The sequence below is a fragment of the Streptomyces sp. 549 genome (assembly GCF_030124175.1).
Taxonomy (GTDB): domain Bacteria; phylum Actinomycetota; class Actinomycetes; order Streptomycetales; family Streptomycetaceae; genus Streptomyces.
In genome coordinates, this window is sequence record NZ_JASKMT010000012.1 from 1 (window position 1) to 57,454 (window position 57,454).

The window sequence follows — 57,454 nt, forward strand, 5'->3', positions numbered from 1 at the left end:
GCTCTCCTCGGACTCCGCTGACCAGCACGGACCCATGAACAGTCAGACTTTGAAACCGCCCTGGCATCCGGGTGCGCGAGGAATGCCTCTTCCGTCGCCACCGCCAACTGGGCCACGCTGACGCAAGCGGCGTCGACCTGCCGGATGAGTGCCACTGCCTGTTGTCCCAGAGCCTGCTCGACCTGCGGCAGTTGCCGCAGGGAGTCCGCGCGGAAGATTGTCCGAAGCCGTTCCACCTCGGCTTCGATCCCACAACGTGGACGTTCACCGCGCTTGAGCAACGCGCGCAGCTGGCTGCGGGTGAGCTTGGCGGCGTCGGCCGGCGTGGGTGCGGCAGTCAAGATCACGCGGGCGCGCGGCGAGTCGAGTCCGGGTTTCCCAGCGCCGTGAAAGGCAGTGAGGGCGGCTGGATAGTACTCGCGCAGGTGCGACCGAAGCCGGTTGATCATCTGTTGCCGGTCCCAGATGGCGTCCTGGTGAGCGCGGGCCAGGACGGCGACGGCCTGTCCCTCTTCGCTGTCGTCGGGCAGAGGCCGGTGGGCATGCCGGTCGGTCCGGAGGATGTTGGCCAGAACCCGGGCGTCCGCTGCATCGGACTTGGCGCGGGAGACACTGGCGCGGTCACGATATCGAGCCGCGGCCAATGGATTGATTGGGTAGATCTGGCGGCCGGTGGCCCGCAAGGCGGCGACGAGAAGCCCGCGGGGCGTCTCGATGGCGACCGGGATCGGTTCTGCTGCGCTGTCACCGTGCTGGGTTAGAAGTTCCATCAGTGCGTGGAAGCCGGCGCTGTCGTCGCTTATCCGTAGCTTTGCGACTTGGGTCCCGTCCTGGTCGACCAGGGCTATGTCGTGATGCCCTTCCGCCCAGTCGATGCCGCAGAAGATCTTGTTCAACCCTGTGCCTCCGTATGAATCTGCAGGTTGGACCTGTGCGGAGCACGCGGCGCTCTAATAGAAGTGCTCAAGGCACGCCATCTCATAAGCCGTTCGTGTCTCCAGCGACCGACAGGGACCTCGGTCTGCTGGAGAGCTCATGGCTCGCGAACTGCTGAGAGGTGGCCCCTGTCGGCGGGCTGAGGACATGAAACCTGGATCCGAGCCCCTGCCGGGCAGGACCGGTCTTTGACGAGAGATCAAGGTCCCGGAACTACCGAAGGTCTCCGCCCGGCAGGGCGTGGGCGAGGCAGAGCCGGTCTGAACACAGGGATCAAAGCCCCAGAACGGCGGCAGGCTTCCACCTCGCATCGGGGCCCTTGCACTGCCGTGCTCGGGCTCACCGATGACCTATTAGAACTACCGGTACTCCACCAACCACCAGGTCGTCATCGACGCCGACACCCGGCTGGTCGTCGCCGTCGGCCGCCCGCTGCCCGGCAACCGCAACGACTGCAAGGCATGGGAGGAGTCCGGTGCGAAGGCCGCCGTCGGCACGACCACAGTCATCGCGGACGGCGGTTACCGGGGCACCGGCCTTGTCATCCCGCACCGCCGCGAACCAGACCAGGCCGAACTCGCCGCCTGGAAAGAGGAACACAACACCTCCCACCGCAAGGTCCGCGCCCGCGTCGAGCACACCTTCGCCCGGATGAAGACCTGGAAGATCCTCCGCGACTGCCGCCTCAAAGGCGACGGAGTCCATCACGCCATGCTCGGCATCGCCCGCCTGCACAACCTCACCCTCGCCGGGTGACCGGGAAACAAGCAGGTCAGCATACACGCTGTAGATCATTTACGGGACAACGCTTAGCGCGCTGTTCCAGGAACGTCCGGTCCTCCGCGAGCGCCATGGTGACGAATGGCAAGCGGGCTACGGGAGGGGCGGAGTCCGCCGGAGCCAGGCAGCCCGACCACATAGGCCAGCATGGGTCGGCCACCGTACCGCCACCGTCACACATATACCAGCGTGAGCGGACCATCCACCCGGCAACGGCTCAGGGGGAGCGGGCTGCTGCCGCGATGTGGCACAGGCCGCCATGGGCGCTCCACTCAGTGCTTCATGGCCATGGCCGGATATGACTCTCATTCAGTAGCGTAAGTGGAATCGCGCCATGGATCGGAGCTTCGCTGGATGAGTGCTGTCACGGATGGGATTACGGCCTTCTCGCCGTTGGCTGTCGCCCTGCTTACGGGCCTCTTCGCTGCTCGGGAACGCCGCCAGTCAAGTTCTGCCAAGATCATGGACCGGTTGACCGCAGAGATCGCGGCTCTCAGCTCACTGCCCGATAACTCAGATGCCAAGTCCATTCTTCTCTCTCAGGCCGAGGCGACGGCACGTACGTACAAGCAGACGTGCACTCATGAAGACACGTTCAAGCGGGATGGACTGGGAATCGGGCTGGGCATCGTTCTAGGTGGCGGAGGTATTGCACTCGGTACCTGGGCCGCGCTTCAAGGCGGTGCTCACATGTGGTGGTGGGCCTTGGCCTTGCCCGCGATCGTGCTCGGCGTTCCGGGCTTCTTCCACGAACTCGCCGGAGGGAGCCGGGAGACGAGCGACGACGAAGCCACCGCTCCATGAGGCAGTTGCAGCAGCGAGTGCTGTACAGCAGAAACGTACCGCAACTTCACCGAACGTTGGTGACCGTCACTGCACCTCGACGCCCGGCTGATCGGGCCAGCAGCCATCAGGGACCGTCAGGCCGGTAGTTCGCAACGAGGTGGTCAGCGTCGGTCAAGTGATGCCCCGACTGTGAGTCTCGGGGCTGTCGTTGGGCTGTCCAACGGCACCACACGCCGACCAACAATGACAGAAGCCCACGGCGTCTGAACTGGTCAGAGCCGTGGGCTTCTTCTGCGCCGTTTGTCAGCGGTACCGGTGATCAGCAGACCGTGCAGTCACACTCACGCATCCTCCTCCACCTGCCCAACCCGGAACGGCCCTGCGGCTCCCGCGGCGAAGAGGATCGTCTCTGTTCCATCTGCGGCAACAGTAGCGATGGACAGCGGACCTTCAGCGAACCTCTCCAAGGCATCGGCAGCCGCCCCCCAGAGAGCGTCTCGCAAGCCTTCGGGCACTGGCCGGAAGGTAGGCGAATTGCCCTGCATTCGAGCACCCTGACCCATACGCAGCACGGGACGCCATTCGGCTCCTGCAAGCACTTCCAAACGAGCGTTCATATTGCCCATTTTCCGCGCTTGTAGCAAGGTTCGCACGTGCTGGGCCGTCTCCGGGCCGTAGAAGGGCGCTCAACGACGACCACCGCTGACAAGCGTCGGCATGGAAGGCGCAGTTCGCAGCATTGATCGACTACACAGCCGCAGACCAGAGACCCGGCGTGTCACTTCTTCGGCTTCTGAGACCATGTCTGATGAGTAACGCGCAGCTTCCCGCCGGGTGGACCCTTCAGCGGATCCGGGATGTCTCCGGCGATCAAGAGGCCGTTGCCCTTCCTGCCGATCGAGCGGTTGTGTGGTGCGGCTGGCCGGGAGGGGCCGACGAGGTTGTGCGTCCCGGCTTGGTTCTGGGATTCCATGGCCTGTGTCTAGTTCAGTCCCTGGACGACGAAGACTGGTATCTGGGCACCCTGAACGACGATGGGAGCGTCGATTGTTGGTCGGTCTACGGTGATCTTTTCGAGGCGTTGCGCGGGCTGTAGGCCCTCGGTTCCGCTCTCGCGGTTCGGCTGTGTGCGGGAGGCCGGGGCCGCGATGCAGCAACTCGGCCGCTGCTAAGTACGTGGACGGCTGTGAGCCTCGCCCCACCCTGTGAGCAAGCGTGGTCACCCGCACCAGACGCGCACCAGAACGGGCGGTGAACCAGGGTCAACACCGGTCATCGATCAACCATCTCTGAAGGGCTGGGGCAAGCGCAACGTGCAGGTCAGTGCAGGGATCGGGCTCGACGGGCGGGGATTCCCAAGCTCAGGGCGCAGTTCCGCTCCCGGAAGTTCGTCCGGGCGCTCGACCGCCACCGGATGGCCGGATCGATAGGGAGAGTCAGAGCTGCCGGCGACAATGCGGCGATGGAGTCCTTCTTCAGCCTGTTGCAGAAGAACGTCCTCGACCGTCGTGCCTGGGCCACCCACGAAGAACTCCGGATCGCGATCATGACCTGGATCGAGCGGACCTGCCACCGGCGCCGCAGGCAAGCCTCACTCGGCCGGCTGACCCCCATCGAATTCGGGACCGTCATGACCACACCGGCCCTCCACGCCGCGCGACCAAACCTGTCACCCGAACCTGCACCAGACCCGATCCTCAAGGATGACTACTCGCTGGAGTAGGCTGCCAGGCTCCTCGTCGCTAGCCGACGTGTGAGAAGCGTGTGAGCTCGCGGACCGCAGACATGCCCCAGCACTGCCATGCAGGTCAGAGCCACACTCCAGCATGTCAGGAGCGTGCCCTCTGGAGCCGTGTGCGCAGGTTCGAACGGCGGCCGTTTGCTCGTGGTCACTCTGTAGTGGACGGACGGTCGATTGGCATTCAAGACGGTCTTCCCGTGAATCTCGCGCCTGGCGTTCAGCACCCGCGAGACCGTCGTCTGGCTCGCGCCAGTTCGTTCACCGGTCGTTCTCGGTCTCGACGCTGTCCCGGCAGCCTGCCGGTTCACCACCAGGCTGCCGCCCTGACCTGCTCGCTTACCGGCTCAACCCCACTCGCCCGAACCAGTTGGCGCAGCTCGCCGCCAGCGGCGACGCCTGACGGGCTGTCGATCCGTACCGAAGCAATCGCGCCCGCACCGTTGACGGCACTGGCCCGATGGCGCTTCATTGTCGGAACACCCTCATGTCATCGCTGACATAAGTCAACGATGACACCCTGGTCGGTTCCGTGGACGTCGGCGCCGGCAGGGCGTCACTTTTCGGTCCGTCCGTGTCGGGGCCGCGGCCACCGCTGCACGGACGGCCGCAGGCGAGGAGACACCATGAGCTCTGCACGCGTACTCCGGCATGCCCGGATGCGGTTGATGGCGGCGGTGGCGACGGTCTGCGCCCTGTCCGCCGCGTTACTGGCACCCCAGGCCGTCGCGGCCGACACCCCGGCGTACACCGAGACCTACAGACCCCAGTTCCACTTCACTCCGGAGAAGAACTGGATGAACGACCCCAACGGCCTCGTCCACTACAAGGGCGAGTACCACCTCTTCTACCAGTACAACCCGAACGGCGACTCCTGGGGCGACATGTCCTGGGGGCACGCGGTGAGCAAGGACCTCGTGCACTGGGAGGAGTTGCCGCTCGCCCTGTCGCACGACGACGAGGAGATGGTGTTCTCCGGCGGTGCGGTCGTCGACTGGGACAACACCACCGGGTTCGGCACGAAGAAGAACCCGCCCATGGTGGCGATCTACACCAGCGCCTACAAGAACGGCGGCAAGCAGGCCCAGTCGCTGGCCTACAGCACCGACCGGGGCCGCACCTGGACCAAGTACCAGGGTAATCCCGTCATCGACATCGGCTCCAACGACTTCCGCGACCCCAAGGTCCAGTGGCACGCACCCACCAAGAGCTGGCTGATGACGGTGTCGCTGTCCGCCGAGCACAAGGTGCGGTTCTACTCGTCCAAGAACCTCAAGGACTGGGAGCTGCTCAGTGATTTCGGACCGGCCGGCGCGACGGGCGGCGTGTGGGAGTGCCCGGACCTGTTTCCCCTGGCGGTCGACGGCGACAAGAACAACATCAAGTGGGTCCTGGTCGTCAACATGAACCCCGGTGGTATCGCAGGCGGTTCGGCGGCCCAGTACTTCATCGGCGACTTCGACGGCAGGAAGTTCACCGCCGAGGACGAGGGCACCTACACCCCGCCGACCGGCGAGATCGTGCAGGACTTCGAGAGCGCCGGCTTCGGTGAGTGGACGACGACCGGAACCGCGTTCGGTCAGGGGCCGGCAGCCGGGGCGGTGGACGGACAGGGGGCCGTCACCGGCTTCGACGGCAAGGGCTTCGCGAACAGCTTCCACGGCGGTGACGGGACCACCGGCACCCTCAGCTCGCCCGAGTTCACCGTCGACAGCCCCTACCTGAACTTCAAGGTCGGTGGCGGGCGACACCCGCACGAGGCTGGAACCGTCATGGACAGGACTCCGCCCGAGGGCACGGTCCTCGCCGACTTCGAAGGCGGCACCTACGGCGACTGGACGGCGACCGGGGACGCCTTCGGCACCGAACCGGCCACCGGCACCCTCCCCGGCCAGGGGCAGGTCTCCGGATTCCTGGGAGGCGGGCTGGTCAACACCTTCCTGAACGGCGACTCCACCACCGGCACCCTCACCTCACCCGAGTTCACCATCGACAAGAAGTACGTCAACTTCCTCATCGGCGGCGGCAATCACCCGGCCGACTCCGCCAACCCGACCGCCGTGGAGCTCCTTGTGGACGGCCAGGCCGTCCGCAGCGCCACGGGAGAGGACGCGGAAGCGCTCAACTGGGCCTCTTGGGACGTCGGCGACCTCGCGGGCAAGAAGGCGCGGATCAGGATCGTCGACGACAACACCGGCGGCTGGGGCCACATCAACGTCGACCACGTCGTGATGTCCGACGCCCAGGCTCAGCGCGTCTCCACGGAGACGTCCGTCAACCTGCTCGTCGACGGCGAGGTCGTCCGCAGCGCGACCGGGGCCGACAGCGAGACCCTGGACTGGGCGTCCTTCGACATGCGCCCGTACGTCGGCAGGAAGGCGCAGATCCAGATCCGCGACATGAACACCGCCGGCTGGGGCCACGTCATGGCGGACCAGTTCACCGCCGCCGACAGGCCCGCCAAGTCCGTTGTACAGCGCGCCGACTGGGCCGACTACGGCAAGGACTACTACGCGGCGGTGTCCTGGGAGGGCGCACCGGGCGGCAAGCGCTACATGATCGGCTGGATGAACAACTGGGACTACGGCGAGTCCGTCCCCACCTCCCCGTGGCGCGGCGCGCAGAGCGTGCCGAGGGAGATGGGCCTGCGCACCGTCGACGGCCGGATCCGGCTGACCAGCAAGCCGGTGGGCAGCCTGGAGTCCCTGCGCCAGAAGCGCCCGGCCACGGCGTCCGCCGTCACCGTCAAGAGCACCTCCAAGCCCCTGATCGGCCCCACGGCCAAGGGCAGGGCACTCGACATCGAGGCGACCTTCGCCCTCAAGGACGCCGACCGCTTCGGCCTGAAGGTGCGCACCGGCGCGGGTGGCGAGGAGACCGTGATCGGCTACGACACCACGACACAGGAGCTGTACGTCGACCGCTCCCGCTCCGGCGCCGTCGACTTCGACCGTACCTTCCCCGGCGTCCAGACCGCGCCCCTGAAGCCCAAGAACGGCAAGGTCAAGCTGCGTATCCTCGTCGACTGGTCGTCCGTCGAGGTCTTCGGCGGCGACGGCGAGGCAGTGATCACCGACCAGATCTTCCCCGACCCCTCCAGTACCGGCGTCGAGGTCTTCGCCGAGGGCGGCTCCGCCACCCTCAACCACATGCAGGCGTGGCAGATGAAGTCCATCTGGCGGTGACGAGCCGCAGGTCCGCGCGCCGGTCGGCCAGGAGCGGCTGCCGGCGCGCGGCTGTCGGCGAGGCAGGCGCCAAGGAAGCGGCGTGGCAGCGATCCCCGGAACCGGTGCCCCCTGTCGGTGCCGGGCCCCGAGGAGGCCCGGCACCGTTCAGGCCGCCGGATCGAGGAACGTCAGTACGGAGGCGTCCTCCTCGATCAGCGGCGTGAGGGCGGCGTTGAACGGGGCGCCGTACGGGGCGGCCAGGTGTGCTTTGAAGGCCTCCTCGTCCCGGTAGGCCTCGAAGATCCAGTAGGCGCGCGGGTTGGCCGCCTTGGTGTAGACGTCGAAGGCCAGGTTGCCTTCCTCCTCGCGCACCTTCAGGGCGTAGTCCCGGATCAGGCGGGCGACCTCGTCCTCCGCTCCCTGTCGGGCGGTGAACTCGGCGAGCAGGGTCTTCGTCATGGTTCGTGTCCTTGTCAGTTGGCGGAGTCGAGGCGTGCCGGGGTTCCCAGGCGGGTCAGAGCCACCGCCGTGTCGGCGGGTCCGCCGCCCGGCAGCACTCGCAGGGCGAGTGCGTTCCGGGTGCTTGCGGGTTCGGTTGACGCGTCGGCGACGCACTCTCCCAGGTCGGTGATCTCACGCTGCGCCATGGGCTGTTCCTTCTACGAACGTGCCGCCGAAGCGGACACGTTGCGGGGACTCCCTGAACGGCTTCGGGCGGGCGGTGGCACGGGCGTTGCCGATTTCTGACGGGTGCACAGGCATTGACGTCGCCTGGAGGCGGAGTCCATCATCCTGGCCAAGCAGTGTCAACGATGACATAAGTCAACGATGGCATCTCGGGACGGCATGCCCCGTTGCCGGCCACTCGCCCGCAATCCCGCAGGAGTAGCCCATGTCGCACATCCCTCGTCTGCCCTCCTCCTTGCTCAGAGCCACCGCGTGCACGGCCGCCGCGGCCCTCACCCTGACCGCCTGTGGTTCCGGATCCGGGTCGGGCACCGCGAGCGCCGGATCGGGCAGCGTCAAGGTCGGACTGATCACCAAGACCGACACCAACCCGTTCTTCGTGAAGATGAAGGAAGGAGCGGAGCAGGCCGCCAAGGAGAACGGTGTCGAACTGTCCACCGCGGCGGGCAAGTTCGACGGGGACAACGCCGGTCAGATCACCGCCGTCGAGAACATGGTCGCCGCCGGGGTGAAGGGCATCCTGATCACGCCGAGCGACTCCAAGGCGATCGTTCCGGCGCTCGAGAAGGCCAAGGCCAAGGGCGTTCTGGTCATCGCCCTGGACACCCCGACCGAGCCGGAAAGCGCGGTCGACGCCCTCTTCGCCACTGACAACGTCAGGGCCGGTGAGCTGATCGGCGAGTACGCCAAGGCCGCCATGAAGGGCAAGTCGGCCAAGATAGCCACCCTCGACCTCGCGCCGGGCGTCTCCGTCGGCATCCAGCGCCACGACGGTTTCCTGAAGGGCTTCGGCGTCAAGGAGGGCGACTCCTCCATCGTCTGCTCCCAGGACACCGGCGGCGACCAGGCCAAGGGCCAGACCGCGATGGAGAACTGCCTGCAGAAGTCTCCCGGCATCAACGTCGTCTACACCATCAACGAACCGGCCGCGCTGGGCGCGTACACCGCGCTGAAGGCCAAGGGCCGGGAGAAGGACGTCCTGATCGTCTCCGTCGACGGCGGCTGCACCGGCACTCAGGCGGTCAAGGACGGCAAGATCGCCGCGACCTCGCAGCAGTACCCGCTGAAGATGGCCGCCGAGGGGGTCAAGGCCGTCGCGACGTTCGCCGAGGACGGCCAGAAGGCGTCGGGTTACACCGACACGGGCGTCACCCTGGTCACCGACGAGGCGCAGGACGGGGTCGCTTCCAAGGACACCGCCTACGGCCTGGAGAACTGCTGGGGCTGAGCCGCCGACCCCCGGCTGCCGCCGTTCGACACCCGTCAGCGGGGCGGCCGGCCCTCCTCCCGACCGGGGACGGCCGCCCCCTCGTCCTCCTGTCGTCCGCCTAGGACCGGCAAGGACTTGAGTCTTCCGACAAGGACCTCGCATGACTGCCACGTCCACGCCACCCTCCACGTCCACGCCGTACGCCGAGCTCAAAGCACCGACCACGATCCGCAGACTGCTCACCCAGCCGACCACCGGCCCGCTGGTCGCCCTCCTCCTGGCCTGCGCCTTCTTCTCCTTCTCGACCGACCAGTTCCTCACGGGCGGGAACTTCTCGCTGATCGTGCAGCAGGTCATGGTCGTCGGCACACTGGCCATCGGGCAGACTCTGATCATCCTCACCGCGGGCATCGACCTGTCGTGCGGCGCCGTGATGGCGTTCGGCAGCATCGTGATCGCCAAGATGGCCGCCGAGGGATCCGTGCCCCCGCTCGTCGCCATCGCTCTGGGCCTGGCCGTCTGCGGTGGCTTCGGCCTGCTCAACGGGGCGCTGGTGCAGAAGATCCCTCTGCCGCCGTTCATCGTCACCCTCGGAATGCTCAACGTGGCGTTCGCGCTGACCCACATCTACTCCGAGGAGCAGACGGTCACCGACCTGCCCGGCCCGCTGACGGCCCTCGGCCAGACCTTCCCGCTCGGCAACACCGACATCACCTACGGCTCCCTGGTCACCATCGCCCTGTTCCTCCTCGTCGCGTACGCGCTGAGCAGCACCAGCTGGGGCCGGCACGTCCACGCGCTGGGCAACAGCCGGGAAGCGGCGCGGCTGAACGGCATCCGCACCTCCCGACTGACCATCGGTGTGTACACCGTGGCGGGTCTGCTCTACGGCGTCGCCGCCCTGTTCCTCGTCTCCCGCACCGGAGTCGGCGACCCGCAGGCCGGGCAGACCGACAACCTCGACAGCATCACCGCCGTCGTCCTCGGCGGCACCAGCCTCTTCGGCGGACGCGGTTCGGTCCTGGGCACGTTCATCGGCGTGCTCATCGTCGGCGTCTTCCGCAACGGCCTGCAGCTCATGGGCGTCGCCTCCATCTACCAGACCCTGATCACCGGCATCCTGGTGATCCTCGCGGTGACCGTCGACCAGCTCTCCCGGAAGAAGGTCCGATGACTGCCGCCTCGTCCCCCACCCCTGTGCTGCAGGCCCGCGGTCTGGTCAAGCGCTACGGCCATGTCACCGCCATCGACGGCGCCGACTTCGACCTGCTGCCCGGCGAGGTCCTCGCCGTCATCGGCGACAACGGAGCCGGCAAGACCAGCCTCATCAAGGCCCTCACGGGTGCGGTGGTCCCCGACGCGGGCGAGATCCGCCTGGACGGCAGACCCATCAGCTTCTCCGGCCCGCAAAGTGCCCGCGCCCACGGCATCGAGACGGTCTATCAGGACCTCGCCGTGGCCGCCTCCATGGACATCGCATCCAACATGTTCCTCGGCCGCGAGCTGCGCCGCCGCGGCGTCCTCGGCAGCGTCTTCCGCATGCTCGACAAGAAGCGCATGCGCCAGGAGGCCGCCGAGCACATGGCCGACCTGAAGATCGGCCTGCGCTCGCTGACACAGTCGGTCGAGACCCTCTCCGGCGGACAGCGGCAGGCCGTCGCGGTCGCCCGCGCCGTCGCCTGGGCCCGCAGCGTCGTCGTGATGGACGAGCCCACCGCCGCCCTCGGCGTCAAGGAGTCCGGCCAGGTCCTCGACCTCATCCGCCGCGTCCGCGACAAGGGTCTGCCGGTCGTCCTGATCAGCCACAACATGCCCCACGTCTTCGAGATCGCCGACCGGATCCACGTCCACCGGCTGGGTCGGCGCGCTGCCGTGATCAAGCCCTCCGACTACTCCATGGCGGAGGTCGTCGCCATCATGACCGGCGCGCTCACCGTCGACGAGGCCGGAGCTACTGTGGTAGCAGATTCGGAGGCCGCCAAGGCCGCCGGAGTACAGGCCACCTGACGGCACAACCCCGCTCTCACGGTTCCGGCCGAGGCCGCGGCCGGAACCGACGAGCACAGGAGACCGTTTCCTCCATGGCAGCGAACCGCCGCCCCACCCTGGCCGACGTCGCCCGAGAAGTAGGCGTCAGCGCCAAGACGGTATCCCGTGTCCTCAACGAGGACGGACCCGTCTCGGAGCAGACGCGGGCACAGGTACTCGCCGCGGTGGCCAGGTTGGGCTTCCAGCCGAACCTCATGGCACGCAACATCCGCGTCGGCGGCCCGGACACCACCATCGGACTGGTCATCCCCGACCTCGGCAACCCCTTCTTCGGAGCCGTGGCCCGCGGCATCGAGGACACGGTCCGAGGACGTGGACTGACGCTGCTCATGGGCTCCTCCGCGGACGACCCCGACCGCGAACGCGCCCTGACGGCCAAGTTCCTCGCCCGGCGCGTCAGCATCCTGATCGTCGTGCCTGCGGTCGGCGCCGACCACTCCCCTCTCAAGCCCCACCGGGCGGCGGGGCTGCCGGTCGTCTTCCTCGACCGACCGGGCGTCGGCCTGTCCACGGACAGCATCGTCAGCTCCAACCGTTCGGGGGCCCACGACGGCGTCGCCCACCTGGTCGCCCACGGGCACCGACGCATCGGATTCGTCGGCGACCTGCCCGTCAAGCTGTACACCCGCCGCGAACGCCTCGCCGGATACCGCGCGGCCCTGCAAGAAGCCGACATCCCCTACGACCGTTCGCTGCTCGCGGACGCACACGACCAGCAGGGAGCCGAGGCTGCGACCTCCCAACTCCTCCGACTGGCCGATCCCCCCACGGCCCTGTTCGCCGGAAACAACATCATGGGGTTCGGGATCGTCGCCGAACTCGCCCGCAGCAAGCGCAAGGACGTAGCCGTCGTCGCCTTCGACGACGTATCACTCGCCGAGGCACTGGAACCGGCCCTGACCGTCGTCGCCCAGGACCCCGAGGAGATCGGCCGCCGCGCCGCGTCCACCGCCCTGGCCCGGCTCGACGGAGACCGCTCCCGGGCTCGCACCATCACCGTTCCCACACGGCTGATCGTCCGAGGCTCCGGGGAGCAACCGCCGCGCAAGCCGTAGGCGGCTTGCCCCTGTCAGCCGACGAGCCCGGAATCGCCGATTCCGCCCAGGGGCCGCTGGGCTTCCTCGGGCGGCTGGTCGTACGAGCTCAGCGCAGCCCCCGTACCGGCGGTGGATGACCTCGGGCGAGTCACCTGCTCGACGGGCGACCTCAGCAACCACTCTCGCCTGCGGTGCCGATCCCCTTCGGCACTCCACGCGGTGATGCCAACGAGCGCTGCACCTCGCGTCGTTGAGGGCTGCTGGCGTGCTGCGGCGAGTCGGCCGACCCCCGGCCGCGGCATCACCCGGACCCGGCATGACCCCGGACCCGGCATGACCCCGGGCCCGGGATGACCGGCGGCTGATGGGCGAGGTGCGTGCCGGTGGCGGGCCTCGGCTGCTACCGGCGTCGCTCGTACACCGTCAACCGTCGCCCGCGAGTCTGCTCGTCCGCGACCACGGTGTAGTGCTCCTTGAGGACGGCCAGTTTTTCCTTGTCCCGCTTCGCGGACACCGGCCGGGCCACCTCGGGCGCGTCGGAGACGAGCAGTATCCGCTGGTGAGCCAGCATCGCGGCGCGGATCCGGTCCGGGCCGAACTCCTCGCCCTTCAAGGTGCCGGACGTCGCGGGGCTCTCTGCCAGCGCGACGTCCCGCAGGCCGGCGGCGTCCTGGGGGGAGACCAGCGCGGTGTCGCGCCGGGCCGCCGGTATGAACAGCACGGCGTCCCCCGGCTGTCCGTGCTTCCGCACGTTCGCCGCCACCGACAGGACGTCGTCCACCCGGCTCGACGGAGACCGCTTCGTCAGTGACTGCGGCAGCAGCGCAACCACCGCCACCACGCACACCACCGGAACGACCCACGGTGACGCTCGTGGCATCCGCCGCTCGGCGAAGCGAACCGCCGCACCCAGTGTGGTGCCGATCAGCAGTGCCAGTCCCAGCATGCTGAACAGGACGTAGCGGTCCAGGAAGAGCGGCTGAACCAGCGAGATCGCGGCCAGGCCCGTCTGCGGTGCCGCAAGCAGCGGCAGACCGACCGCGGCAACCGACAGCCGCCCGGCCCGCGGCCGGTCCAGGTAGGCCCCCAGACCGCCGATCGCCAGCAGGACGGCAGGGCCGATCATCATGTGCCAGGTGAGTGACGGGATCCAGGACACCTGGCTCGACTGGCTGCGGCTGAAGAGGATCAACGGCAGCGTGGCGGCCACGGCGAGCGTCGCAGCCGCCATCCAGCTTCTCCAGTGCCTGAGTTCGGCTCTCGTCCAGACCAGGGTCACCAGGTGCGCGGGCAGAATCAGCAGCGACAGCCAGTTCAGCAGCGCACAGACCAGGACCGTGGCGCCGTACGCTGCCCATCCCCGTGCTCGGCTCCGGCCTTCGAGCGCGTTCACCAGCAGCAGCGTCGAAATCCCAGCGCCTGCCGCTATGAGTGCGTACGGGCGCCCCTCCTGGAGGTAGAACTGCACGGTTGGGAGGAGGCCGAACGCGAGGCCTCCGCCCAGGCCCGTCCAGAACCCGGCCAACCGGTGTCCGATGCGCGCCACACAGGCCGCAGCCACCGCCATGGCCAGCACGGAGGGCAGTCGCAGGGCCGTGGTGCTCGGCCCGAAGAATGCGAAGACTTCGTGCATCAGCAGGTAGTAGAGCCCGTGCACGGCGTCGACCTGCCCCAGCATGTGCCAGATGTCGCCGACGGACCGCAGGGCCACCTGCCATGTCGCTGCCTCGTCCCGCCAGACGCTCTGCTGCCGGGACAGTCCCCAGAGGCCGAGGGAAAGCGTCCATGCCATCGGGATGAGCCATACGGACAGGCGGTAGCTGAGCGCGGTTCCGTGGCAGGTCATGGTGGAATTCAGGTTGTGGAGATGTCGGTGGGGGACAGGAACTGAAACCGCACGAACGGGACCGGGGCGCGCGGCAGTTGTTCCACCAGCCCAAGCGGCTGTGCAGGTGCGGCAAGCTGCGGACAGGCGCGTGGAAAGTGACGGCATCGGCGTCGGGTCGAGGCGTGAGCATGCCGAGACGCTGCGCCGGGCCCCAGGGCCGAGTGGCTGGCCTGCGGACGTCAGACGCTGCTGGTGCCGGAGACTTCCGAGCGCTCGCTGCTCATCGTCGCGGTGCCCCGCGGGGCATCTCCGCCGCAGCGGCAGGACTCAGAAAGTGGGGGAACGACGCTGGAATCGGCGAGACGTCCGACGGGCCCGGGACCTGCACGTGAGTTTCCCCCTGATGTAGACGCGGCGTCATGGGGCAGATCACGGGCTGCGGTTTGCCCGCCACCCGTTCGCTGCAGGCCATGCCGAACCCCACTCGGGTGGTCAAACCCGAGTGGGCTCTGAGCGCTGGAACTCTCCCCTGACAGTTACTCGTCTCGGAGGTCAGCCGAGCGAGTGAAGCACGCAAGAACCTATGCCACGGAGGGGATCTTCAACAGTGGGAACCACGTGAGCCCCATCACGCTCTCCGCACGGCACGCGGCCAATGCGTCGATTCGAGTCAGGTGAGTTCCCTTGGAATCGCTGCCCGTTCATTCAGCTGGTGGCCGGGGCCTCGGGATGATGGGGGTATGCGGCCGACCGGTGCTGAAAGGAGAGGATCTTCGGGTTCTGGACCACGCCGTCGCGGATCTCGATGGCCTTCCTGACCGTGACGTCGGTGTCCCATGCCGCGGGACCGCTCATGACCTGGCGAAGGTAGGGGAGCAGCGCCTCGCTGACCTCCCAGGTGGCGGAATTCCAGAGGTGGGACGGGCTGTGGTCCACGGCATAGTAGTGGCAGCCGTTTCCCACGGTGAACATGGGCTCGCCGAAGGTGGTCGGGCGGGCCCAGGCGAAGCCCATGCCCTCGTCGCAGGAGACGTCGACGAAGAAGGTGCCCGGACGGAACAGGGCGAGTTCCTCGTCGGAGACGAACGTGAGCGGCGCGTCGGTGTCCTGCAGCACGCAGTTGACGATGATGTCGAACCCGGCCAGGTACTCGGCCAGCGGTACGGAACCGGCCCCCGTAGAGGCCCGCAGGCGTGACGGATCGTTCTCCTGCTCCTCGAAGTGGCCCATCACCACCGAGTGCACCGGCGAGGCCACGGCAGTGGAGGCGCGCTGGGTGAGCACCGTGACGTCGGAGATCCCCATGCTGCCCAGTCCGGTGACCGCTCCTCGCGCCGTGGCGCCGAAGCTGAGGACCACCGCGCGCAGCCGGCGGCCGTAGCTGCCGGTGAGCCCGCCGAGCTGGAGGGCGTGCAGCACCGAGGAGTAGCCGGCCAGCTCGTTGTTCTTGTGGAACACGTGCACGCTGAAGGCCCCGGTGGAGGTCCAGTGGTTCATGGCCTCCCAGGCGATCAGGGTCAGCCGCCGGTCGATGGCGAGCTGGGTCATCTTCTCGTCCTGCACGCAGTGCGGCCATCCCCACAGCACCTGGCCCTCGCGCAGCTCGGCGATGTCCTCGTGCGTCGGCTTGGGCAGCAGCAGGACGTCACTCTCGGCGAGGAGCTGCTCGCGGGACCGCAGACCGGCCACGAGAGGGCGCAGTGCGTCGTCGGCGACGCCGAACCGGCTGCCGTAGCCCTCTTCGAGGAAGATCTTCTGGCGCAGGTCCGGGGCGATCCGGTCGAGGTGTTCGGGGTGCAGCGGCAGTCGGAACTCGTTCTCCTTGTGGGAGGAGGCGAATACACCGAGACTCATCAGACTCATGTGGGGTGGCTCGTTTCCTCCGGACACGGTGGGTCCGGTCTTGCAGCTCCCCGAGGGCGACGCCGAGACGAATGACGGCGTGCGAGGTGCGCTCGGTACCGCCACCGTACTCCCTCGCGGGTTGCGCAGGGGACTGTCGCCTGCCCGGGCCCGACGGGCGCGTGCGCTGGGCCGGAGTCAGTACCGGATGTACGGGCACGCCACCGTCCGGGCTGCCATCCGCTGCTGGCTGCCGGGGCCCTCGTCCCGTTCCCAGCGATGCCACAGCTGTGATGCGCCGCCGAAAGCAGCTTGCCCACAAGGCAGTTGGGGCTACGTTGGGCCCAGGGACAGGGAGTTGGACCACCGACCGTAGGAGGGGCACGTGACGGACGCGTCCGATCAGGCATCCGATCAGGCAGATGCGGCAGATGCGGCAGCGGCGGAGGCCAGGATCGATTCCACGGTGCCGCACTCGGCGCGGTTCTGGAACCACTGGTTGGGTGGTAAGGACAACTACGAGGTGGACCGGGTGATCGCCGAGCAGATCGCGGCGACCTGGCCGGGGCTGGTGGACGTGGCCCGGACATCGCGGAGCTTCCTGCACCGGGCGATCCGGCACCTGGTCGAGGACACCGGGATGCGGCAGTTCCTTGACGTGGGGACCGGTCTGCCGACGGCCGAGAACACCCACGAGGTCGCCCAGCGGCTGGCTCCGGAAGCCCGCGTCGTCTACGTCGACAACGACCCGCTGGTGCTGGCGCACGCGCGAGCGCTGCTCACCAGCAGTCCCGAGGGCGCGACCGACTACCTCGACGCGGACCTGCGGGACACCGACAGGATCCTGCGGGAGGCGGCGCGCACCCTGGACCTGTCCCGGCCGGTCGCGCTGATCCTCATGGGCGTCATGGGCCACGTCGCCGACCACGGCGAGGCCAAGGTGATCATCGGGCGGCTGCTGGACGGTCTGCCCTCCGGCAGCCACCTGGTGCACTACGACGGGACCAACACGTCGCCGGGCATGGTGGAGGCGCAGGACCAGTACAACTCCAGCGGCGCCGTGCCGTACCACGTGCGCAGCCCGCAGCAGATCGCCGGTTACTTCGACGGCCTGGACGTCCTGGAACCCGGCATCGTCCGGGTGACGGAATGGCGGCCCGGGACGGGGCACCTCCTCGGCGGCCCGTTGGAGGTCGACGCCTACGGCGGCGTGGGGCGCAAGCCGTAGCTGCGCACACGGGCGGGGCCTGCCACGGGCGCCCGGAACGCCGCAGGCGTTTACCCGCACCCCGGGCGGGCACCCCGGGCGACATGGAGACCCAGGGCAGCACGGTGTCGGGCACGAGGCGGCGGTGGACGGGCCGGCTCGCTGCGGCACCGGTCGCGGCACTGCTCCTGGCCGGATGTGTCGTCGCCGAGGAACGTGCCGACGACCCCGGACCCGCGGAGGCCTCGCCCGGCGAGATGCGCGAGGTGCCGCTCAGGGTCGTGGAGCAGGACGGTCGGACTCTCGCGTTCGTCCCGGTGACCATCGCCGGTGAGGGGTCGTTCCTGTTCGCCCTCGACACCGGTGCTTCCGTCAGCGTCGTCCACGAGGACGTGGCCGACGAGGTCGGTCTGGAGCTCACCGGGGAACGCCGCGCGGTGAGCGGCGTCATCGCCACCGGGGAGGTTCCCGTTGGCGAGGTGGAGGAGTGGAAGGTCGGCGACGTGCCCCTGCAACCGGGCGAGGTCACGGTCATCGACCTCGGTACTGCGGCCGAAGGCAGCGGCGGGATTCAGGGGCTGCTGGGCTCGGACGTGCTCAGCGGGTTCGGCTCGATCACCGTCGACTACGACAACGGCGTGCTGAGGCTTCCCGCTCCCTGACGGCGAACGTCACCCTCGACCGGCCCGGACCCGGTCGGTCGGCGACGGGTGAGGGCGTGACGTGTGAGGGTGTGGCGGGTGAGGGCGTGGCGGGTGAGGTGTGGCGGACGTGGAACCCGGTAAGGGAGACGGCCGCGTGGAACCCGGGAGGCGAAACGGAGGTGGATTCCTGTGAAGGCGACGTTCTCGCTCGGGCGGGTGGCCGGCATCCGGATCGGGGTGCACTGGAGTGTCCTGGCCATCATCGCCGTGCTCGCCCTCGGGCTCGCGGCCCGGTTCCCGGACGCCTACCCCGACCGGCCGCCGTGGCAGTACTGGCTCACCGGCCTGCTGGCGGCCCTGGTCTTCATGCTGTCGCTGCTGTGCCACGAGATGAGCCACGCCCTGGTGGCCCGGCGCAACGGCGTGGAGGTCGAGGACATCACGCTGTGGCTGCTGGGCGGCATGGCCCGGCTGAAGAGCGAAGCGCCGACGCCGGCCGCCGAGGTCCGCATCGCCGGGGTCGGGCCGCTGGTGAGCCTGCTGCTCGGAGTGCTGTTCGGCTTCCTGGCCGTGCTGTCCGGCGCCCTGTACGGGGCCGGACTGGTCGTCGAGGCGCTTGCGTGGCTGGCCGGCATCAACGTGCTGCTTGCCCTCTTCAACGCGCTGCCCGCCGCGCCCCTGGACGGTGGACGGCTGCTGCGTGCGCTGGTGTGGCGCGCCACCGGCGACCCGCTGCGCGCCACCGCGGTTGCGGCGGGCGCCGGCCGGACACTGGGCTGGCTGCTGGTCGGTGTCGGTGTGTACCTCGTGCTTGTGGGGCCCGCGTTCAGCGGGTTCTGGTTCGTCATCCTCGGCCTGTTCCTCATCACCATCGCGACGGCGGAGGGCGGCCAGGCGAAGCTGCGGGAGCTGCTCGGCGGCGTCACCGTGGGCCAGGCCATGGGACGTGACCCGGTCACGGTGCCCGCCTCGATGACGGTGGCCGAGTTCCTCCAGGCCCCCGAGTTCCGCTACCGGCACTCCGCCTTCCCCGTCGTCGACGAGGCGGACCGCCCGGTGGGCATGGTCAGCGCCAAGGCTGCCGCCGGCCTGCCGGAGGGCGAGCGGGATGCCACCGTGGGCTCGGTGATGGTCCCGCTCGACGACGTCCCCACACCGCACCCCGGTGATCCGCTGGTGCGGCTCCTGCCCGAGCTGGGGAGCAGCCCGACACAGCGTGCCCTGGTGGTGGAGGACGGCAGGGTCGTGGGCGTGGTCACGACCTCCGACGTCAGCAGGGTCACCTCCTGGCTGGCGTCCACCGACCCGGGGCGCGGCCGGGCTCTCTGAGCGTCCTCCCCGCCCGGCGGCCGGACCCGCAGGGGCCCGGCCGCGACATGCGGACGCGGGAGACGGGCGGCCCCTCAGCCCTCCAGGGTCAGGTTCCTCCCGTCCTCCGGGTTGAAGAGCATGACCCGGTCGGGGTCGAACCAGACCTCCAGCTCTGCGTTCTCGCGTGCCTCGGTGGCGGAGGAGAGGCGGGTGACGAGCTGGGCGATGCCGCCGGTGGGCACGTCGGAGGAGCCGGTGACGGCGGCGAGGTCGGTGAGCTGCTGGGAGCGGGCGCCCTCACCCTCCAGCTCGAAGTGCGCGTACTTCTCCGAGCCCAGCGACTCCAGCACGTCGACCGAGCTGGTGAACGAGCCGCCCTCGTCGCGGAGGTGCTCGTCGACCAGGGAGGCGTCCTCGAAGTGCTCGGGGCGGAAGCCGGCGATGAGCTCACGCGGCGCGTCGGTGCTCTCCAGGTGGCGGCGTACCCGGTCGGTGAGCGGGACGGTGCCGATGGGGGTGGAGAGGCTGCCGTCCTGCACGGTGGCCGGCAGGAAGTTCATCGACGGTGAGCCGATGAACCCGGCCACGAACAGGTTGGACGGCTGGTCGTAGAGGTTCTGCGGGCTGCCGATCTGCTGGACGTGGCCGGCCTGCAACACCACGATGCGGTCGCCGAGGGTCATCGCCTCCGTCTGGTCGTGGGTGACGTAGACGGTGGTGGTGCCGAGTCTCTTCTGCAGCCGGGACAGCGCGGTGCGCATCTGTCCGCGCAGCTTGGCGTCGAGGTTGGACAGCGGTTCGTCCATCAGGAACGCCTTGGGGCTGCGGACGATGGCCCGGCCCATTGCGACGCGCTGCCGCTGGCCGCCGGAGAGGTTGGCGGGCTTGCGGTCGAGGTGGTCGACGAGGTCGAGCACCTCCGCCGCGTGTTCGACGCGTTCCTTCACCTTGGCGTCGGGGACCTTCGCCAGGCGCAGCGGGAACGCGATGTTCTCCCGCACGGTCATGTGCGGGTAGAGCGCGTAGGACTGGAACACCATGGCGATGTCCCGGTCCTTGGGTGCGCGTTCGTTCATTCGCTCACCGTCGATGCGCAGTTCGCCGGCGGTGATGTCCTCCAGCCCGGCCACCATGTTGAGCGTGGTGGACTTCCCGCAGCCCGACGGGCCGACGAGGATCAGGAACTCGCCGTCCCCGATGGTCAGGTTGACCTCGGACACCGCGAGGGAGCCGTCCGGGAAGCGCTTGGACACCTTGTCGAGCACGATCTCAGCCATAGCAGTACCCCTTGCTAACCCTTCACGGCACCGGATGTCAGCCCCGCGACGATGCGGCGCTGGAAGAACAGCACGAACAGGATGATGGGAATGGTGATCACCACGGCCGCGGCCGAGATCGTTCCCGTCGGGTCCTCGAACTGCGAGGACCCGGTGAAGAAGGACAGCGCCGCCGGCACGGTCCGGGACGACTCCGAGGCGGTCAGCGAGATCGCGAAGAGGAAGTCGTTCCAGCAGAAGATGAAGACCAGGATCGCGGTGGTGAACACGCCGGGTGCGGCGAGCGGCGCGATGACCCGGCGGAACGCCTGTGCGGGGGTGGCGCCGTCCATCTTGGCGGCCTTCTCCAGCTCCCAGGGGATCTCGCGGAAGAACGCCGACAGGGTGTAGATCGCCAGCGGCAGCGCGAACGTGATGTACGGCAGGATCAGGCCGGGCCAGGTGTCGAACAGGCCGAGCTGCCGCTCGATGTTGAACAGCGGCGTGATGAGCGAGATCTGCGGGAACATCGCGATGAGCAGCGACACCCCGATCAGGGCGCGCTTGCCGGGGAAGTCCAGGCGGGCGACGGCGTAGGCGGCCATCGTCGCGAGGACCACGGCGATGAAGGTGGAGATGAGCGCGATGCCGATGGAGTTGAACAGGGCGCGCATGAACTCGCTGGTGGCGAAGATGTCGGCGTAGTTGTCGAACGTCCAGGCGCGGGGGATGAAGTTGCCGTCGTTGATGGTCTCCTTCGTCTTGAAGGAGAGGGAGGCGATCCACAGCACCGGCATGAGTGCGTAGACCACGACGATGACGTTGACGAACGCCCACTTCGACTTGCGACGGACGGTCGGCTGGGTCGCGATGGCCATCAGCCCTTGCCTCCCTGGGTGCTGCCGGGTGCCGCGGCGCCGAAGAGCTTCACGAAGAGGTACGCGATGATGGCGACCGAGATGAAGATCAGCACGGACATGGTCGATCCGATGCCGAGGTTGAGGCCTCTGATCAGGTTGTTGTAGGTGATCATCGACACCGACGAGGTGTCGTTGGCCCCGGACGTCAGCACGAAGATGTTGTCGAAGATCCGGAACGCGTCGAGCGTGCGGAACAGCAGCGCCACCAGGATGGCGGGCTTCATCACGGGCACGGTCACCTTGATGAACCGCTGCCAGCCGCCGGCGCCGTCCATGGCCGCGGCCCGCATCAGGTCGTCGGGGACGAGTGCGAGGCCGGCCATCAGCAGCAGCGCCATGAACGGGGTGGTCTTCCACACCTCGGCGAGGATGATGATGGCGATGGACGCGCCGCGTTCGGTGAGTGGCGCGGAGTCGCCTGCGAACGCCTCAGCCAGATAACCGGTGTTGGGCGTCCACGCGTAGAACCAGGAGAACGCCGCCACGACGGTGACGATGCCGTAGGGGATCAGCGTCACCGTGCGGACCAGGCCGCGGGCGAGCAGCGTGCGGTGCATGATCATGGCGAGCGCCATGCCGAGCACCAGCTCGATCACCACCGAGACCACGGTGATGATCATCGTGACGCTGAAGGCCGTCCACCAGTAGGAGTTGGTGAGGACGACGACGTAGTTGTCCAGCCCGATGAACTCCTGCTGGTCGGGGAAGCGCAGGTCGTAGCGGTGCAGGGACAGCCAGATCGAGTAGATGATGGGCCAGCCCGTCACGGCGACCATCACCAGCGCGGCCGGGGCGCACAGCATCCAGGCGAGCCGCCGCTCGGCCTTCTTGCCCTCGCTCATCGCCTTGCGGTTGTCGACGGCCGTCGCGGTGTCCTTCGTGTCCTTCGCGGGCGGCTGCTCGGGGGCGGGCCCGCCCGCCTCGGGTGAGGTGGTGGTCACGGCAGGACCCCCTGGGACTCCAGGGCCGCGTCCAGTTCCTCACGCAGCCGGTCCGCGGTCTTCTCCGGGTCGATGGCCGACGGCGGGGAGAGGACCTTCGCGGTGACGGTGGACAGGTTCTGGTAGGCCGGGGTGAGCGGGCGGACCGCGGCGTCCTCCAGGGCGGCGCGGATGTCGTCCTTGGGCGGGTACTCGGTCGCCATCGTCGGGTTGGTCTCGGGGTCAGCGGGCTTGTCCGGGTCGAGTGGCGTCTCGTCGTCGTAGACGCCGGCGATGCTCGGCGGCAGACCGGAGCGCAGCGCCTGGAACTTCTGCGCCTCGGCGCTGCGCAGGCACAGCGCCGCCTCGAACGCCTCCGGCTTGTTGGGCGAGGAGTTGCTGACGGCCAGGTTGTAGCCGCCCGCAGTGGTGCGGCTGGTGCCGCCCTCCTCGACGGTGGGGAAGCGGGCCCACTTGAAGTGCTCCAGGTCGTCCGGCTTCTCCTGCGCGTAGGAGGCGTACACGTACGGCCAGTTGAACTGGTAGGCGCCCCGGCCGCCCTGGAAGGCGAGCCGGATCTCGTCCTCCTGCTGGTTGGACAGCGAGGGGCTGGTGATGCCGGAGGTGGAGATCTCCTTCAGGAGCTTCAGCGCCTCGACCACGCCGTCGTCGACGACGGCCCTCTTGCCGTCCTCGGACAGCAGCTCGCCGCCCGCCGAGGCGACGAGGCTGTTGAAGAACACCACCAGGCCCTCGTACTGGGCGCCGGTGAAGAGCACGCGGTGCGGTTCGCCCTCCGCCTTCAGCTCCTTGGCGGTGTCGATCATCTCCCGCCAGGTGCGCGGCGGTTCGGGGGTGATGCGCTCGTCGTACCAGAGCAGCTGCACATTGGTGTTCTTCGGGGCGCCGTAGAGTTTCCCGTCCCAGGTCGCCGTCTCCAGCGGGCCGGGGAGCACGTCGTCGACGGCTTCGGCGCGGTTGTCGCCCGTCCACTCCTCGATCCACCCGGCCTCGGCGAACTCGGGGATCCAGGTGACGTCCAGGCCGAGCACGTCAAGACCGGAGTCCTCGGCGGCCAGCCGCCGGACCATCTGCTCGCGCTGGCCGTCCGCGTCCCGCGGCAGCTGGTGGTAGACGATGCGGTACTTGCCGTCGGCCTCCTCGTTGCAGCGGTCGACCACCTGCTGGAGGCTCTCCTCGGGGGAGATGTAGAGGTTCACCACGATGCCGTCGTCGCCGCTGCCGCAGCCGGCCAGCAGACTGACCGCCAGCACCGAGGCGCCGGTCGCGGCGGCGAACCTGCCTGGTGGCCGCCCGGCTCTGACAGGTGCCCACGCTTTCACCATCAGGATCAGGCCTCCTTGCCTGCGCCGCCCTGTGCCGGGGCGGGTTCCCCCCGAACGGTGTGCCGGCCGATGCGGCACGTTGAAGCTCTTTCTGCCACAAGCTGAGCGGCGTACACCCGTCCTCGGCGACGGGTTGCCACTTTCTGCGCCCACGGGCCGTGACCCACGGCCCGTGGCACAGCGCCGGCGCGGTGCCACGGGAAGCCGCCCACTGCGTACCCCGCAGGTCCGGTTCCTGTGCCGGTTCCAGTGCCGGTTCCTGTGCCGGATTCAGTGTCCCGCCGTTCGCCCGGTTCCGCGCCCGGGGTCAGCCACTCGTGGCACGGGGTACGCCCGGCGGGTCACTCGGTGTCGGAGCGCAGCGCGTCCAGCAGCGGGACGGCGGCGGCCCGGTGGGCCGGCCAGAGCGAGGCGAGCACACCGATCACGGCGGTGAGCACGGTGAAGGCGCCCAGCTCCGGCCAGGGCACGACCACCGCTGGGCCGCCCAGCTGGGCGCGCACCGCGGCGGCCCCGATCACGGTCCCCGTGACCAGGCCGATCGCGCAGCCGAGCAGGGAGATCGTCACCGACTCCAGCCGCAGCACCGCCCTGACGCCGCTGCGGTCGAGGCCGACGGCGCGCAGCAGGCCGATCTCCCTCACCCGTTCGAAGACGGCCATGGTCATGGTGTTGACGACGCCGAGCGCGCCGATCACCACGGTCACGCTCAGCAGCGCGTACACGATCGCCAGCAGCGACCGGGTCGCCCGTGACTCGTCGGCGACCGCGTCCCGCCGGTCCTGGACGAGCAGCGTCGGGTTGTCCAGGGCGCGCACGACCTCATCCTTGAGCGCGGCTGTCCGCTCCGGTGCGGCGGCCCGGACCAGGACGGAGGTGAGCTGCGGCCGTTCCAGCCCCGGCCGATCCGCGCGCAGGGTCCTGATGTCCACCAGCGCCGAGTCCGCGAACGGCGCCTTCTCGTACAGGGCCACCACCGGCAGCCGGACCGGCTCGGTGCCGTCCCCGGCGGCGGAGCCGAAGGTGATCTCCGCCGTGGAGCCGAGCTGCCAGCCGCGCTCGCGGGCGGTCTCGGTGGTCACCGCGACGCCCCGGTACAGGTCGGCGAGGCTGCCCTCGCGCACTGTCACCGGCAGCACGTCGGCCGCGGCACCGGGGTCGAGGCCCAGCAGGTCCAGGTGGCCGCCCCCCGGCAGGCCGCCGTACTCGGAGGCGGTGGGGGAGACGGCCCGTGTGCCGGGAAGCCGCGCCACCCGACGGGCCGCGGAGTCGTCGATCTCGCCGAAGTCGACCGCCGTGACGCGCAGGTCGGCGGGGAAGGACGCGGCCACCTTGCGTTCCCCGTGGGCACCGATGGAGGTGATGGCGACCGTCGCCGCGGTGACCAGTGCCAGGCCGATCATCAGCGCGGTCGCCGTGGCGGCCGTCCGCCGGGGGTTGCGCCGCGCGTTCGCCACGGCGAGCCTGCCGTGCACCTGCGCCAGCCGCGCCATCGGGCGGCGCAGCAGCCCGGTGGCGCCCAGCGCGAACCACGGCGTCAGCACGATCATGCCGACCAGCAGCAGGCCCGCCGCCGTCAGGAACAGCATCTGGTCGTCACCGGCCACGGATCCGGCCGCCGCCGCCAGCCCCACCAGCCCCAGCCCCAGCAGGTTGCGGCGGAGCAGCGCGCCGGCCGGCGCCGGCACTCCCTGGCGCAGCGCCGCGACGGGCGGCACCGACGCGGCCCGCCGGGCCGGCAGCCAGGCCGACACGACGGTGACGCCCACCCCGACCGCGAACGAGGCGAGCAGCGGCTTCGCGGCGAGCAGCGGCAGCCGCTCGGCCGTCCCTCCGGCGAACGGGAACAGGGCGTGCAGCGCGCTGCCGACGCCGATGCCCAGCAGGTAGCCGACGGCGGAGGCCAGGGTTCCGACGACGGCGGCCTCGGCGAGCACCATGCGCTGCACCCGCCCGCGGGTGGCCCCGACCGCGCGCAGCAGCGCGTGCTCCCGGGCGCGGGCCGCACTGAGCATGGTGAAGGTGTTGGCGACGAGGAAGGTGGAGACGAACAGCGCGACGGCGGCGAAGCTCAGCAGCAGGTCACCTGTCTTGGTGTCGGTCGGCAGGAACGCCTCGGCCTCCCACTGTGCCCGGGTGAGGGCGGTCAGGCCGGGCGCGAGCAGCGCGTCCGCCTGCGCGGCCAGCCGGTCCGCGCCCACGCCGGGGCCTGCGGTCAGGGAGACGGCGTCGAACTGGTCCGGCGCGGGCGCGAGGCGGGCCCGTGCGGTCGCCAGGTCGAAGGCGGTGACGCTGCCGCCCGCCGCCACCCGGCTGTCCTCTGCGGTGAACACGCCGACCAGGCGGACCCGCAGCACCTCGCCGCCCACCACGACGCGCACCCGGTCGCCGACGCGGTGGCCTGCGCGATCCGCGGTGCCCCGGTCGACGGCGACCTCCCGCGGCCCGCGCGGCCCGTGGCCTTCGACGAGCGGGTAGCGCGGGTCGGCCCCGGTGGCGTCCGGTACGTGGGCCACGCCGACCGCGTCGTGCAGCGAGCCGACGGGCCTGCCGTCGGCTCCGACCACGAACGTCCGGCCTTCGACCTCCGGCCGCACCCGGGCGACACCGGGCAGGTCGCGCAGCTGCCGCAGCAGCGCGTCGTCGAGCCGCGCGTGGCCCGCGTCGCCGTCGGGCGCTTCGGCGGACGCGTCGCCTGCGGTCTCGCCGGGGACCTCCGGGACGGCGGTGGGGGCGTCGTCGGCGGGCTGGATCCGCACGGACACGTCCGGGTGCGAGCGGGCCTGCGCACTGGCCATCGAGGACGAGACCGCCTCCCCGTACAGCAGGGAGCCGGCGACGAACGCCACGCCCAGCACGACGGCGAGAGCGGGCATGAGGAAGCGCAGCGTGTGCGCGCGCAGGGTACGGAGAACGGTGCGGAGCATCGGGAGCCTTCACGAGCTGGTGCGGTCCGGAACGGGAGAGGACCGCGGGAGGGACGGCGGAGGATCGCGAGACAGATGGGCGGGGCGCGGAACGACGCGCGGGCCGGCGGCCCCCGGACGGAACGCGTCCGGAGCCCCGATCCTGCGCGGCGGGCAACGCCCGGCGGATCCACCGGACAGCCGAGACGGCGCCGCGGGCCTCAGCTGAAAGGCTGAGGTGGGCGCCGTGCGCGCTGTCGTAGCGTGAGCGACCGTGACCTCTGCCTCTCCCTTCCGCCGCCAGCTCCGGACCGCCACCACCGCCGTGCTGGGCGCCGCGCTGCTGGCGCTGCTCGTGTTCGAGGGCTCCGACACCGGCTACCTGCCGACCGCCGTGGCCGGCGTGCTGAGCGGCGCCCTGTGCCTGCTGGCCCTGCGCGCCGGGCGCCCGTCGCGGACGGGTCAGCTGCCCCCGGAGCCGTGGCGCCGCCTGGCCGCCGCCGTCCGGTCGGTGCGCCTGGCGGCACGGCTGCCGGCCGTGCCGCCGACGGCGGTGCTGTGGGGCGCGGCGGGCTTCTCGCTGTTGCTGACGGTGGTCACCACGCAGCTGACGCACCGGCCTGAGCACACGTTCGGCGTCGTCGAGTTCGGCGCGCTGCTGCTGCTCGTCTGCCAGGCGTTCCGCCGCCGCCGGCTGTTCGCCGCGCTCGCCGTCTCCACGGGGCCGTCGCTCGCCGCGTTGGTGCTGCCGCTGCGGCTCCCGCCGGACCAGCACGTGCAACTGCACCTGGTACTGCCCGCGTTCACCGTGAGCCTGGCGTTCGCCCTGCTCGCCGGCCTCAGCCTGCGGCTGCGCGACGCGCTGCGGGCCAGGGAGCGCGAGGCCGTCCGCCAGGCCCAGCGACTCCAGTACGCACGCGACCTGCACGACTTCGTCGCCCACCACGTGACCGCGATCGTCGCCCAGACCAAGGCGGCCCGCTATGTCGCGGCGGCGGGCCACGTCCAGGACCCGGCGGAGCTGGACCGCATGCTGGCCGGCATCGAGGACGCCGGTTCCAAAGCGCTGACGTCGATGCGCGCCATGGTCACCGACCTCCGCGAGCCCGCGACCGCGCCGACCGGTCCCGCGCCCGACCTGGGCGAACTCCTGGCCGGGGCCGTCGCCGAACTCCCCGCGGCGGCACCGCCCGTCACACTGCGCGTCGATCCGCGGCTCACCGGCGACCCGCACGGCGCGGGTGACCCGCACGGCGCCGGTGCTCCCGGCAGTGACGGCGGCGGGCGTGCGGCCCCGCCCGGCGCGGGGCTGCCGTCACCGCTGGTGCAGGCCGCGCACCGGGTGGTGCAGGAAGCCCTGACCAACGTGCGCAAGCACGCGCCCGCCGCCACCCGGGTGGATGTGGCGGTGCACGTTCCCGACCGCAGCCCCGACGTCCTGGAGGTGACCGTCACCGACAACGCCGGACCGGCGGGCCCGGGCGCTGCCGCGGCCGTGCCGTCCGGCGGCTTCGGCCTGCTCGGACTGACCGAGACCGTCGAAGCCGCCGGCGGTCACCTCACCGCCGGACCGGTCCCGTCCGACGCGGACCGCGACTCCGACGCGGCTCCCGGCCCGCGTGCCGGGCGGGCGGCGGACGGCTGGCGGGTGCGTGCGGAACTGCCGCTTCCGCCGGCCTGGGACCGGCGACGGCGGCAGGGCTGAGACGATGGGCGCCATGACTCTCCGGCTGCTCCTCGCCGACGACCAGCCCATGGTCCGGGCCGCGTTCCGCATGATCCTCGACGCGCAACCCGACATGGAGGTCGTCGCGGAGGCCGCCGACGGCGCCGAGGCCGTCGAGGCGGCCCGGCGGCTGCGCCCCGACGTCTGCCTGCTCGACATCCGCATGCCGGAGCTGGACGGCCTGGAGGCGACCCGGCTGCTCGCCGGCCCCTCGGTGCCGGAGCCGCTGCGGGTGCTCATCGCGACCACCTTCGACCTCGACGAGTACGTCTACCGCGCTCTGCGCAACGGCGCGTGCGGCTTCCTGCTCAAGGACAGCTCGCCCGCGCTGCTGGTCGAGGCCGTCCGGGCAGCCGCCGCCGGGAACGCGCTCATCTCCCCGGCGGTCACCGTGCGCCTGCTCGCCCGCATGGCGTCCGGCGAGGGGAGCGGGACGGCCACCGGCAGCAGCACGCCGGGCGCCGGCCCGAGCGTCCCCGCCCGCCACGCCGAACCCCTGACACCCCGGGAGCGGGACGTGGTGCGGCTGGTGGCGGGCGGGCGCACCAACGAGGAGGTGGCCGCGGAGCTGTACGTGACGCTGTCCACCGTCAAGACGCACCTGGCGAGCGTGCAGCGCCGCCTGGGGGCGCGCAACCGGGTGGAGATCGCCGCCTGGGCCTGGGAGAACGGCATCCGCCCGGTCCCCGACCGCCCCGCCCGCGACCCGGACCCGCGCCGCTGACGGCACACGTCCGGCCCGCACCCCGGTGAGGGGCGCGGGCCGGACGTGGACGGGCCGGTCGGGGGACGGGAGGCGGGGCCGGGTCAGCCCGGCCAGGTGCCCGTCAGGCGCCGGACCCCCGTGGCACCGCCTCGGTCCACCGCTGCCTTGACCAGGGCGAAGATCGCTCCCTGAAGGGCGGCGGCGGGCAGTACCTCGCGCCAGGTGCGGTGCTCGTCCATCGGCTGCGGCACGTCGTTGTCGTGTCCGGTGGCCTTCCACACCTTGCGGAACACCGCGCTGGCCAGCGCACCGCCGGCCATGCCGACGAGAATGCCCACCGGGCGGTACAGCATCTTGGCAGCCATCGTCATCGCCTCCTGCGGCGCAGCAGCACGATCGCCAGTACCACGACCACACCGGCGGCGATCAGCGGTCCCGGGTTGCGCCTGCCGACCTCCGCCACGTGCAGCGCCGACTCCCGCAGCTGCTCCGGTGTGCGCTCCTGGATGGCCTGGGCAGCCTGCCCGGCCTTGTCCTGCACGACGTGGGCCGCGTGCACGGCCTTCTCCTGCGCCTCCGCCGCCTTGGCCTGCGCCTGCGCCCGCACCTCGGCGGTCTTCTCCTTGGCCTGGCCCTTCACGTCGGCCTTGGCGGCCAGTTCCTCCACCGTGTCGCCGAGCCGCTCGCGGGTCTGCTCGACCTGCTTGCGCAACTGCTCGGGGCTGCTGGCGTCGGGGCCCCCGGCCCCGGGGGTGCTGGTCATCGACGTACCCTTCCCTTGATCTCCTCGACATCGGCCTTGACGCTGCTCACAGCCTCCTCCGGCATGGGCGGCGTCGCCTGGGCGATCTGCTTCTTCCCCGTCAGCGCCATCACACCCGCCACGGCGAACATGACGGCCGCGACGATGAGCGCGGCTCCCCACACCGGCATGACCAGGGCGAGGGCCGCCCCCGCGGCGACCAGCAACGCCTGGAGGCCGAGGAACCCCGCGACTCCGGCGCCTCCGAAGAGGCCCCCGCCGATGCCTGCCCGCTTGCCCTTCTCGGTCAGCTCCGCCTGCGCCAGCCGCATCTCGCTGCGGACCAGCTCCGAGAGCTGGGCCGACGCCTCCTTTACCAGCTCACCCGTCGAGTGCTCACTCGTGCCGGCCGGCCGGTGGCCCACAGGACCGCTCACTGCGCTCACCTCACTTCTTGCTCTGGGAGTTCCAGGTACCCGTTGACAGCGCGCTAATCATTCGGCGCCGGCGCCGGCGCCGAATGGCGGACGGCGGCAGGCGGGGCGAACAGGGTCAGCAGCGGAAGGGCAGGGACGCCACCCGGTTGTCGAAGCTCGACGGGACCAGCCGGGGGCTGCCGGTGGAGCGGATCTGCGGCAGCCGGGTCAGCAGCTCCCGGAACAGCGCGCGCATCTCCTGCCGGGCCAGGTGCGTGCCGAGGCAGAAGTGCGGCCCTCCGCCGCCGAAGCCCACGTGCGGATTGGGGGAGCGGGTGATGTCGAAGGCGTCCGGGTCGGTGAAGACGGAGGGGTCGCGGTTGGCCGCCAGGAAGTAGAGCGCGACCTTGTCACCGGCCGCCATCAGCCGTCCGCCCAACTCGAACTCGCAGGCCAGCGTGCGCCGGAACTGGATGATGGGGGTGCTGTGGCGCACCATCTCCTCTACGGCGCCGTCGAGATGGGAATCCAGGTCGGACAGCATCAGGGCACGCTGCTCGGGGTGCTCGGTGAGCAGGTGCAGGCCGTGGGCAAGCGCGTTGCGGGTGGTCTCCACGCCGGCGACGAGCAACAGGGAGAAGAACGAACCCAGCTGACGGTACGTCAGGGAACGGCCGTCGACGTCCGCCGTCACCAGGGCGGAGATGAGGTCCTCGCGCGGCGAGCGGCGGCGTTCCCGGCCCAGCGCGGCAATGATCAGGTGCATGCGGGCCAGCGCACGCAGGCCGCGACCGGGCACCCGCACCCGTGCGCGCAGTGAACGGTGCACGCCGGCGTGTGCGGAGGCCTGGTCGACGAGGTGCAGGATGCGGGCGCGCTGCCGCTCCGGGATGCCCATCATCGAGCAGATGACCTCGTAGGGCAGCCGGCCGGCGACGGTGGCCACGAAGTCCCCCGAGCCCGCCCGGGCGGCGTCGGTGGTGACCCGGGCGGCCGTCTCGCGGATACCGTCCTCCAACCGGGTGATGAGCCGGGGGGTGAAGGCCCGGGACACGATGCGGCGCAGCGCGGCGTGCTCGGGGTCGTCGAGGTTGACCATGGAGTCACCGAAGACGGTCCGCACCCAGCGGGCCGGCTCCGGTGTGGTGACGCCCGGCCCCGAGAGGAAGACCTGAGGCGTGCGGGCCGCCTTCACCACGTCCGCGTGCCGCACCAGCGCGTAGTGGCCCCGGCCACCGCCGTGCGGGCCGGGCACGAACACCGGAGGGCCGGCCTGGCGCAGCGCCTCGAAGACCGCGTTCCGTTCGGAAGCGGGCCGCCCCCAGAAGTGCGGGTCGGCGAGCCGGAGTTGCGGCGACGAGACTGACAGAGGGCCGCGCGGTGCCACCAGGGACATGATCACTCTCCGCCAGAAGTCCGTTGTTGCCCACATTGACGACAAAAAGGGGCAGTCAAGTCAACGTCCGACACCTCCCGCAGGACCGTCCGGGTGAGCCTGTGACCGTCCGGTGACACAGGCCGCCGCCCCGGTGCGGTTCCAGCGGCGTCCTGTGCGGCTCAGAGCGGCGCGGCGCCGCGCACGGCCGGGACCTCGAACACGGTCTCCAGGCCGTCCTCCTCGTCCCACTGCTCGCCGACGCGTACGAAGCCGAAGCGGGCGACGGTGGCCAGCGAGCCGGCGTTGCCGGGGCTGATCGAGGCGCGCACGGTGCGCACGTCCGGTTCCGAGGCCGCGAGGCGCAGCAGCTCCGCCAGCATCGCCGTGGCGTGACCGCGCCGCCGGTGCTCCGGAACCACGGAGTAGCCGACCTCGACCGTGCCCGCCTCGTCGGGCGGCCCGTGGAAGCCCGCGTGGCCGACGACGGCGCCGTCGGGCGTGGTGACGGCGATGCGCGCGAACCACCTGCCGCTCGCCGGGTCCTCGGCGAGCTGGCGCAGCCGCAGGTCCCACAGCCACCGGGCCTGTCCGGTGGTGAAGTAGCCGGTCAGCGGTACGCCGGACAGCTCCCTGGCCCGGTTGAGGTCGCCGTCGAGCAGCGCGCGCATGGTGTCCGCGGTGAGTGGGACGAACCGCAGTCGCGCGGGCGGGCCGTACGCGGCGGAAGGGGCGGACGGGGCAGCCGCATGGGTGAGGTGCGGCGGTGCGTTCTCGGTCATGGGCGAACAGTGGGCGCCGGCCGTACCGGTGTCCACTGGATTACCGGTCCGGGGGCGCGGTCCGAGAGAGGAGGTTTCACACGCGCACAAGCGGCAAGAAGCCTGTCATGTCCACACGATCCACGTACGGAGGCGCGGCGAGGCTCATCGCCGTCATCGCTGATATCGCAGCCCTGATCATCGGGCTGTGGATCCTGATGTACCTGCTCGGGGCGAACCGGGGCAACGAACTGGTCAGCTTCATCCACGACGCCGCCACCTGGCTCGCGGGCTGGTCCTACGACCTGTTCACCTTCGACAAGGAGTGGATGCAGGTCGTCTTCGGCTACGGCCTGGCAGCCGTCATCTACCTGGCCATCGGCCACATCTTCGCGTCCCGCGTGCGCCGCATCTGAGCGCCCGCGCCCACCGCCCGCGCCCGGCGGAGCGGTCTCAGACGGCCTGCGGGAAGTCGAAGACGCGGTCCGGGTCCCAGGCCCGCTTCACCTCCGCCAGCCGCGCGGCCGCCGGGCCGTAGTACGCCGTCCGCCAGTCGTCGAGGTCCGGGTCGGCGTAGTTCTGGTACGCGGCCCCCGAGGCGTGCGGGCGCTGCGACTCCCACACCCGCCGCACCCACGCCGCGTGCCGGCCCGTGCCTGCCGCGCCCAGGGGCTCTGACGGGCCGCCGTGCGGCGCGGGCAGGTGCGCGAGGTACTGGGCGAGCACCCGCTCCCGGCGGTGCACGAACGCGGTGGCGTGCACCGGGACCCGGCCCACCGCGCCGCCCAGCGCCGTCAGCAGGACCTCCGCGGCGCCCCCCTCGGGGGCGTCGAACGACTCCACGGTCCGCACCAGCGCCCGCCAGCCGGCGTCCGGCACCAGATGCCGGAAGAAGTGCGAGCGGGCGGTCTGGGCACCCCGGCGCAGGGCGCCCAGCGGGTGGCGGCCGGGCAGCCGTCCCGGCAGCCGGCTCTGCTCGTCGCTCAGCGACTCGCACTGCGCCAGCTCCCGCATCGCCTGCGCGTGCGGCACCTGCCGGAACACCGCCCGGTCCGCCGGTCCGCACCGGGCGGCCAGCCGGTCCACGGCGTTCTCCGCGTCCTGCCGCGCGCCGAGCGAGAGCAACCGCAGGGTGAGCTGCGGGCGTTCACCCGCCGAGGCGCGCAGCCGCACCGACGACCAGATCTCGTCGGGCAGTTCGGGCCCCCACCCCGCCTCCGGTGCTGCGGCGCCGCACCCGACGCGCCGTCGCCCTCGTGCGGCAGCATGCCACCCGGCTCGCACGGGGGTGCGTGCGGGCCGGGCGGCACCGGAGTGCGTCAGAGGGCCCCGGTCCCGGTCAGCCCTGATCCACTTCCCGACCCCTCACTTCCGGGGCCCTCACTTCCGCGGCACCGCACCTCCTCAGCCCCGCACCTCCTCAGCCTGTTCCGGTGACCGTGAAGGCGCGGCTGGTGCCGCTGATGGGGGTGATCTTCCCCAGCAGGCTCCTGGCGTGGCCGTGGTAGCGGAAACGGTACTCGCCCGGTGCCGCGTCGGCCGGCACGTCCCAGGACAGCGTCACCTTGGACGCGCTGATGCCGTCCCTGGCCCAGCGGAATGTCGTCGACCAGTCGCCGTCGTCGGCGACGCGCTCCCAGCGGTCGCCGGTCCGCCGCTGCACCTCCAGGTAGGTGGCGTCGGCCTGTGTGTCGTTGCCCGGGTGGGCGCCGGCGAAGACGGCGGTGGCCCGGTCGCCGCGCCCGTAGGAGGCCGCCGGCTGGGTCAGCACGTCGCCGAAGCCGCGGAACAGAGGCGGCGTGTCCAGCACCACGCCCGGCGGGCGGATCCACTGCTTGCCGGAGAGGTCCGCGGGCACGGGCCCGCGGACCGCCGGCCGGCCGTCGCGCATCCGCGTCGCCAGGTCGGCCGCGCTCTGCTGGAGCGCGGGCAGCTGCCAGCGGCCGAACAGCGTGCTGCCGCCCTCGTACTGCTGGGCGTCGTACTCCTCCGGCGTGGTCAGGTAGTGCAGGTAGGCGTTGGAGAAGCCGGCCACCAGCACGTTCTTCAGGTCGGCGCCGGTGATCTCGGCGACGGTCCGCCGCAGGCGCAGTCCGGCGGTGACGGTCGCCTCGACCGGCAGCCCGATCAGGTAGAGGTCGCCGACGCGCATCAGCTGCACCGGCGCCTCCTCCTGGACCCAGGGCAGCAGCCGGTTCATCTCGCCCACCGGCAGCAGCACCCCCTTGGGTGACTGGCAGTCCTTCAGCGCTGGGGACACGGTGTACAGCACGGAGTGCGAGACGGCGTCCCAGAACGGGTTGGCACCCTCCTTGAAGATCGGCAGCGCCGGGCCGTCCTCGGTGCTGCCGGCTGCGGCGCTGGTGCCGTAGGCCGGCTTGCAGGTGCGGTGGGTGCGGCCGTCACCGGTGAACTCGGGGCGCACCTCCACGTCGGACAGGTCCACATACGACAGCAGGGAGTCCACGCCGCCGCCCAACCGCTGTCCCTCCTCGTCCAGTTGACCGGCCGCAGCCTCGTACTGCCGCATGCCGATCGTGTGCGTGTTCTCGAACTGCTTCTCCTCCAACTCGTCTGCCGGGTCGAGGTGGATGTTCGGCGACATGTCACCGGCGTTGGTCTGCGCGAACGCCGACACGAAGTCCGGTGGGGTGTCCGCGAGATAGTCGACCTTCTCGACCTCCCGCTCCCAGTGGTGGGCGGCGAAGCCCTTGTTGTCGCCGCTGATGAGCTTGTTCTCGCCGGTCATCGAGGTGTTGTGGGTGGCGAACCAGTTGATCGCGCCGACCGGGCGGCCGTCCCGCTCGATGCGCAGCAGCGAGGTCTGCGGGTCGCGGCCCTCGGGGAAGAACGCCCGGTCCGCCGCCGGGTTGCGGTCGAACGCCACCTTGGACCGGTTGACGTTCGCGTCGTGCAGTTCGCCGTGGGTGAGCGTCAGCGAGGCCGGGGCCAGGTCGGCGTGCGCCCGCTCCACGGACGCCAGCATGCCGTCGCTCACCGCCCGGAACGTCTTCTCCCGGTAGCCGAGTGTGGTCACGTTGTAGAGCGTGTGGTGCGAGTAGCCGCCGGGCCCGGAGTGCGAGTGGGTGGCGGTGATCATCACGTTCTGCTCGGAGTACAGGTCGCCGTAGCGCTCCTTCAGACCGCGCAGCACCCGCTGGTGCACGCTGGAGAAGATCATGGGTGAGTCCGCGACGACGATCAGCACGCGCTTGCCGGTCGCCCGGTCTGCGATCACGAAGGCACGGGACCGCATCCGGGTGTGCAGGCCCTCGGCGACCTGGTCGACCCGGGCGTAGCCCATCATCCCGGCCTCGGCGATCTCTCCGGTGGCGTCGGCCACACCGCGGCCGACCAGGTAGGGCTCCTCGGCGGCGGAGGCCGCGTCGGAGGTGGTGGCAGGGGACGCCGGGGCCGTGGGGAGCGCCGCGGTGGGGGATCCGCCGAAGGCGGACGTGGGGGCGAGCAGCAGGGCGACGGCCACCGCGAGCGCGGCAGCGGTCCGAAGACGTTGAATGGCCACTCCACCGTCGTACCAGGCGGTAGCACGACCGTGAAGGTACGTGCGTGACAAGGGTGTTGGGCGGGGCGACCGGCAGGCGTCCCGAACGGCCGGGCAGCGGGCGGAAATAGGGAAAACCCGGACGCAGTCGGTGTACGCCCCCTACGCTTCGTATGTGCCTGGGGCGTCGGGCCGGGTCCTTGTGGTGGACGACAACAAGGTGATCCGGCAACTGATCAAGGTCAACCTGGAGCTGGAGGGCTTCGAGGTCGTGACCGCGGCCGATGGTGCCGAGTGCCTTGACGTGGTCCACCACATACGACCGGACGTGATCACTCTCGACGTGGCCATGCCGCGGCTGGACGGCCTGCGCACCGCGCAGCGGCTGCGGGCCGACCCGCGTACCCGCCGCATTCCGGTGGCCCTGGTCAGCGGCTGCAACCGGATGGGCGGCGAGGTGGACGTCGCGGACGCCTTCCTCGCCAAGCCGTTCGAGCCCGGTGACCTCGTCCAGCTGGTCCGGCGGCTGCTGCTCAGCGGCCCCGCCCCCGGCCCCGCGGGCGGGCCGCCCGCGGCCGACCAGGCGTCGCCGTCGGTGACGGAGAGCGCGGAGTCCGTCGCCGGGCCGTCCTGAGGAGTGGAACACGCGGCGGACCGCCGCCGACACGGGACTAGGCTTGTCCCGTGACCCCCGACCAGCTCTCCCGCAGTGTGCTGCGCTCGGTACACCGTGCCGTCGCCGCCGGGGTGCTGCCTGCCACGGAGGAGCCGGACCGGGTCACTCTGCGTAAACCCCCGCACGGCGACGCCGACTACGCGTCGAACATCGCGCTGCGCCTCGCCCCGGCGGTCGGCCGCCCGGCCCGGGAGATCGCCGAGATCCTGCGGCCGTCGCTGGCCGCCGAACCGGGGGTCGCCGCCGTCGCCGTCGCCGGAGCCGGCTTCCTCAACATCCGTGTCGACCCCGGCGGGCGCACCGCTGCCGTCCGCGCCCTGCTCGCCGGTGCCCACCGCGCCCCGGGCCGGACCCCGGGCGCCCGCGTCCCCGGTCCGGTGCCGCCCGCCGAGGACCCGGCGGGCGACGCCGCCCGCTGGGCGGCGGCCACCGGCACCGCGCCGAACTGGGAGCGGCGGCACAGCAACCCGCTGTTCCGCGTGCAGTACGCCCACGCCCGGACCCGGGCCCTGCTCGCCGGTGCCCGCGACCTCGGCCTCGCCCCGGAGCCGGGCCGCTACGACACCCGCGCCGAGGCCGCGCTGATCGCCCGCCTGGGTGAGGCAGCCCGGGTCGGCGGCCAGGCCGCCAGCCGGGCCACCGGGCCGGAGGGCGGCGCCCGGCTCGCCTACCGTCTCGAAGCAGCCGCCGACGCCTTCTTCGACTTCCACGACGCCCACCCCGTGCTGCCCCGCGGCGACGAGAAACCCGAGGCCGCCCACCGCTCCCGGCTGGCCCTCGCCGAGGCCACCGGGACGGTGCTGGCCGGCGGCCTCGCCGAACTCGGCATCAGCGCACCGAACCACCTCTGAGGGGATCAGAGCCACCATGAGCCGTTCCGCCCATCCTGCCGGGCCCCGCCACGCCGACGTCCTTCCCGAGGGCCGCCACAGTGCGGCGCCCGAGGACCTCAACGCCCTCGACCCGCAGGTGTGGTCCCGCACCGTCACCCGCGACGAGCGCGGCACCGTCACGGTCGGCGGCCTCGCCGTCACCGAGCTGGCCGAGCGCTTCGGCACCCCCGCCTACCTGCTGGACGAGCAGGACTTCCGCGCCCGCTGCCGGGCCTGGCGGGACGCCTTCGGGCCCGGCGCCGACGTGTTCTACGCGGGCAAGGCGTTCCTGTCCCGGGCCGTGGTGCGCTGGCTGCACGAGGAGGGACTCAACCTGGACGTGTGCTCCGGCGGCGAGCTGGCCACCGCGCTGGCCGCCGGCATGCCCGCCGAGCGCATCGCGCTGCACGGCAACAACAAGTCCACCGAGGAGATCGACCGGGCCGTCGAGGCCGGGGTGGGCCGCATCGTCCTTGACTCCTTCCAGGAGATCGTCCGCGTGGCCAAGGCCGCCGAGCGGGTCGGCCGCCGCCAGCCGGTGCAGATCCGGGTCACCGTCGGCGTCGAGGCGCACACCCACGAGTTCATCGCCACCGCCCACGAGGACCAGAAGTTCGGCCTGCCGCTGGCCGGCGGGCAGGCCGCGGAGGCGGTGCGCCGCACGCTGGGCCTGGACTCGCTGGAGCTCATCGGCATCCACTCGCACATCGGCTCGCAGATCTTCGACACCTCCGGCTTCGAGGTCGCCGCGCACCGCGTGGTGGGGCTGCTCGCGCAGATCCGCGACGAGCACGGCGTCGAACTGCCGGAGATCGACCTCGGCGGCGGTCTGGGCATCGCGTACACCAGCGAGGACGACCCCAGTGAGCCGCAGCACATCGCCAAGGCGCTCAACGAGATCGTCACCCGCGAGTGCGAGTCCGCCGGGCTGGCCGTGCCGCGGCTGTCCGTGGAGCCCGGCCGGGCCATCGTCGGCCCGACCGCGTTCACGCTCTACGAGGTCGGCACGACCAAGCCGCTGGACGGCCTGCGCACCTACGTCAGCGTCGACGGCGGCATGTCGGACAACATCCGTACCGCGCTCTACGACGCCGAGTACACCGTCACGCTGGCCTCCCGGACCTCCGACGCCGAGCCGATGCTGAGCAGGGTGGTGGGCAAGCACTGCGAAAGCGGCGATATCGTCGTACGGGACGCCTACCTGCCTGCCGACACGGCACCCGGGGACCTGCTCGCGGTGCCGGCCACCGGCGCCTACTGCCGGTCCATGGCCAGCAACTACAACCACGCGCTGCGCCCGCCGGTGGTCGCCGTCAGCGACGGCGAGGCCAGGGAGATCGTCCGGCGCGAGACGGAGGAGGACCTGCTCCGCCTCGACGTCGGGTGACTGAAAGCTGAGAAACGCGTTCCACATGCTGGACCCGGGAGGGAATCCCGGGTCCGGTGCGTGAGACTTGCCCTGCTGGACGGGACGCTGGACGGCATGCTGGACGAGGCGTCACGCCGAACCGGTGGGACCAGGGAACCGCCGGACATGACACGAACCGAGTGAACGAGGTCAGATGATGCGTACGCGTCCGCTGAAGGTGGCGCTGCTGGGCTGTGGAGTGGTCGGCTCAGAGGTGGCACGCATCATGACGACGCACGCGGAGGACCTCGCGGCGCGCATCGGCGCCCCGGTCGAGCTGGCCGGGATCGCCGTGCGGCGCCCCGGGCGGGTGCGTGAGGGCGTGCCCGCCGACCTCGTCACCACCGACGCCAAGGCGCTGGTCACCCGCGGCGACATCGACGTGGTCGTGGAGGTCATCGGCGGCATCGAGCCCGCCCGCGCCCTCATCACGGCCGCCTTCGAGAACGGCGCCAGCGTGGTCTCGGCCAACAAGGCGCTGCTCGCCGAGGACGGCCCGGCGCTGCACGAGGCGGCCGACAAGCACGGCGCCGACCTGTACTACGAGGCGGCGGTCGCAGGGGCGATCCCGCTGGTCCGCCCGCTGCGCGAGTCCCTTGCCGGGGACACCGTGAACCGGGTGCTGGGCATCGTCAACGGCACCACCAACTTCATCCTCGACCGGATGGACACCTCCGGCGCCGGGTACAGCGAGGCGCTCGACGAGGCCACCGCGCTGGGCTACGCCGAGGCCGACCCGACCGCCGACGTCGAGGGCTTCGACGCCGCCGCGAAGGCCGCGATCCTCGCCGGCATCGCCTTCCACACCCGCGTCGGCCTGGACGACGTGCACCGCGAGGGCCTCACCGAGGTCACCGCCGCGGACATCGCGTCCGCCCGCCGCATGGGCTGCACGGTCAAGCTGCTCGCCATCTGCGAGCGGGCCGCCGACGGCCGCTCGGTCACCGCCCGCGTCCACCCCGCGATGATCCCGCTGACCCACCCGCTGGCGTCGGTCCGCGAGGCGTACAACGCGGTGTTCGTCGAGGCGGAGGCCGCGGGCCAGCTCATGTTCTACGGCCCCGGCGCCGGGGGCGGCCCGACTGCCTCCGCCGTCCTGGGCGACCTGGTCGCGGCCTGCCGCAACAAGCTCAGCGGCGCCCGCGGCCCCGGCGAGTCGGCCTACACCCAGCTCCCGGTCAGCCCGATGGGTGACGTCGTCACCCGCTACCACATCAGCCTGGACGTCGCCGACAAACCCGGCGTACTCGCCCAGTGCGCCCTGGTGTTCGCCGAGCACGGCGTGTCGATCGACACCGTCCGGCAGCAGGGCAAGGAGGGGGCCGACGGCGACGCGTCGCTGGTCGTCGTCACCCACCGCGCCGCCGACTCCGCCCTGGGCGCGACAGTCGAGGCGCTGCGCAATCTGGACACCGTCCGCGGCGTCGCGAGCATCATGCGGGTCGAAGGGGAATGAGGGACATCAGCACAATGTCTGGGACTTCTGGCATGTCTGCCACATCCGGCACCGCCGGCCGCACCGGCACCAGCGCCCAGTGGCGCGGGATCATCGAGGAGTACCGCCACCGCCTGACAATCGGCGAGTCCGATCCGGTGGTGACGCTCCGCGAGGGCGGTACGCCGCTGGTCCCGGCGCAGGTGCTCTCCGAGCGCACCGGCTGCGAGGTCCACCTCAAGGTGGAGGGCGCCAACCCGACCGGGTCCTTCAAGGACCGCGGCATGACGATGGCGATCTCCGCCGCGAAGGCGCAGGGCGCGCAGGCCGTCATCTGCGCCTCCACCGGCAACACCTCCGCCTCGGCCGCCGCCTACGCGGTCCGCGCCGGCATGGTCTGCGCGGTGCTGGTGCCGCAGGGCAAGATCGCGCTGGGCAAGATGGGCCAGGCGCTGGTCCACGGCGCGAAGATCCTCCAGGTCGACGGGAACTTCGACGACTGCCTCACGCTCGCCCGCGCCCTCTCCGACAACTACCCCGTGGCGCTGGTCAACTCGGTGAACCCGGCCCGCATCGAGGGCCAGAAGACGGCCGCCTTCGAGATCGTGGACATGCTCGGCGACGCGCCCGACATCCATGTGCTGCCGGTCGGCAACGCGGGCAACATCACCGCCTACTGGCGCGGCTACCAGGAGTACCGCGCCGACGGCACCGCGACGCGCACGCCCCGGATGTGGGGCTTCCAGGCGTCGGGTTCCGCGCCGATCGTCCGCGGCGAGCCCGTCAAGGACCCGCACACCATCGCGACCGCCATCCGCATCGGCAACCCGGCGTCGTGGCACAGCGCCGAGCAGGCCAGGGACGAGTCCGGCGGCCTCATCGACGAGGTGACCGACCGGCAGATCCTGTCCGCGTACCGGCTGCTCGCCGCGCAGGAGGGCGTGTTCGTGGAGCCCGCCTCCGCGGCGTCCGTCGCCGGCCTGCTCAAGGCCGCCGAGCAGGGCCTGGTCGACCCCGGGCAGCGCATCGTCTGCACCGTGACCGGCAACGGCCTCAAGGACCCCGACTGGGCCGTCGCGGGCGCGCCGCAGCCGGTGACCGTGCCGGTGGACGCCGCCGCAGCGGCCGAACGGCTCGGCCTGGCCTGACCCTCGACCCCGTGGCGGCACGGGCCCGGCGGGACCTCACCGCCGGGCCTGGTTCACTGTAGGGACCACGCGGGAGCACACCGCTGTGGACGACACGCATCGTGCGCCTCCCGTGCGCCCTGTGTCGCCACCGAACCATCGTTGGATAGGCTGGGATTCAACCCACCCCGCACAGATGAATGTGCCAGGGGCATGTGTTGTGTTTCCCGAAAACCGCCCCCACAGCGGTTCCTTCGCCGGGCCGAGGCCCGGCACGCGACGTCCGGTACCCACCGAGGCGCCGGGGGAGTTGCTCGCACGCACCACCAGCACACGAACCAAGGAGAGTCATCGAGCGATGGCCGGTCCCGCGTTCCGCGCCGCCGCCGTCCGGGTGCGCGTCCCAGCCACCAGCGCCAACCTCGGCCCGGGCTTCGACGCCCTCGGCCTGGCCCTGGGGCTCTACGACGACGTGGTGGTCCGCGTCGCCGAGTCCGGCCTGCACCTCGACATCGCGGGTGAGGGGGCCGAGACGCTGCCGCGGGACGAGAGCCATCTGCTCGTCCGCTCGCTGCGCACCGCCTTCGACCTGCTCGGCGGGCAGCCCCGCGGCTTGGAGGTGGTGTGCGCCAACCGCATCCCGCACGGCCGCGGACTGGGCTCGTCCTCGGCGGCCATCTGCGCCGGCATCGTCGCCGCCCGCGCGGTGACCACCGGCGGTGCCGAGAAGCTCGACAACACCGCGCTGCTCGAACTCGCCACCGAGATCGAGGGGCACCCCGACAACGTGGCCGCCTGCCTGCTGGGCGGGTTCACGCTCGCCTGGACGGACGGCGGCGCCGCGCGGGCGATCCGGATGGAACCCGCGGAGTCCGTCGTACCGGTCGCCTTCGTGCCGTCCCGTCCGGTGCTCACCGAGACGGCCCGCGGCCTGCTGCCGCGCACCGTGCCGCACGTCGACGCCGCCGCCAACGCCGGACGGGCCGCACTGCTCGTCGAGGCGCTGACCAGGCGCCCCGAGCTGCTGCTCGCGGCGACGGAGGACCGCCTGCACCAGGAGTACCGGGCGCCGGCGATGCCGGAGAGCGTGGAACTGGTGAACCGTCTGCGCGCCGAGGGCGTACCCGCCGTCATCAGCGGTGCGGGCCCCACGGTGCTCGCGCTCGCCACCGCGGACACCGCGGACACCGCCAACAAGGTCGCCCGCAGCACGGGCGCCGGGTGGGCGGCCAACCGGCTGGCGCTGGACGCGGACGGGGCCAGCGTGCTGCCGCTCGCCGGTGCGGGCGGCAACCAGTGACAGGAGGACCGGCCCGATTGCCGGTTACCGAGAGGGGGAATGTTTGTCGGATCCGGTAGTGTTAACCTCAAGTCTGCACCTGCATCCGAAACGATGCGGTGCACGGTGTCCCTCTCCGGGACCACCCTTTCTTCCGGGAGCTCCCCACACTGTCTGAGCAGCCTGCCGAGCAGTGTCGAAAACGCTCCGGAACCGGCGCGAATGACGCCAGTCATCCTCTCGTGCCAGTGAACTGATCTCTCCGCCGTACGCACAGGCGGGACCACCGCCCCGGCCGTTCCGCCACATCGGACCGCAGCCGGACAGCACAACCGGTCGCCGAGCCAGACAGGCCGACGTCCGCTCCAGGGAAGGACCCTTCGTGAGCGACACCACCGATCTGATGGGCGCGAACGCAGACGCGCCCACCAAGGACGCCTCTGCCGCGCCTGCCTCGGGTACCGCCTCCGGCACTGCCGGCCGGCGGCGCCGCTCCGGCACCGGCCTCGACGGCATGGTCCTGGCGGAGCTGCAGCAGGTCGCTTCCGGCCTCGGCATCAGGGGCACCGCGCGTATGCGCAAGAGCCAGCTGATCGAGGTCATCAAGGAGAAGCAGGCCGAGAACTCCGGCAGCCGCGCCGACTCCGCCCCGGCCGCAGCCCCGGCCGCGGCCGAGGCCGCGGAGGCCAAGCCGAAGCGCCGTGCCACCTCCAAGGCGCGCACCGTCGACAGTGCCCCGGCCGACGGCGAGCAGCCGTCCGGCCAAGCGCACATCGACATCCCCGGGCAGCCCGTCAACGACGAGAAGCCCGCTGCGGCACGCCGCTCGCGCAACGCCGACAAGGCCGAGCGCGGCGACAAGGACCGCCCCTTCCGCAGTGCGGACGGCGGTGAGGGCGGTGCCTCCACCGACGCCGGCGCGGAGGCGCAGGCGCAGGCGGAGGCGGCCGAGGGTCGCGGCGACGGCGGCAAGGGCGGCCGGGACGCCCAGGGCGGCGATCGCCAGGGCAAGCGCGACCGCCAGCGCGACCGCCGCAAGGGCGGCGAAGGCGGCAACGCCCCGCAGCAGGGCGGCGATCGCCAGGGCAACCAGGCCAACCAGGCCAACCAGGGCAACCAGGGGGGCCAGGGCGGCCAGGGCGGCCAGGGCAACCAGGGTCAGGGCAACCAGGGTCAGGGCGGGGGTCGGCAGAGCCGGCAGGACCGCGACGACGACGACTTCGAGGGCGGCCGTCGCGGCCGCCGCGGCCGCTACCGCGACCGGCGCGGCCGCCGCAGCACCCGCGAGGAGTTCAACGAGCCGCAGGTCAACGAGGACGACGTCCTGATTCCGGTCGCCGGCATCCTGGACATCCTCGACAACTACGCGTTCGTGCGCACCTCCGGCTACCTGCCGGGCCCCAACGACGTGTACGTGTCGCTGGCCCAGGTCCGCAAGAACGGTCTGCGCAAGGGCGACCACGTCACCGGCGCGGTGCGCCAGCCCAAGGACGGTGAGCGCCGCGAGAAGTTCAACGCGCTCGTGCGCCTGGACTCGGTCAACGGCATGGCGCCCGAAAACGGTCGCGGGCGACCGGACTTCAACAAGCTGACGCCGCTGTACCCGCAGGACCGCCTCATGCTGGAGACGGACCCGGGTGTGCTCACGACGCGCATCATCGACATGGTCGCGCCGATCGGCAAGGGCCAGCGCGGTCTGATCGTGGCCCCGCCGAAGACCGGCAAGACCATGATCATGCAGGCGGTGGCGAACGCCATCACGCACAACAACCCCGAGTGCCACCTGATGGTCGTCCTGGTCGACGAGCGTCCGGAGGAGGTCACCGACATGCAGCGGTCGGTGAAGGGCGAGGTCATCTCCTCGACCTTCGACCGCCCTGCCGAGGACCACACCACGGTCGCCGAGCTGGCCATCGAGCGTGCCAAGCGCCTGGTGGAGTTGGGCCACGACGTGGTCGTGCTGCTGGACTCCATCACCCGTCTGGGCCGCGCCTACAACCTGGCGGCGCCCGCTTCGGGCCGGATCCTCTCCGGCGGTGTGGACTCCACCGCGCTCTACCCGCCGAAGAAGTTCTTCGGCGCGGCGCGCAACATCGAGGACGGCGGCTCGCTGACCATTCTCGCCACCGCGCTGGTCGAGACCGGCTCGCGCATGGACGAGGTGATCTTCGAGGAGTTCAAGGGCACCGGCAACATGGAGCTCAAGCTCGACCGCAAGCTCGCCGACAAGCGCATCTTCCCGGCGGTGGACGTGGACGCGTCCGGCACCCGCAAGGAGGAGATCCTGATGGGCAGCGAGGAGCTGGCCGTCACGTGGAAGCTGCGCCGGGTGCTGCACGCGCTCGACCAGCAGCAGGCGATCGAGCTGCTGCTGGACAAGATGAAGAAGACCAAGTCCAACGGCGAGTTCCTGATGCAGATCCAGAAGACGACGCCGTCTCCGGGCAACAGCGGGGACTGATCCCGCCGCCGGAGCCTCCCGCCCGGCACCGCCTGCGCAGGCCGTCGCACCCGCCCCTCCCGGGCGTGTGCGGCGGCCTGCGGCCGTGTACGGGCGCGGAGCCCACCCGGGCCCGCAGGCGTGAGAGCCTCGCCACAGCCGGCGGCAGCGCCGCTGTGCGGCGCCGACGGCCGGGACGCGGCGTCGCCGCTGGTGGACGCCGCTGTGCCGGTCCCGGGGCAGCGCGGGGCCGGATGTCCGGATGATCTTGCTTAGGCAGTGTTCATCACGCTGTGTGCAACCCTTCCGCAGGGCCCGACGTCTCATCGACAGCAGGGGGCAGAGCCGAGAGGGAGCAGCAGGCATGGCGCACGAGAGCACCGGTGAGCAGGCGGCCACCCGCCGCGGCGGTGTGCTGCGCGCCACCGGCCGGCGGCGCAGGCCGCCCAGCCGCCGCCGACGCGCGCTGCGCGTCACCGCATGGTCGGGCGCGGCGCTGGTGCTGGTCGCCGCAGGCGGCGCTGGCTACGCCTGGCACGCGCTGAACGGCAACCTCTCCGGTGTCGACATCAACGCCGCCCTCGGCGGCGACCGGCCCGACGACCGGCCCGGCGGCTCGCTGGACCTGCTGGTCCTCGGCTCCGACTCCCGCGACGGCGACAACGCCGCCTACGGCGCAGACGAGGGCACGGCACGCTCGGACACCGCGATGATCGTGCACATAGCAGCCGACCACCGCAGCGCCAGCGTGGTGTCCGTACCGCGCGACACGCTGGTGGACCGCCCGCAGTGCCGCGGTGCGGACGGCAGCGCCGTCCCGGCGGCCGAACGTGCCATGTTCAACGAGTCCTACGCCCTGGGCGGCCCGGCCTGCGCGGTGAAGACGGTCGAGGCGATGACCGACATCCGCATGGACCACTACCTGGAGGTCGACTTCACCGGGTTCAAGAAGCTCATCGACACCCTCGGCGGCGTCGAGGTCACCACCTCCCGGGCCGTGCACGATCCCAGCAGCCGCCTCGACCTGGAGGCCGGCACCCACACCCTGGGCGGTGAACAGGCACTCGGCCTGGTCCGCACCCGCAAGGGCGTCGGCGACGGCAGCGACCTCGGCCGCATCCAGGTCCAGCAGGCGTTCGTCAAGGCGCTGGTGAAGCAGGTGGGCGACGTGGACGCGCTCGGCAACCCCAAGAAGCTGTACGACCTGGCCGACGCCGGCACCTCCGCCCTCACCACCGACTCCGAGCTGGCCTCGGTGGACCGGCTGGCCGGCCTCGCACGGGCACTCAAGGGCATCGACGCCGACCGCATCGACATGGTGACGCTGCCCGTCGAGTACGACAGCGCCGACCCCAACCGCGTGGTGCCGCTGCCCGCGCAGTCCCGGCAGGTCTGGCAGGCGATCAAGGCCGACAAGCCGATACCGGCCTCCGCGACCGCGGACTCCGCCGCTACCGAGGCGGAGGCCGGCGACGTCGTGCGCTGACCCGGGGGAAGGGCGGTTCCGCCCGTCCCCCGGCACCCGCCCCGGAGCAGCTTCGCCGGGCGGGAATACCCGGCGGCGGCTCCCCGTTTTGGGAGGTGCGGCCAGAAGTGGCAGACTGGTCCGTCGGTCCCGGTTCACGTCCCGCAATCCGCGCGACGACCCGGCACCCTCCCGAACCTAGGAGACACCTTGAAGCAGGACATCCACCCCGAGTACACCGAGACCCAGGTCAGCTGCACCTGCGGCGCGGAGTTCACGACCCGCAGCACCGTCAAGGAAGGCGCCATCCGCGCCGACGTGTGCTCGGCGTGCCACCCCTTCTACACCGGCAAGCAGAAGATCCTCGACACCGGCGGCCGTGTCGCCCGCTTCGAGGCGCGCTTCGGCAAGAAGGCCGACCAGAAGTAGCGACCACAGCGCCGGTTCCCGGCCGCCCACGCGGCGGCGCGGGACCGGCGTTTTGTCGTCCCCGGCAGTACCCGGCAGTCCCCGGCAGTGCCCGACAGTACCCGGGTCCGCCCGGCACCGCCGGTCGTCGCCACCGCGTCCACCCCTTTCTTGCCCACCCCCTTCCAGTGAGGACACCCGATGTTCGAGGCGGTCGAGGAACTGATCGGCGAACACGCCGACCTCGAGAAGCAGCTCGCCGACCCCTCCGTCCACGCCAACCAGGGACGGGCCAAGGCGCTCAACAAGCGGTACGCCGAGCTGACCCCCATCCTGGCCGCCTACCGGGAGTGGAAGCGGCTCACCGGGGACATCGAGACGGCCCGCGAGCTCGCCGCCGACGACCCCGACTTCCTCGCCGAGACCAAGGCGCTCGAAGCCGAGCGGGAGACCGCCACCGAACGGCTGCGCCTGCTGCTCGTCCCCCGCGACCCCAGCGACGACAAGGACGTCATCCTGGAGATCAAGGCCGGTGAGGGCGGCGACGAGTCCGCGCTGTTCGCGAGCGACCTGCTGCGCATGTACCTGCGCTACGCCGAGCGGCAGGGCTGGAAGTCGGAGATCATCGAGGCCAACGAGTCCGACCTCGGCGGCTACAAGGACGTCCAGGTCGCGGTGAAGTCCCGCGGGCAGATCGAGCCCGGACTGGGCGTGTGGGCGAGGCTGAAGTACGAGGGCGGAGTGCACCGCGTGCAGCGGGTGCCCGCGACCGAGTCCCAGGGCCGCATCCACACCTCCGCCGCCGGCGTGCTCGTGCTCCCCGAGGCGGAGGACGTGGACGTCGAGGTCAACGCCAACGACCTGCGGATCGACGTCTACCGTTCCTCGGGCCCGGGCGGCCAGTCCGTCAACACCACCGACTCCGCCGTGCGGATCACCCACCTGCCCACCGGTATCGTCGTCTCCTGCCAGAACGAGAAGAGCCAGCTCCAGAACAAGGAGCAGGCCCTGCGCATCCTCCGGGCCCGGATGCTGGCCGCCGCCCAGGAGGAGGCCGAGCGCGAGGCCTCCGACGCCCGCCGCAGCCAGGTGCGGACCGTGGACCGGTCCGAGCGGGTGCGCACCTACAACTATCCGGAGAACCGGATCTCCGACCACCGCGTCGGCTTCAAGGCGTACAACCTCGACCAGGTGCTCGACGGTGAACTCGATCCGGTGATCCAGGCATGTGTGGACGCCGACTCCGCGGCCAAACTGGCCGCGGCCCAATAAGCGGACACAAGGGGACGGGTGACGAAGAAGACCATGAACCTTCTCCTGGCCGAGGTGGCGCAGGCCACGCAGCGGCTGGCCGACGCGGGCGTGCCCTCGCCCCGGTTCGACGCCGAGGAGCTGGCCGCCTACGTGCACGGTGTCCGGCGCGGCGAACTCCACCGGGTCGCCGACTCCGACTTCGACGCCCGCTACTGGGAGGCCATCGCCCGCCGCGAGGCCCGCGAACCGCTCCAGCACATCACCGGGCGCGCCTTCTTCCGCTACCTGGAACTCCAGGTAGGCAAAGGCGTGTTCGTGCCCAGGCCGGAGACCGAGTCGGTCGTCGGCTGGGCCATAGACGCGGTACGCGCCATGGACGTCGCCGAACCGCTCATCGTTGACCTGTGCACCGGATCCGGTGCCATCGCCCTCGCGCTCGCCCAGGAGGTGCCGCGCTCCCGCGTGCACGCCGTGGAGCTGGACGAGGGCGCGCTCGCCTGGGCCCGCAAGAACACCGAGGGCTCCCGCGTCCGGCTGCACCACGGCGACGCGCTCGCCGCGTTCCCGGAACTCGACGGCCAGGTGGACCTGGTCATCTCCAATCCGCCCTACATCCCGCTGACCGAGTGGGAGTATGTCGCTCCTGAAGCCCGCGACCACGACCCGGAACTGGCATTGTTCTCCGGCGAGGACGGCCTGGACTTCATCCGCGGACTGGAACGCACCGCACACCGCCTGCTCCGCCCCGGCGGGGTCGTGGTCGTCGAGCACGCGGACACCCAGGGCGGGCAGGTGCCCTGGATCTTCGCCGAGCACCGCGGCTGGGCGGACGCCGCGGACCACCCCGACCTCAACAACCGACCCCGATTCGCCACAGCCCGCAGGGAGGTGCCGTAAATGGCACGCCGTTACGACTGCTCCGAGGCCACCGACCGCAAGACCGGTCTGCGTGAGGCCGCCTCCGCGGTACGCCGGGGGGAGCTGGTCGTGCTCCCCACCGACACCGTCTACGGTATCGGCGCGGACGCCTTCAGCCCGGAGGCCGTCAGCGACCTGCTGGAGGCAAAGGGCCGCGGCCGGGGAATGCCCTCGCCCGTGCTCGTCGGCACGCCCAACACCCTGCACGGCATCGTCACCGACTTCTCCGAGTCCGCCTGGGAACTCGTCGACGCCTTCTGGCCGGGCGCGCTCACCCTCGTGGCCCGGCAGCAGCCCTCGCTCACCTGGGACCTGGGTGAGACCGGCGACACCGTCGCGGTGCGCATGCCGCTGCACCCGGTCGCCATCGAACTGCTCACCGAGGTCGGCCCGATGGCCGTCTCCTCCGCCAACCTCACCGGCCACCCCGCGCCGCAGACCTGCGACGACGCGCAGGACATGCTCGGCGACTCCGTGGCCGTCTACCTCGACGGGGGCCCGACCCCCGACACCGTGCCGTCGTCCATCGTGGACGTCACCGGCCCGGTACCCGTCCTGCTGCGCGCCGGTGCCTTGAGCGCCGAGGAACTGCGCAAGGTGGTACCCGAGTTGCGGGAGGGCAGTTGACCACGCCCGAAAGGCGTGGCATACCGGCTCGGCCCGTCTTCCGGATCCTCCACGTCTCCACCGGCAACGTCTGCCGCTCGCCCATCACCGAGCGGCTGACCCGCCATGCCCTCGACGCCCGCCTCGCAGGCCCGCTCTCCGGCGGCCTGCTGGTCGAGAGCGCCGGCACCTGGGGCCACGAGGGCGCGCCGATGGAGGAGCACGCCGCGACGGTGCTCGCCGACTACGGGGCAGACCCGACCGGGTTCACCGGCCGGGAACTGCTCGACGAGCACGTCATCCGCGCCGACCTGGTCCTCACCGCCACCCGCGACCACCGGGCCCAGGTCATCTCCATGGGCCACTCCGCGGGCCTGCGCACCTTCACGCTCAAGGAGTTCACCCGGCTGGTGCGGGCCATAGACCCCGCCACGCTGCCCGCCCCCGAGTCCGCGGGCGGCGTGGCCGACCGGGCGCGCGCCCTCGTCCAGGCCGCCGCCGCCCTGCGCGGCTGGCTGCTGGCACCCAGCGCCGAGGCCGACGAGGTCTACGACCCCTACGGCGCGCCCATCACCTACTTCCGCAGCGTCGGCGAGGAGATCAACGACGCCCTCGACCCCGTGGTCACGGCGCTCACCGGCGTTCCCGCCCCGGCGTAGGCTTCGCGGACCAGCCCACACCTGCCGGTGTCCTAGTCTGTGGGCACAGACACACCGAGAGACCCTCTGGGGAGCCCGTGCGTGAGTATCTCCTGACGTTGTGCGTCACGGCCGCGGTCACCTACCTGCTGACCGGGCCGGTACGGAAGTTCGCCATCGCCGCGGGCGCCATGCCCGCAGTCAGGGCCCGTGACGTGCACCGGGAGCCGACGCCGCGGCTCGGCGGCATCGCGATGTTCGGCGGACTGTGCGCGGGGCTGCTGGTCGCCTCACAACTCGACAACATCGGCGAGGTGTTCACGCTTTCCGATGAACCCCGCGCCCTGCTGGCGGGCGCCGGCATCATCTGGCTGCTGGGCGTGCTGGACGACAAGTGGGGCGTGGACGCCCTGGTCAAGCTGGGCGGGCAGATGATCGCCGCCGGCGTGATGGTCTGGCAGGGGCTCACCATCCTGTGGCTGCCCATCCCCGGCTCCGGCGTCGCCGCGGTGACACCCACCCACGGCACGCTGCTCACCGTGGCCCTCGTCGTGATCACCATCAACGCGGTGAACTTCGTCGACGGCCTCGACGGCCTCGCCGCGGGCATGGTCTGCCTGTCGGCCATCGCGTTCTTCATGTACGCCTACCGCATGTGGTTCGGTCACGGCGTCGAGGCCGCCGCCCCCGCCACGTTGTTCGCCGCCATCCTGATCGGCATGTGCCTGGGATTCCTCCCGCACAACATGCACCCGGCGCGGATCTTCATGGGCGACTCCGGTTCGATGCTCATCGGCCTGGTGCTCGCCGCGGGCGCGGTCTCCATCACCGGCCAGGTCGACCCCGACCGCATCACCGAGGCCGAGGGTTCCGTACGGGTCGGCGTGCAGGCCATGGTCCCGGTCTACATGCCGCTGCTGCTGCCGCTGACGATCCTCGCAGTCCCGCTCGCCGACCTGGTCCTCGCCATCGTGCGCCGCACCTGGAACGGCCAGTCCCCGTTCGCCGCCGACCGCGGCCACCTGCACCACCGGCTGCTGGAGATCGGCCACTCGCACAGCCGGGCCGTGCTCATCATGTACTTCTGGTCGGCCCTGATCGCCTTCGGCACGGTCGCCTTCTCGGTACGGGCCGCCAGCCAGGTCATCGTGCTCTCCGTCGTGCTGCTCAGCGCCGTCGGCCTGGTCGTCCTGCTGCTACCGCGCTTCACCCCGCGGGCCCCCGTCTGGGCCCAGCGCGTCGTCCCGCCCCGCTACCGCCGCCGCCCGCCCGAGCCCTCCCCGGACCTCGCCGAGGAAGCCCGCCGCGCAGGCCTCAACGGCTCCACGGCAGTGGGCGACCGCCCCAGCCTCGACGACCGGAAGAAGATCGACAGCCGGTCGTGAGGCGTGCTTGCACACTCCCTGGAAGCTGAACGTCAAATTCCGAATTCCCTGTTCCGGACAGCGATTCGTATTTGGCTTGAAAGCGCTACTGCTCGCCCGTCTCCATCGAAGACGTTCTGCAAGTCCCCGGTGACATGCATTGCGGTGATTTTCCTCCCAGGCTCCCGCGTAAGTGAGGGGAAAAGTTCCGGACACGGATGGGTGGGCCCGCGGCCCGACAACACGAATCTCCTTGTACTTGACGATCAGGCGTTGATAGAAATCGTTCGATCGGTCCAGGTGCCGTGTTCTTCGGCGCCTGTGGATTCACGGACACACGGAGGTTCACATGCGCAAGTTGGCAGCTGGAGCGGCGACCGCAGTACTGCTCGGTGGCTCGCTCGGCCTGACCGCCGGCCCTGCCGCTGCGGCCTCCCCGGCCCTGGGTTCGACCGCACCTGTCGCGGAGGTGGCTCCTCAGGCGGCTGCCTGCGTCACCGTGGTCGACTGGTACAGCGAGAAGTCCGGCAGGTATGTCAAGGTCAAGAACTCCTGTGCGCGCACCGCCTGCTTCAGCGTCACGATGGCTCTCCGCAAGGACCCGAGCTTCAGCATCGGTGCGAACAAGACCGCGAGCTTCCGGTACGGAGGAACTCTCGGAGTTAAGGGTTCCGGAATCAAGAACAAGGCGTGCTGACCCCTTAGGCCGTTCCTTTCGCGACGGCACGCTCTTGCGGCACGCCCCTCCGGTTGACGAGGCGAGCGGCCACGTCGGTGCGGAACACCTGATTCCATCAAGCGGCGCTTGTGTACATCACGGGTTCACATCCCGTTGTGCGCGAGCGCCGCCTTCTTGTTCTCGGCCGTTGCGGCAGCGCGCAAGAGGGTCGGGTGTCTGGGCTGGCTTTGGTGGGGCATACCGAGGCGCACTCGGGTAGCAGGCGACTGCACGTCTGCCCGAAATCGTGCCGAATAGGCCAAATGATGCACAGGCGCTAGCCCGAACGTGTGATCTCACGCACACGATGTAGGTAAAGACCTCATCAAATAGTTTGTGATACCGTTCACGAGAACCGGCGAGGGAGTCGGGGGACCGGAGTGCGACGGTCCCCGCCCAGCGTGGTCACGCGGCCGGGGATTAGGCTCGCCACGAGTTCTTTCCGACCTTCTGTCCCCCTGTGCTGGAGCAGCATTCATGCAGTCGAACGACGCCCGGATCCTCCGCGGCGCCGCGATCCCCACGGCGTGCGCCGGCCTCATCGGCACGGTTGTGGGCGCCTTCGTGGCCGGCGGCGAGGGTGCGATCGGTGCCGCGCTCGGCACAGTGCTGGTCCTCGCCTTCTTCTGTGTCGGTCTGTATCTGCTGAGCGTGATCGGTGAGCGCTGGCCCGCCATGTTCATGGGCGCCGCCGTCCTCGTCTACACGACGCAGGTCCTGATCATGCTCATCCTGCTGCGGATCTTCCGCGACGCCACCTTCATGGACGGGCGGGTGTTCGGCTTCGTCATGCTCGCCTGCATCCTCGTCTGGCTCGCCGCTCAGGCGTGGTCGCACACGCGGGTGAAGACCCTCTACGTCGAGCCCGAGAGCAGCCAGGCGGACACCGGTACGGAGCCTCGCCCATGAGTGCCCCGCACGCCTGTGCCGACAGTAGGGGCGACATAAAAGCTCCCCCGTTGGACTGCTATCGTCCGACGCCGAGAGTGTGGCGAGCAACGGAGCGTGCGCTGTGCGGGACAGCGACGCGTCCTATCCGCCTTTGTGAGGGTCGTCCTGCCGCCGCGCCGGCCGTCCTTATCTCCCGCGATACCCAGTCCAGTGCCGCTCCGTGGCCGTGTGCCACGCCGACACATCGAGGTAGCCGTACCTATGCGTCATACCGAAGGAGCTCGCGGTGAGTAGTGACCAGTTGCTCGCCTTCGAGGTCGACTGCCACCTGTTCAAGGGATGTGGCTTCGAGGCACCGAGCGTGTGGTCGTTCATCTTCGACCCGATCTTCACCATCGGCCCCGTCGAGTTCAACAAGCCGATGCTGCTGGCGATCCTCGGCACCGTCCTGATCATGAGCTTCTTCTGGGTTGCCTTCTCCAAGCCGAAGGTCGTGCCGGGCAAGCTGCAGATGGTCGCCGAGGTCCTCTACGACTTCGTGCGCAAGGGCATCGCCCGCGAGGTGATCGGCAAGAAGGGCGAGCCGTTCGTACCTCTGCTGGTGTCGCTGTTCTTCTTCGTCTGGATGCTGAACCTCTGGGCGCTGATCCCGCTTGCGCAGTTCCCGGTCAGCTCGGTGATCGCCTACCCGATCGGTCTTGCGCTGGTCGTCTGGGTCACCTATATGACCGTGACCTTCCGCAGCAACGGCTTCGTCGGCGGCATGCGCAACCTGTGTGTGCCCGGTGGCCTGCCCAAGCCGATCTACGTACTGCTGACGCCGCTGGAGTTCGTCTCCAACGTCTTCGTCCGGCCGTTCACGCTGGCCGTGCGACTCTTCGCCAACATGTTCGCCGGTCACATCCTGATCCTGATCTTCACGATCGCGACCTGGTACATGCTCGGCACGCTGCTCGGCACCGTGTACGCCACCGCCTCGTTCGCCCTGACGCTGGTCATCACGGTCTTCGAGATGTTCATCCAGGCGCTGCAGGCGTACGTGTTCACCGTGCTGACCGCCACCTACCTCTCCCAGGCGCTGGAAGAGGCTCACTGAGCCCCGGCGCCCGCCGCCGCCAGCCACCAACCCCCTCAGACGTCCGGTGGACCAACCACCCACCGGCCCACCAAGAGAAGGAACCACGGAATGTCTGCTCTCGAGACGCTCGCGGCCGTCACCGGCAACGTCGGCACCATCGGCTACGGCCTGGCCGCGATCGGCCCCGGCATCGGCATCGGCATCATCTTCGGTAACGGTGTGCAGGCCATCGCCCGCCAGCCCGAGGCCGCCGGCCTCATCCGTCAGAACATGCTGCTCGGTTTCGCAGTCGTCGAGGCCCTGGCCCTGATCGGCTTCGTCGTCCCGTTCATCGTCAAGTAACGGTCCGATCGCAGCCGGATTCGACGAAAGGTCCACCATGATGTACCAGGCAGCCGAGGAAGCACAGAGTCCTCTGTTCCCGGTCTGGCCCGAGATCGTCATCGGTCTGCTCTGCTTCGGCATCATCTTCTTCGTCTTCGCCAAGAAGCTCCTCCCCGCCATCAACAAGGCACTGGAAGAGCGTCACGCGAAGATCGAGGGCGGCATCGAGAACGCCGAGGCGCTGCAGGCCGAGGCCCAGCAGACGCTCGAGGAGTACCGCGAGCAGCTGAAGGACGCCCGCCACGAGGCCGCGCGCCTGCGCCAGGAGGCGCAGGAGCAGGGCGCCGCGCTCATCGCCGAGATGCGTGCGGAAGGCCAGCGGCAGCGCGAGGAGATCGTCGCCGCCGGTCACACCCAGATCGAGGCCGACCGCAAGCAGGCGTCGCTGGCTCTTCGCCAGGACGTCGGCAAGCTGGCCACCGACCTGGCGGGCCGGCTCGTCGGGGAGTCCCTTGAGGACCACGCCCGGCAGAGCCGCGTCATCGACCGGTTCCTCGACGAGCTCGAGGGTTCCACGACGAACGCCGAGGCCGCCCGATGAACGGAGCGAGCCGCGACGCACTGGCTGCCGCTCGGGAGCGACTCGACGCGCTCACGGACAACACGTCCGTGGACGCGGCGAAGCTCGCCGACGAGCTGGCCGCCGTCACCGCTCTGCTCGACCGTGAGGTGTCGCTGCGTCGGGTCCTGACCGACCCGGCGCAGTCCGGCGACGCCAAGGCCGCGCTGGTGGGCCAGGTGTTCGGCGGCCAGGTCGGCGGCGAGACCGTCGACCTGGTGACCGGAATGGCCCGCGCCCGTTGGTCCCGTTCGCGCGACCTGGTCGACGCGATCGAGCAGCTGGCCGACATCGCCGACCTCATCGCGGCCGAGCGCGACGGCACCCTGGACGACGCCGAGGACGAGATCTTCCGGTTCAGCCGGATCGTCGCCTCCTCGACGGAGCTGCGGGCCGCGCTGAGCGCCAAGATCGGCACCCCCGCGCACCGGAACGCGCAGCGCGAGCTGCTCGCCCGGCTGCTCGGCGGGCGGGCCCGCCCCGTCACCGAGCGTCTGGTCGCCCGCCTGGTCGCCCAGCCGCGAGGACGTAGCCTGGAGAGTGGGCTCGAAGCCCTCAGCAGGCTCGCGGCCGACCGGCGCAACCGCTCGGTGGCCGTGGTCACCTCCGCGGTGCCGCTCAGCGACGGTCAGCGGGAGCGCCTCGGCGCCGCTCTGACCCGGCTGTACGGCCGGCAGGTGCACCTGAACCTGGACGTGGACCCCTCGGTCCTCGGCGGGATCATGGTGCGGATCGGTGACGAGGTCATCAACGGCACCGTCGGCGACCGTCTCGAAGAGGTCGAGCGGCGGATGGCCGGCTGACGCCGGCCCCACCAACTCAACAAGCAGTACATAGCGGCCCGAGTTGGGCCGTAGCAGACACTTACGGGCCCAACAAGGAGAGCAGGGAACCCAGATGGCGGAGCTCACGATCCGGCCGGATGAGATCCGGGACGCGCTGGAGAACTTTGTCCAGTCGTACACGCCGGACGCGGCCTCGCGCGACGAGGTCGGGACGGTCAGCGCTGCCGGCGACGGCATCGCCAAGATCGAGGGCCTTCCCTCGGTCATGGCCAACGAACTGCTGAAGTTCGAGGACGGAAGCCTCGGTCTCGCCCTCAACCTCGAGGAGCGGGAGATCGGCGCGGTCGTTCTCGGCGAGTTCAGCGGCATCGAGGAGGGCCAGCCGGTGCAGCGCACCGGTGAGGTCCTGTCCGTCGCGGTCGGCGAGGGCTACCTCGGCCGTGTCGTCGACCCGCTGGGAAACCCGGTCGACGGCCTCGGCGAGATCAGCACCGAGGGTCGCCGTGCCCTCGAACTGCAGGCCCCCACGGTCATGGACCGCAAGTCGGTTCACGAGCCGATGGAGACCGGCTACAAGGCCGTCGACGCCATGACCCCGGTCGGCCGCGGTCAGCGCCAGCTGATCATCGGCGACCGGCAGACCGGCAAGACCGCCCTGGCGGTCGACACCATCATCAACCAGCGCGACAACTGGCGCTCGGGCGACGTGAACAAGCAGGTCCGCTGCATCTACGTCGCCATCGGCCAGAAGGGCTCCACCATCGCGTCCGTACGCGGTGCGCTGGAGGAGGCCGGCGCGCTGGAGTACACCACCATCGTCGCCGCCCCGGCGTCCGACCCGGCGGGCTTCAAGTACCTGGCGCCCTACACCGGCTCGGCCATCGGCCAGCACTGGATGCACCAGGGCAAGCACGTCCTGATCATCTTCGACGACCTGTCGAAGCAGGCCGACGCCTACCGCGCCGTCTCGCTGCTGCTGCGCCGCCCGCCGGGCCGCGAGGCCTACCCCGGCGACGTCTTCTACCTGCACTCCCGGCTGCTGGAGCGCTGCGCGAAGCTCTCCGACGACCTGGGTTCCGGCTCGATGACCGGTCTGCCGATCGTCGAGACCAAGGCCAATGACGTCTCGGCGTTCATCCCGACCAACGTCATCTCCATCACCGACGGCCAGTGCTTCCTGGAGTCCGACCTGTTCAACGCGGGCCAGCGCCCGGCGCTGAACGTCGGTATCTCGGTCTCCCGCGTCGGCGGCTCCGCCCAGCACAAGGCGATGAAGCAGGTCTCCGGCCGGCTGCGCGTCGACCTGGCCCAGTTCCGTGAGCTGGAGGCGTTCGCCGCCTTCGGTTCCGAC

50 protein-coding genes and 3 pseudogenes (1 of these 53 cut by a window edge) are annotated in these 57,454 nt (G+C 70.7%); 36 read left to right on the forward strand and 17 right to left on the reverse strand.

Translation table 11 applies throughout. The annotated features are described in order from the left end of the window. Window positions 1-896: IS110 family transposase (locus tag QNO07_RS15375; protein ID WP_283992573.1), on the reverse strand; the 896-nt coding region annotated here is incomplete at its 3' end. A 397-nt stretch (window positions 897-1,293) separates the two neighbouring features. On the opposite strand from QNO07_RS15375, the pseudogene QNO07_RS15380 reads away from it, so the two are divergent. The 5 genes and pseudogenes from QNO07_RS15380 to QNO07_RS15400 form a co-directional block, all read left to right on the forward strand. Continuing rightward, window positions 1,294-1,692: pseudogene (locus QNO07_RS15380) on the forward strand (transposase); the annotation flags it as partial. A 378-nt stretch (window positions 1,693-2,070) separates the two neighbouring features. Next, window positions 2,071-2,520 (forward strand): hypothetical protein, encoded by a 450-nt coding sequence (locus tag QNO07_RS15385; protein WP_283992574.1) that lies wholly within the window; start codon window positions 2,071-2,073, stop codon window positions 2,518-2,520. 790 nt (window positions 2,521-3,310) lie between these two features. Further along, window positions 3,311-3,598 (forward strand): hypothetical protein, encoded by a 288-nt coding sequence (locus QNO07_RS15390; RefSeq protein WP_283992575.1) that lies wholly within the window; start codon window positions 3,311-3,313, stop codon window positions 3,596-3,598. A 270-nt stretch (window positions 3,599-3,868) separates the two neighbouring features. Then, window positions 3,869-4,159 (forward strand): annotated as a pseudogene (locus QNO07_RS15395) (integrase core domain-containing protein); the annotation flags it as partial. A gap of 707 nt (window positions 4,160-4,866) precedes the next feature. Continuing rightward, on the forward strand, window positions 4,867-7,425 hold the full coding sequence (locus QNO07_RS15400) for a GH32 C-terminal domain-containing protein (protein WP_283992576.1): 2,559 nt from the start codon (window positions 4,867-4,869) through the stop codon (window positions 7,423-7,425). A 147-nt stretch (window positions 7,426-7,572) separates the two neighbouring features. Here the strand turns inward: QNO07_RS15400 and QNO07_RS15405 are convergent, their stop codons facing one another. Next, window positions 7,573-7,866 (reverse strand): putative quinol monooxygenase, encoded by a 294-nt coding sequence (locus QNO07_RS15405; protein ID WP_283992577.1) that lies wholly within the window; start codon window positions 7,864-7,866, stop codon window positions 7,573-7,575. 32 nt (window positions 7,867-7,898) lie between these two features. Then, window positions 7,899-8,054, reverse strand: a pseudogene (locus QNO07_RS15410) (carbohydrate kinase family protein); the annotation flags it as partial. Between the two features lie 245 nt (window positions 8,055-8,299). Between QNO07_RS15410 and QNO07_RS15415 the strand changes: the two are divergent. The 4 genes from QNO07_RS15415 (at window position 8,300) to QNO07_RS15430 (ending at window position 12,408) form a co-directional block, all read left to right on the forward strand. Further along, the gene (locus tag QNO07_RS15415; RefSeq protein WP_283992578.1) at window positions 8,300-9,322 is read left to right on the forward strand and encodes a sugar ABC transporter substrate-binding protein; all 1,023 of its coding nucleotides are present in this window, start codon (window positions 8,300-8,302) and stop codon (window positions 9,320-9,322) included. A gap of 142 nt (window positions 9,323-9,464) precedes the next feature. Further along, window positions 9,465-10,478: an ABC transporter permease gene (locus QNO07_RS15420; RefSeq protein ID WP_283992579.1), complete on the forward strand. Its 1,014-nt coding sequence runs from the start codon at window positions 9,465-9,467 to the stop codon at window positions 10,476-10,478. Continuing rightward, a complete protein-coding gene (locus QNO07_RS15425; protein ID WP_283992580.1) occupies window positions 10,475-11,311 on the forward strand; it encodes an ATP-binding cassette domain-containing protein in 837 nt (278 codons plus the stop codon). The genes QNO07_RS15420 and QNO07_RS15425 overlap by 4 nt, the downstream gene beginning before the upstream one ends. A 74-nt stretch (window positions 11,312-11,385) precedes the next feature. Next, window positions 11,386-12,408 (forward strand): LacI family DNA-binding transcriptional regulator, encoded by a 1,023-nt coding sequence (locus QNO07_RS15430; protein ID WP_283992581.1) that lies wholly within the window; start codon window positions 11,386-11,388, stop codon window positions 12,406-12,408. A 382-nt stretch (window positions 12,409-12,790) separates the two neighbouring features. On the opposite strand, the gene QNO07_RS15435 is transcribed toward QNO07_RS15430, so the two are convergent. Together QNO07_RS15435 and QNO07_RS15440 are read right to left on the reverse strand one after the other, a co-directional pair. Next, window positions 12,791-14,236, reverse strand: coding sequence for a glycosyltransferase family protein (locus QNO07_RS15435; RefSeq protein ID WP_283992582.1), 1,446 nt, complete (start codon window positions 14,234-14,236; stop codon window positions 12,791-12,793). A 687-nt stretch (window positions 14,237-14,923) separates the two neighbouring features. After that, on the reverse strand, window positions 14,924-16,081 hold the full coding sequence (locus QNO07_RS15440; protein WP_283992583.1) for a N(5)-(carboxyethyl)ornithine synthase: 1,158 nt from the start codon (window positions 16,079-16,081) through the stop codon (window positions 14,924-14,926). A gap of 364 nt (window positions 16,082-16,445) precedes the next feature. Between QNO07_RS15440 and QNO07_RS15445 the strand changes: the two genes are divergently transcribed. From QNO07_RS15445 to QNO07_RS15455, 3 genes are all read left to right on the forward strand, one after another. Continuing rightward, on the forward strand, window positions 16,446-17,288 hold the full coding sequence (locus tag QNO07_RS15445; protein WP_283992584.1) for an SAM-dependent methyltransferase: 843 nt from the start codon (window positions 16,446-16,448) through the stop codon (window positions 17,286-17,288). Between the two features lie 83 nt (window positions 17,289-17,371). After that, window positions 17,372-17,929 carry a retropepsin-like aspartic protease gene (locus QNO07_RS15450; RefSeq protein WP_283992585.1) on the forward strand — a complete coding sequence of 186 codons (558 nt, stop codon included), beginning with the start codon at window positions 17,372-17,374 and terminating at the stop codon, window positions 17,927-17,929. 171 nt (window positions 17,930-18,100) lie between these two features. Beyond that, complete coding sequence (locus QNO07_RS15455; protein WP_283992586.1) at window positions 18,101-19,240, forward strand: site-2 protease family protein; 1,140 nt, start codon at window positions 18,101-18,103, stop codon at window positions 19,238-19,240. 74 nt (window positions 19,241-19,314) lie between these two features. On the opposite strand, the gene QNO07_RS15460 is transcribed toward QNO07_RS15455, so the two are convergent. The 5 genes from QNO07_RS15460 to QNO07_RS15480 form a co-directional block, all read right to left on the reverse strand. Then, window positions 19,315-20,499, reverse strand: a complete 1,185-nt coding sequence (locus tag QNO07_RS15460) for an ABC transporter ATP-binding protein (protein ID WP_283992587.1) — start codon at window positions 20,497-20,499, stop codon at window positions 19,315-19,317. A gap of 14 nt (window positions 20,500-20,513) precedes the next feature. Next, window positions 20,514-21,356, reverse strand: coding sequence for a carbohydrate ABC transporter permease (locus QNO07_RS15465; RefSeq protein WP_283992588.1), 843 nt, complete (start codon window positions 21,354-21,356; stop codon window positions 20,514-20,516). Next, entirely contained in the window at window positions 21,356-22,339 is a 984-nt protein-coding gene (locus QNO07_RS15470; protein ID WP_502961857.1) for a carbohydrate ABC transporter permease, read from the reverse strand. The genes QNO07_RS15465 and QNO07_RS15470 overlap by 1 nt, the downstream gene beginning before the upstream one ends. After that, window positions 22,336-23,664: an ABC transporter substrate-binding protein gene (locus tag QNO07_RS15475; RefSeq protein WP_283992589.1), complete on the reverse strand. Its 1,329-nt coding sequence runs from the start codon at window positions 23,662-23,664 to the stop codon at window positions 22,336-22,338. The genes QNO07_RS15470 and QNO07_RS15475 overlap by 4 nt, the downstream gene beginning before the upstream one ends. A 341-nt stretch (window positions 23,665-24,005) precedes the next feature. Then, window positions 24,006-26,591: an ABC transporter permease gene (locus tag QNO07_RS15480; protein ID WP_283992590.1), complete on the reverse strand. Its 2,586-nt coding sequence runs from the start codon at window positions 26,589-26,591 to the stop codon at window positions 24,006-24,008. 253 nt (window positions 26,592-26,844) lie between these two features. Between QNO07_RS15480 and QNO07_RS15485 the strand changes: the two genes are divergently transcribed. Together QNO07_RS15485 and QNO07_RS15490 are read left to right on the forward strand one after the other, a co-directional pair. Next, a complete protein-coding gene (locus QNO07_RS15485) occupies window positions 26,845-28,275 on the forward strand; it encodes a sensor histidine kinase (RefSeq protein WP_283992591.1) in 1,431 nt (476 codons plus the stop codon). 13 nt (window positions 28,276-28,288) lie between these two features. Further along, entirely contained in the window at window positions 28,289-29,020 is a 732-nt protein-coding gene (locus tag QNO07_RS15490) for a response regulator (RefSeq protein WP_283992592.1), read from the forward strand. An 83-nt stretch (window positions 29,021-29,103) separates the two neighbouring features. Here QNO07_RS15490 and QNO07_RS15495 read toward each other — a convergent pair whose 3' ends face one another. The 5 genes from QNO07_RS15495 to QNO07_RS15515 form a co-directional block, all read right to left on the reverse strand. Continuing rightward, complete coding sequence (locus QNO07_RS15495) at window positions 29,104-29,367, reverse strand: DUF4235 domain-containing protein (protein WP_502961858.1); 264 nt, start codon at window positions 29,365-29,367, stop codon at window positions 29,104-29,106. 2 nt (window positions 29,368-29,369) lie between these two features. Further along, window positions 29,370-29,765 carry a DUF3618 domain-containing protein gene (locus QNO07_RS15500; RefSeq protein ID WP_283992594.1) on the reverse strand — a complete coding sequence of 132 codons (396 nt, stop codon included), beginning with the start codon at window positions 29,763-29,765 and terminating at the stop codon, window positions 29,370-29,372. Further along, window positions 29,762-30,190: a phage holin family protein gene (locus tag QNO07_RS15505; protein ID WP_502961859.1), complete on the reverse strand. Its 429-nt coding sequence runs from the start codon at window positions 30,188-30,190 to the stop codon at window positions 29,762-29,764. Before QNO07_RS15505 ends, QNO07_RS15500 begins: the two co-directional genes overlap by 4 nt. A gap of 106 nt (window positions 30,191-30,296) precedes the next feature. Beyond that, a complete protein-coding gene (locus QNO07_RS15510) occupies window positions 30,297-31,556 on the reverse strand; it encodes a cytochrome P450 (protein WP_283992596.1) in 1,260 nt (419 codons plus the stop codon). A 161-nt stretch (window positions 31,557-31,717) separates the two neighbouring features. Continuing rightward, a complete protein-coding gene (locus QNO07_RS15515) occupies window positions 31,718-32,317 on the reverse strand; it encodes a GNAT family N-acetyltransferase (RefSeq protein WP_349636837.1) in 600 nt (199 codons plus the stop codon). A 107-nt stretch (window positions 32,318-32,424) separates the two neighbouring features. On the opposite strand from QNO07_RS15515, the gene QNO07_RS15520 reads away from it, so the two are divergent. Continuing rightward, window positions 32,425-32,712, forward strand: a complete 288-nt coding sequence (locus QNO07_RS15520; protein ID WP_283992597.1) for a hypothetical protein — start codon at window positions 32,425-32,427, stop codon at window positions 32,710-32,712. A gap of 37 nt (window positions 32,713-32,749) precedes the next feature. Here the strand turns inward: QNO07_RS15520 and QNO07_RS15525 are convergent, their stop codons facing one another. Together QNO07_RS15525 and QNO07_RS15530 are read right to left on the reverse strand one after the other, a co-directional pair. Next, the gene (locus tag QNO07_RS15525; protein ID WP_283992598.1) at window positions 32,750-33,580 is read right to left on the reverse strand and encodes an FAD-binding oxidoreductase; all 831 of its coding nucleotides are present in this window, start codon (window positions 33,578-33,580) and stop codon (window positions 32,750-32,752) included. 136 nt (window positions 33,581-33,716) lie between these two features. Beyond that, a complete protein-coding gene (locus QNO07_RS15530; RefSeq protein ID WP_283992599.1) occupies window positions 33,717-35,819 on the reverse strand; it encodes a neutral/alkaline non-lysosomal ceramidase N-terminal domain-containing protein in 2,103 nt (700 codons plus the stop codon). A 154-nt stretch (window positions 35,820-35,973) separates the two neighbouring features. On the opposite strand from QNO07_RS15530, the gene QNO07_RS15535 reads away from it, so the two are divergent. The 21 genes from QNO07_RS15535 to atpA all read left to right on the forward strand — a co-directional run. Further along, complete coding sequence (locus QNO07_RS15535; RefSeq protein WP_283992600.1) at window positions 35,974-36,432, forward strand: response regulator; 459 nt, start codon at window positions 35,974-35,976, stop codon at window positions 36,430-36,432. Between the two features lie 50 nt (window positions 36,433-36,482). Continuing rightward, on the forward strand, window positions 36,483-37,325 hold the full coding sequence (locus QNO07_RS15540; RefSeq protein ID WP_283992601.1) for an arginine--tRNA ligase: 843 nt from the start codon (window positions 36,483-36,485) through the stop codon (window positions 37,323-37,325). Between the two features lie 16 nt (window positions 37,326-37,341). Continuing rightward, entirely contained in the window at window positions 37,342-38,733 is a 1,392-nt protein-coding gene (lysA, locus tag QNO07_RS15545; RefSeq protein WP_283992602.1) for a diaminopimelate decarboxylase, read from the forward strand. A 175-nt stretch (window positions 38,734-38,908) separates the two neighbouring features. Further along, window positions 38,909-40,210: a homoserine dehydrogenase gene (locus QNO07_RS15550; RefSeq protein ID WP_283992603.1), complete on the forward strand. Its 1,302-nt coding sequence runs from the start codon at window positions 38,909-38,911 to the stop codon at window positions 40,208-40,210. A gap of 32 nt (window positions 40,211-40,242) precedes the next feature. Beyond that, a complete protein-coding gene (gene thrC, locus QNO07_RS15555; protein WP_283992604.1) occupies window positions 40,243-41,337 on the forward strand; it encodes a threonine synthase in 1,095 nt (364 codons plus the stop codon). A 337-nt stretch (window positions 41,338-41,674) separates the two neighbouring features. Then, the gene (gene thrB / locus QNO07_RS15560; RefSeq protein ID WP_283992605.1) at window positions 41,675-42,616 is read left to right on the forward strand and encodes a homoserine kinase; all 942 of its coding nucleotides are present in this window, start codon (window positions 41,675-41,677) and stop codon (window positions 42,614-42,616) included. 361 nt (window positions 42,617-42,977) lie between these two features. Then, window positions 42,978-45,056: a transcription termination factor Rho gene (gene rho, locus QNO07_RS15565; RefSeq protein WP_283992606.1), complete on the forward strand. Its 2,079-nt coding sequence runs from the start codon at window positions 42,978-42,980 to the stop codon at window positions 45,054-45,056. A 343-nt stretch (window positions 45,057-45,399) separates the two neighbouring features. Then, a complete protein-coding gene (locus tag QNO07_RS15570; protein ID WP_283992607.1) occupies window positions 45,400-46,521 on the forward strand; it encodes an LCP family protein in 1,122 nt (373 codons plus the stop codon). A gap of 189 nt (window positions 46,522-46,710) precedes the next feature. Next, window positions 46,711-46,929 carry a 50S ribosomal protein L31 gene (gene rpmE, locus QNO07_RS15575; protein WP_283992608.1) on the forward strand — a complete coding sequence of 73 codons (219 nt, stop codon included), beginning with the start codon at window positions 46,711-46,713 and terminating at the stop codon, window positions 46,927-46,929. Window positions 46,930-47,109: 180 nt separating this feature from the next. Continuing rightward, window positions 47,110-48,180 carry a peptide chain release factor 1 gene (gene prfA / locus QNO07_RS15580; RefSeq protein WP_283992609.1) on the forward strand — a complete coding sequence of 357 codons (1,071 nt, stop codon included), beginning with the start codon at window positions 47,110-47,112 and terminating at the stop codon, window positions 48,178-48,180. A 33-nt stretch (window positions 48,181-48,213) separates the two neighbouring features. Beyond that, on the forward strand, window positions 48,214-49,059 hold the full coding sequence (gene prmC / locus QNO07_RS15585) for a peptide chain release factor N(5)-glutamine methyltransferase (RefSeq protein ID WP_283992709.1): 846 nt from the start codon (window positions 48,214-48,216) through the stop codon (window positions 49,057-49,059). Beyond that, window positions 49,060-49,707, forward strand: coding sequence for an L-threonylcarbamoyladenylate synthase (locus QNO07_RS15590; RefSeq protein WP_283992610.1), 648 nt, complete (start codon window positions 49,060-49,062; stop codon window positions 49,705-49,707). Next, a complete protein-coding gene (locus tag QNO07_RS15595; RefSeq protein ID WP_283992611.1) occupies window positions 49,704-50,345 on the forward strand; it encodes an arsenate reductase/protein-tyrosine-phosphatase family protein in 642 nt (213 codons plus the stop codon). Before QNO07_RS15590 ends, QNO07_RS15595 begins: the two co-directional genes overlap by 4 nt. Before the next feature lie 77 nt (window positions 50,346-50,422). Beyond that, entirely contained in the window at window positions 50,423-51,709 is a 1,287-nt protein-coding gene (locus QNO07_RS15600; RefSeq protein ID WP_283992612.1) for an MraY family glycosyltransferase, read from the forward strand. Window positions 51,710-52,037: 328 nt separating this feature from the next. Beyond that, the gene (locus QNO07_RS15605; protein ID WP_283992613.1) at window positions 52,038-52,385 is read left to right on the forward strand and encodes an alpha-amylase inhibitor; all 348 of its coding nucleotides are present in this window, start codon (window positions 52,038-52,040) and stop codon (window positions 52,383-52,385) included. A 498-nt stretch (window positions 52,386-52,883) separates the two neighbouring features. Beyond that, window positions 52,884-53,315, forward strand: coding sequence for a Cg1360 family ATP-synthase-associated protein (locus tag QNO07_RS15610; RefSeq protein ID WP_283992614.1), 432 nt, complete (start codon window positions 52,884-52,886; stop codon window positions 53,313-53,315). 250 nt (window positions 53,316-53,565) lie between these two features. Beyond that, window positions 53,566-54,393 (forward strand): F0F1 ATP synthase subunit A, encoded by an 828-nt coding sequence (gene atpB / locus QNO07_RS15615; RefSeq protein ID WP_283992710.1) that lies wholly within the window; start codon window positions 53,566-53,568, stop codon window positions 54,391-54,393. 90 nt (window positions 54,394-54,483) lie between these two features. Continuing rightward, a complete protein-coding gene (atpE, locus tag QNO07_RS15620; RefSeq protein ID WP_283992615.1) occupies window positions 54,484-54,717 on the forward strand; it encodes an ATP synthase F0 subunit C in 234 nt (77 codons plus the stop codon). Window positions 54,718-54,754: 37 nt separating this feature from the next. Then, a complete protein-coding gene (locus QNO07_RS15625) occupies window positions 54,755-55,300 on the forward strand; it encodes a F0F1 ATP synthase subunit B (RefSeq protein WP_283992616.1) in 546 nt (181 codons plus the stop codon). Further along, window positions 55,297-56,121 (forward strand): F0F1 ATP synthase subunit delta, encoded by an 825-nt coding sequence (locus tag QNO07_RS15630; protein ID WP_283992617.1) that lies wholly within the window; start codon window positions 55,297-55,299, stop codon window positions 56,119-56,121. The genes QNO07_RS15625 and QNO07_RS15630 overlap by 4 nt, the downstream gene beginning before the upstream one ends. A 94-nt stretch (window positions 56,122-56,215) precedes the next feature. Beyond that, window positions 56,216-57,454 carry the 5' portion of a F0F1 ATP synthase subunit alpha gene (gene atpA, locus QNO07_RS15635; protein ID WP_283992618.1) on the forward strand. Its footprint extends 333 nt past the window's final position, so the window shows 1,239 of its 1,572 coding nt (coding positions 1-1,239); the start codon lies at window positions 56,216-56,218; the stop codon falls past the right edge of the window.

Coding starts and splice junctions, on each gene's coding strand:
- QNO07_RS15385 (WP_283992574.1), top strand. CDS start 2,071: ATGAGTGCTGTCACGGATGGGATTACGGCCTTCTCGCCGTTGGCTGTC.
- QNO07_RS15390 (WP_283992575.1), top strand. CDS start 3,311: ATGAGTAACGCGCAGCTTCCCGCCGGGTGGACCCTTCAGCGGATCCGG.
- QNO07_RS15400 (WP_283992576.1), top strand. CDS start 4,867: ATGAGCTCTGCACGCGTACTCCGGCATGCCCGGATGCGGTTGATGGCG.
- QNO07_RS15405 (WP_283992577.1), bottom strand. CDS start 7,866: ATGACGAAGACCCTGCTCGCCGAGTTCACCGCCCGACAGGGAGCGGAG.
- QNO07_RS15415 (WP_283992578.1), top strand. CDS start 8,300: ATGTCGCACATCCCTCGTCTGCCCTCCTCCTTGCTCAGAGCCACCGCG.
- QNO07_RS15420 (WP_283992579.1), top strand. CDS start 9,465: ATGACTGCCACGTCCACGCCACCCTCCACGTCCACGCCGTACGCCGAG.
- QNO07_RS15425 (WP_283992580.1), top strand. CDS start 10,475: ATGACTGCCGCCTCGTCCCCCACCCCTGTGCTGCAGGCCCGCGGTCTG.
- QNO07_RS15430 (WP_283992581.1), top strand. CDS start 11,386: ATGGCAGCGAACCGCCGCCCCACCCTGGCCGACGTCGCCCGAGAAGTA.
- QNO07_RS15435 (WP_283992582.1), bottom strand. CDS start 14,236: ATGACCTGCCACGGAACCGCGCTCAGCTACCGCCTGTCCGTATGGCTC.
- QNO07_RS15440 (WP_283992583.1), bottom strand. CDS start 16,081: ATGAGTCTGATGAGTCTCGGTGTATTCGCCTCCTCCCACAAGGAGAAC.
- QNO07_RS15450 (WP_283992585.1), top strand. CDS start 17,372: ATGGAGACCCAGGGCAGCACGGTGTCGGGCACGAGGCGGCGGTGGACG.
- QNO07_RS15460 (WP_283992587.1), bottom strand. CDS start 20,499: ATGGCTGAGATCGTGCTCGACAAGGTGTCCAAGCGCTTCCCGGACGGC.
- QNO07_RS15465 (WP_283992588.1), bottom strand. CDS start 21,356: ATGGCCATCGCGACCCAGCCGACCGTCCGTCGCAAGTCGAAGTGGGCG.
- QNO07_RS15475 (WP_283992589.1), bottom strand. CDS start 23,664: ATGGTGAAAGCGTGGGCACCTGTCAGAGCCGGGCGGCCACCAGGCAGG.
- QNO07_RS15480 (WP_283992590.1), bottom strand. CDS start 26,591: ATGCTCCGCACCGTTCTCCGTACCCTGCGCGCGCACACGCTGCGCTTC.
- QNO07_RS15490 (WP_283992592.1), top strand. CDS start 28,289: ATGACTCTCCGGCTGCTCCTCGCCGACGACCAGCCCATGGTCCGGGCC.
- QNO07_RS15495 (WP_502961858.1), bottom strand. CDS start 29,367: ATGGCTGCCAAGATGCTGTACCGCCCGGTGGGCATTCTCGTCGGCATG.
- QNO07_RS15500 (WP_283992594.1), bottom strand. CDS start 29,765: ATGACCAGCACCCCCGGGGCCGGGGGCCCCGACGCCAGCAGCCCCGAG.
- QNO07_RS15510 (WP_283992596.1), bottom strand. CDS start 31,556: ATGTCCCTGGTGGCACCGCGCGGCCCTCTGTCAGTCTCGTCGCCGCAA.
- QNO07_RS15515 (WP_349636837.1), bottom strand. CDS start 32,317: ATGACCGAGAACGCACCGCCGCACCTCACCCATGCGGCTGCCCCGTCC.
- QNO07_RS15520 (WP_283992597.1), top strand. CDS start 32,425: ATGTCCACACGATCCACGTACGGAGGCGCGGCGAGGCTCATCGCCGTC.
- lysA (WP_283992602.1), top strand. CDS start 37,342: ATGAGCCGTTCCGCCCATCCTGCCGGGCCCCGCCACGCCGACGTCCTT.
- QNO07_RS15550 (WP_283992603.1), top strand. CDS start 38,909: ATGATGCGTACGCGTCCGCTGAAGGTGGCGCTGCTGGGCTGTGGAGTG.
- thrC (WP_283992604.1), top strand. CDS start 40,243: ATGTCTGCCACATCCGGCACCGCCGGCCGCACCGGCACCAGCGCCCAG.
- thrB (WP_283992605.1), top strand. CDS start 41,675: ATGGCCGGTCCCGCGTTCCGCGCCGCCGCCGTCCGGGTGCGCGTCCCA.
- QNO07_RS15570 (WP_283992607.1), top strand. CDS start 45,400: ATGGCGCACGAGAGCACCGGTGAGCAGGCGGCCACCCGCCGCGGCGGT.
- prfA (WP_283992609.1), top strand. CDS start 47,110: ATGTTCGAGGCGGTCGAGGAACTGATCGGCGAACACGCCGACCTCGAG.
- prmC (WP_283992709.1), top strand. CDS start 48,214: ATGAACCTTCTCCTGGCCGAGGTGGCGCAGGCCACGCAGCGGCTGGCC.
- QNO07_RS15590 (WP_283992610.1), top strand. CDS start 49,060: ATGGCACGCCGTTACGACTGCTCCGAGGCCACCGACCGCAAGACCGGT.
- QNO07_RS15605 (WP_283992613.1), top strand. CDS start 52,038: ATGCGCAAGTTGGCAGCTGGAGCGGCGACCGCAGTACTGCTCGGTGGC.
- QNO07_RS15610 (WP_283992614.1), top strand. CDS start 52,884: ATGCAGTCGAACGACGCCCGGATCCTCCGCGGCGCCGCGATCCCCACG.
- atpE (WP_283992615.1), top strand. CDS start 54,484: ATGTCTGCTCTCGAGACGCTCGCGGCCGTCACCGGCAACGTCGGCACC.
- QNO07_RS15625 (WP_283992616.1), top strand. CDS start 54,755: ATGATGTACCAGGCAGCCGAGGAAGCACAGAGTCCTCTGTTCCCGGTC.
- QNO07_RS15630 (WP_283992617.1), top strand. CDS start 55,297: ATGAACGGAGCGAGCCGCGACGCACTGGCTGCCGCTCGGGAGCGACTC.